The following is a 56,748-nucleotide window of genomic DNA, read 5'->3' as shown; positions in this document are numbered from 1 at the left end:
CCGTGGCGCAACTGCCGGTCAAACTTATGGTGTTGGACGAGGACGGTGGCGCCGAGGCCGAGACCCCCGACATCCTGCCCGCGCCCGAAGACCTCGCGTACGTCATCTACACCTCCGGTTCCACCGGCCGACCCAAGGGCGTCGAGGTCACCCACGGCAACCTGGCCTGGCTGCTGGCCGCCGCCGACCGGCACTTCGTCTTCGGCCCGGACGACGTGTGGACGCTGATGCACTCGCCCGCCTTCGACTTCTCGGTCTGGGAGCTGTGGGCGCCGCTGACCAGCGGCGGACGCGTGGTCGTGCTCGGCTCCGACGAGGTCCGCGACCCGGCCGCCGTGCACCGGGTGCTGCGCGAGGCGGGCGTCACCGTCCTCAACCAGACCCCGGCCGCCTTCAAAGGCCTGCGCGCCCACCTGAAGAGCACCGGCAGCGACTTCGCCGAACTCCCCTTGCGCACCGTGGTGTTCGGCGGCGACGCCTTCGACGTCCGCGACTACGGCGACTGGTTCACCGCCCCGGGCGAGAAGCCCGCCCTGGTGAACATGTACGGCATCACCGAGACCACGGTGCACGTCACCTTCCGCACCATCACCGAGGACGATGTGCGTGGCACCGTCCGTTCCCCCATCGGGCGTCCGCTCACCGGGCAGCACGGGTACGTCCTCGACCCCGGGGGACGCCTCGTGCCGTCCGGCAGCGTCGGCGAACTGTACGTCTCCGGCGGTGGCGTGGCCCGCGGCTACCGCAACCGGCCCGAGCTGACCGCCGAACGCTTCCTGGACGACCCCTTCGGGGCGCCCGGCGCCCGGATGTACCGCACCGGCGACCTCGTACGGGTGCTGCCCGACGGCCAGTTGGCGTACATCGGCCGCGCCGACCACCAGGTGAAGATCCGCGGCTACCGCATCGAACCCGGCGAGATCGAGACCGCGCTGCGCGCCCTGCCCGGCGTCGCCGACGTCGCGGTGGTCGCCCGCCGGGACGGCGACACGGCCCGCCTGGTCGCCCACATCGTCACCCCGGAGGCCCGCCCGCTCGATCCGCCCGCGCTGCGCGAGGGCCTGCGGCTGACCCTGCCCGACTACATGGTGCCCGCGCTGTTCGTCCGGCACGAGCGGCTGCCGCTGACGGCCAACGGCAAGGTGGACCGCGCCGCGCTCACCGCCGTCGCCCCCGCCGCGGCCGGACCCGGCACCCATGTGCCGCCCGAGGGCCCGCTGGAGGAGGCGCTGGCCGGGGTGTGGAGCCAGGTGCTCGGCGCCGAACACGTCGGCCGCGGCGACAACTTCTTCGACCTGGGCGGCGACTCGATCCTCGCCCTGCGCCTGGTCGGTCTCGGCCGGCTCGCCGGGCTCGGCTTCTCCGTCGCCGACGTCTTCCGCACCCGCACCCTCGCCGATCTCGCCGCCCTCGTCACCGAGGACGTCGACGCGCCCGCCCCCGTCGCCCCGTTCTCCCAGCTCGACCCCGCCGACGCGGGCCGCCTCCCCGACGGCCTGGAGGACGCCTACCCGCTGACCATGCTCCAGGCCGGCATGCTGCACGAGATGCTCGCCGACCCCCGGCGCGGCGCCTACCACAACGTCACCGACCTGAAGATCAGCACCCCCGAGGGCTTCGACCGCCACGCGTTCCAGGCCGCGGTGGACGCGGTGGTCGCCGGGCACCCCATCCTGCGCAGCTCCGTCGACCTCGTCGGCTACCGCGAACCCCTCCAGCTCGTGCACCGCGCCGCCCGCCTGCGGGTCGGCTACACGGATCTGCGCGGCCTGCCCCGCGACGAACAGCGGGCGCGGCTGCGGGAGTTCGTGGACGAGGAGTTCGAGCGGCGCTTCGACCTGGCCACCGCGCCCCTGGTCCGCATCCATCTGCACCACATCACCGACCACGAGCTGCGGCTCGTGCTCACCGACTGCCATGTGGTGCTGGACGGCTGGAGCCTCACCTCGCTCGTCGCCGACCTGCTCGCCCTGCACCGCGAGGCCGTCGCCCACGGCACCACGCCCCTGCCCCCGCAGGCTCCCGCGTTCGCCGAGTACGTGGCCCTGGAGCGGGCCGCCCTCGACAGCGAGGAGTCGCTGACGTACTGGCGCGACAGCCTCGCCGACCTGCGCCCCGTGACCTTCCGCCGCCGCGCGCGGGCCGGTACCGGCGCCGACCGGCCGCCGGTGCACGAGGTCCGGCGCTCCTACGCCCATCTCGCCGAGCGCATCGGAAGGTTGGCGAAGGACACCGGGGTGCCGCGCCGTACCGTGCTGCTCACCGCCTTCCACCACACCATGAGCCTGTTCGCCGACCGCGACGAGAGCGCCCTCGGCCACAGCATCGGCCTGGTCACCAACGGACGGCCCGAGGTGCCCGGCGCCGACCGGATGCGCGGACTGTTCCTGAACACCGTGCCGTTCGGCGTCACCCGCCCGCGCGGCAGCTGGCGCGCCTATCTGCGGGACGTGTTCGAGGCCGAGCAGGAGATGCTGCCGCACCGCCGGGTGCCCCTGGTCCGTATCGCCCGGCTGCGGCCCACCGAGCCCAGCCTGACGGACACCGTCTTCAACTACGTCAACTTCCACCGGCTGTCGCACGACTCCTGGGACGACTCCCTGGAGATCGCCCGGACCATGTTCCCGCTGCTGGTCAACGCCAGCGTCAACGCCTTCACCCTCGACATCGACCGGGAGTTCGTCGCCCCCGCCACGGCCGAGCAGCTGGCCGACGTGTACTGCGCCCAGCTGGAGGCCATGGTCGCCGGGCCCGACGCCCGGGTCACCCGGCCCGCGCTCACCGGCGCGGCCCGCGCCACCGCCCTCGACGTATGGGCGCGCGGACCCCAGATCCCGTCCTCGCCGCTGATGCTGCACGAGCACATCGCCGGCCACGCGGCCCGCACCCCGGACGCGGTCGCCGTCGAGCACCGCGGACAGCGCCTGTCGTACGGCGAACTCCACGAGCAGGCCGAGCAGGTGGCCCGGCGGCTGCGGAGCCTCGGGGTCGGCCCGGAGACCGTCGTCGGGATCTGCGTCGAGCGCGGCCCGGACCTGGTGCGCGCGGCCGTCGGGGTGCTGCGCTCCGGCGGTGCCTTCCTGCCGCTCGACCCCCAGCACCCCACCGAGCGGCTGAAGTTCATGGCCGACGACAGCGGCATGCGGGTCCTGCTGACCCAGCGCGCCCTCGACGGCACGGTGCCCTTCGACGGCCCCGTACTCCATCTGGACGCCCCCGCCGGGCACATGGAGCCCGTCCCGGGCCGGGAGCCCGACGCCGACACCCTCGCCTACATCATCTACACCTCCGGTTCCACCGGCACCCCCAAGGGTGTCGCCCTGCCGCACCGCGGACTGTCCAACATGCTCGAAGGCCAGCGCGACCTGGTACGCCCCACCCCCGGCGACCGGGTGCTCCAGTTCGCGTCCTTCGGGTTCGACGCCTCGATCCTGGAACTCACCTGGTCCCTCGCCAACGGCGGCCGCCTGGTCACCGCGCCCAAGGAGGACCTGCGCCCCGGCCCCGACCTCGCCCGCACCCTGCGCGAGGCCCGCGTCACCTGCGCCATGCTGCCGCCCAGCGCCCTCGCGGTGCTCGGCGAGGACGACTTCCCCGAACTGCGGGTCCTCCAGGTCGCCGGCGAGTCCTGCCCGGCCGAACTCGCCGACGTCTGGTCGCGCGGCCGCCGCTTCCACAACGTCTACGGCCTCACCGAGACCTCCGTGTGGTCCGTCGCCGCCGAACTCAGCCCCGGCCAGGGACAGCCGCCCATCGGCACCCCGATCCGCAACACCCGCATCCATGTCCTGGACGACGACCTCCAGCCCGTCCCGGCGGGCGTGCCCGGCGAGATCTACCTCGGCGGACAGGCCGTGGGGCGCGGCTACCTCGGCCGCCCCGGGCTCACCGCCGCCACCTACGTCCCCGACCCCTACGGGCTCCCCGGGGAACGGCTGTGCCGCACCGGCGACCTCGGCACCCACCGCGCCGACGGCTCCGTGGAATGGCTCGGCCGCCGCGACTCACAGGTCAAACTGCGCGGCTTCCGCATCGAACTCGGCGAGATCGAACACGCGCTGCGGGCGCTGCCCGAGGTCCGCCAGGCCGTCGTACTGCACCGCACCGACCTGCCGGGCGGTGAGCCGGCCCTCGTCGCCTACCTCGTCCCGCGAGATGGTGCCCGGCCCACGCCCGAGGAACTGCGCCGCGCCCTGCGGGCCTCGCTGTCCGCGTACATGATCCCCGCCCGGTTCGTGCTCCTCGACGAACTGCCCGTCAACCGCAGCGGCAAGATCGACAAGCGGGCGCTGCCGCTGCCGCCCGCCGAACTCGACCAGGACGAGACCGAGTTCGTCGCCCCGGCCACCCCGGCGGAGAAGGTCCTCGCCGAGATCTGGCGCGAGGTCCTCGGCCTCGCCCGGATCGGCGTGCACGACGACTTCTTCCGCATCGGCGGCAGCTCCCTGTCCACCGTCCGGGTCTCCCTGATGTCCGCCGGACGCGGCCTGACCGTCTCCGTCGGCGATCTGATCGAGCACCCGACCATCGCCCAGCTCGCCGAGCACGCCACCCGCGCGGCCGGCGTGCGCCTGCCCGCCGCGGTCACCTCCGAGGTACGGCTGCGCGAGGGCACCGGCGACCCGCTGTGGTGCGTGCACCCCACGGGCGGCAGCGCCGCCTGGTTCGTACCGCTCGCCCGCGCCCTGCCGCCCGGCCGGCCCGTGCACGCCTTCCAGGCGCGGGGGCTGCTCGGCGGGGTGGACCCGAGCACCGTCACCGGGATCGCCGCCAACTACGTCGCCGAGATCACCGAGCGCGTCCCGGACGCCACCGGCGAGCGGGCCCCGCACGCCCTCCTCGGCTGGTCCATGGGCGCCAACATCGCCCTGGAGATGGCCACCCAGCTCGACCGCGCCGGGCACCCGGTGGCCCCGCTCGTCCTGATCGAGCCGTACCTGCCCAACCCCGCCGCGCGCGCCCGGCTGAACGGTGTCACCGACGACCTGCGCACCGCCTGGCGCCAGCGCGACCTGATCCGGCAGCTGCCGCCCTCCCCGGAGCGCGACCGGGCCACCGCCGAACTCACCGCCACCCTGCTGGGCGCCGGCATGAGCCCCGCCGAGGCCGCCCTCGTCGAGAACGCGCCCATCGAGGTGTGGCACTCGCTGCTCGCCGCCCTCGCCGGCTACGAGGTGCGCCCCTACCCCGGCCACATCCACCTGGTGGTCGGCAGCGAGGCCGCGGGTCTGCCGCGCGGACGCACCATGCCGGGCCTGGACGTCGACTACGACACCTACCTCGCCCGCTGGCGCGACCTGGCCGGCGGCGGACTGACCGTGCACATCAGCGAGGGCGACCACATGTCGATGATGGCCGAGCCGAGGGTGTCCGGCATCGCCGAGATCCTTGTCGCGATCAAGGAGGGGGAGAACCGATGACCACGGCGACCCCGATGAGTACGGCGGTCCCTACGGGTACGGCGGCCCCTACGGGTAACGCGGCCCCTACGGGTAACGCGGCCCCTACGGATACGGCGACCCCTACGGGTAGGGCGACCGCCCCCGCGACGGCGTTCACCGAGCGCTACCTCCTGTCCCCGGACATGATCGCCGACCCCTACGGCCACCTCGACGCCCTCCGCGCGCACGCCCCCGTGCACTGGAGCCCGATGCACCACGCCTGGCTCGTCACCGGCTACGACCAGGTGATGCGCTGCCTGCGCGACCCGGCCGTCACGGCCGACCGGGTACGGCCCCTGATGGACGCCGTACCGCAGGGCGCCCGGGAGGACGCGGAGCGGGCGTTCGGGATCCTGTCCCGCTGGATGGTGTTCAACGACCCGCCGCAGCACCGCAGGCTGCGCCAGGTCTTCCAGGAGGCGTTCGCCGCACGGGCGGTGGCCCGCTACCGGACCTTCACCGAGAAGGCCACCCGGGCCGTCCTCGCCTGCAAGGCCGTCCCGGGCCGCACCGGCGACCTGATGGCGGACGTGGCCAAGCCGCTGCCCGCGCTGGTGTTCGCCCGCTGGCTCGGCATCCCGCGCACCGACGCGGCCGCCTTCTGGTACTGGAACGCCCGCGTCGCCGACCTCGTGCTCGGCACCGCCCAGGAGGAGAGCGAGTACCGGGCCTCCCTCCAGGCGCTGGTGAGCCTGGAGGACTACCTCGCGGGGCTGGTCGCCCGGCGCCGCGCCGAACCCGCCGACGACCTGATCAGCCAGGTGCTGAAGGAGGGCCGGGTGGGGGACTCGGTCACCGAGGAGGAGTTCGTCGGGATGCTCACCCAGATGGCGTTCGCCGGTGGGGAGACCACCAGCAACCTCATCGCCAACACCGTCCTCGCCCTGCACACCCGGCCCGGTCAACTCGCCGCCGTACGCGAGGATCCCGCGCTGGCGCAGGGCGCGGTGGAGGAGGCACTGCGCCTGGACGGGCCGTCCAAGATGTCGATCCGCGCCGCCGTCTCGGACCTGGAGCTGGACGGCCGCACCCTGCGGGCGGGCGACCGGATCTTCCTGGTGACCGCCGCCGCCAACCGGGACCCGGCCCGCTTCCCCGACCCCGGCCGGTTCGACGTCCGCCGCACCGGCGCCACCCACCTCGGCTTCGGCTTCGGCGCCCACTTCTGCATCGGCGCGGCGCTGGCCCGGCTGGTCGCCGTCGCCGCCGTGGAGACGCTGGTCCGCGACCACCCGGGCCTGACCCTGACCGACCCGGGGGCGCTCACCTGGCAGCCGTCCCTCCTCAACCGCAGCCTCACCGCGCTGCCCGTCCGCTACTGACCGGACCGCCGCACGCGTCCGCACCCCCGAAAGGCACATCATGGCCACCACCCTCGCCGGCGCCGGTCCCCGGCTGTGGGCACCCGCCCGGCAGCGGCCCTTCCAACTCCTGTGGCTGGGACAGTCGTTGTCCCTGCTCGGCGACGGCTTCAGCGTCGTCGCGTTCTCCTGGATCACCCTCGGCCTGACCGGTTCCACCCTGACCCTCGGCTACGTCCTCGCCTTCCAGGCCGTACCCCGCGCCCTGCTCACCCTGGTCGGCGGCACCCTCAGCGACTCCTGGTCCACCCGCACCCTGATGATCGCCTCCAGCTGGACCCGCGCCGTCCTGATGGCCGGGGTCGGACTGGCCGGGCTCGGCGGGCACTTGACGGTCTGGATGCTGTGCGCGGCGGCCGCCGCGTTCGGCGCGGTGGACGCCTTCTTCCAGCCCGCCCGGGTGTCGATCCTGCCCTCGGTGGTGGACAAGGACCTGCTCACCCCGGCCAACGCGCTGCTCGGCGCCGGTTCGCGCACCGCGGCCGTCGTCGGCCCGGCGGTCGGCGGTGTGGTCATCGCGCTGACCCGGGCGCCGGTCGCGTTCGTGGTCGACGCCGTCTGTTTCGCGCTGTGCGGCTGGTGCGTGTCCCTGATCGCCACCCGGCCCCGCCCGGCCGCCGCGCCGAAGGTGGAGTCAAAGGCCCTGAGCGACAAGGGGGTTGAGCGTCCGCCGTCCCTCGGCGCCCGCATCCGCGAGGGCGTCGTCTTCACCCTGCGCGACCCGCGGCTGCGCACCGTCGTCGTCCTCGACACCGCCGTCAACTTCTGCTACGCCGGGCCCTTCACGGTCGGTTTCGCCACCCTCGCCGAGCAGGTGCTGCGTGGCGGCTCGGCCACCCTGGGCGTGCTCAACGGGTCCCTCGCGGGCGGCGCGATGCTCGGCACGCTGGCGGGCGGCGCGATGGGCGGCCGGCCCCGGGTCGGTCTGCTGGTGGCCGCGCTGGCCGGCTGGCTGGGCGCCGGGATGGCGGTCCTGGGGCTGGTGCACAGCACCCCGGCGGTCGTCGTGACCGTGCTGGCCATGGGCTTCGCCATCGGCTTCCAGGGGGTGTTCGGGCTGAGCTGGATCCAGCGCAACATCCCCCAGGACGTGCTCAGCCGGGTCATCTCCGTCGACATGGTCCTCGGCTACGCCGCCGCCCCGCTCTCCCTCATCGTGTGCGGCGCGCTGGCCCGCACCAGCACCCTCGCGCTGTTCGGGGTGGTCGCGGCGGTGCTCGCCCTCACCGGGCTCGCGGTGCTCGGCTCCCGGGCGGTGCGCGAGATGCGTTAGGGCCCCCTCGGAACAGGCCCTAGGAATCGCGCAGGGCGGCCGAACGCGCGCACAGATCCGCGCGGTTGGCCGCCCCCGTCTTCGTGATCAGACTGGCGATGTGCTTCTCCGCCGTACGGGGGGATATGAACAGCCGGTCGGCGATGTCCTTGTTGGACAGCCGCTCCGCGAGCAGCCGGAACACCTCGAACTCCCGGACCGTGACGCCCTGGGCGCGCAGCTGGTCCGGGATACCGCTGCTCCCGGTGCGGTGCTGGCGCACGGGGGCGCCGAGCCGGCGCAGCCCCGCCCGGCAGGCACCCGCGACGGCCGGGACGTCCCGCTCGTGGAAGTAGTGCTCCGCCTGCCGCAGCCAGCTGACCGGATCGCCCCAGCCGTCCTGCTGCGCCGCGTCCGCGATCAGCCGCAGCCCGAGATGCCGGGCCAGCGGATACGGCTCCGCCACCGCCCGCGCCGCCTCGACCGCGCGCGCCGCCTCGGCCCCCGCGCCCTCCCGGCCCAGCAGCACGGCCTCCGTGAGCAGCACGAAGTGCCGGTTCCAGCGCATCCGGGCCATCGCGGTGGCGGTGATCTCCGCGTGCCGGGTGCGGTCCGCGCGCCCGGCGAGCACGTCCAGCAGCAGCACCATGCCGTGGGTGCCGCTGAGATGGTAGGTCGAGGGGTTGTCCGCCTCCAGCGCCAGCACCGTGCCCAGATCCTCCCGGGCCAGCTCCCGGTCCTCCTCCAGCAGCGCACAGAACGCCCGGGCCAGCCCGTGGCTCAGCGGCTCCTCCTGCGAACCGGCCCCGTCCCACTGCGCGAACGCGGCCAGCGCCGCCTCCATCCCGGCACGGTCGGCGTGGTGCGCCGCCAGGACGGCCTGCGCCATCAGGACGTACCGCACGGCGGGCGCGAGCCGCAGCCGTCGTACGACGGCCAGGCACTCGGCGGCCGTCGCGCGGGCGGTGTCGTCGTCGCCCCGCAGCACGGCGTCGAGTACGAGGATGCCGTCGACGGTGTGCACGATGTTGACCGAGCCGAGCCGCAGCGCCTCCTCGCGCGCCGCCAGCAGGCCCGTGGTGTCGCCCTCGGCGAGCCAGGCGTTGCCGCCGAGCCGGGTGGCCGCGTACATCCGTTGCAGGGGCAGCCGGTGGCGTTCGGCGGTGGCGAGGGCCTGGCGGAGCATCGCCTCGGACTCCTCCGGGTCCCGCTCGCGGGCCACGGTGGCGAGCAACTCCTGTGCCTGGCAGGCCACCACGGGCAGCCCGTGGCGTTCGGCGGTGTCGGCGGCCGCGCGGGCCAGCTTCTCCGCGTGCTGGGTGCGGTCGGGGCCCGGTGTGTCGAGGGCCAGGTAGGCGGCCGTCACATCGACGGTGGCGGCGGTCGTCTCGTCCGGCGAGGCCGCCAGCACCTCACGGGCGCGGGCCACCTGCCGGTTGCCGTCGCTCCACCGCCCCGCCGTGTGGGCGACCTTGGCCAGCCGGGCGTGCAGCGTGGCGAGCCGGACGGGGCTGAGCCCGGAGCCGCCCAACAGGTGGAGATCCTCGGCGAGTTCGAAGGCGCGGGCGAAGTCGCCGGCCTCGGCGAGCGCGGGCAGCAGGTTCTCCAGGACCGCGGCCCGCCCCTGCGCGTCCCCGGCCTCGGCCAGCAGGTTCTCGGCGCGGCTGAGCAGGGTCACGGCGGAGCCCAGCGCACCGGCCGAAAGAGCCCGGCCGCCCGCGTCCGCGAACAGCAGCCCGGCCGCGCCCTGGTCCCCGGCCTCGCCGCGCAGCCCCGCGGCCAACGCGCACCAGTCGCCGCCCAGTTCGGGGTGCAGCTCCTCGACCGCCTCCGCGCCCCGGCGCGCGAGATCGGCGCGCTGGCCGGGTGTCATCTGGGTGAACAGGGCCTCCACGGTCAGCGAGTGGCGGAAGGAGTACCAGTCGGGGGCCGGTTCGTCGGGGATCACCAGCCGGGCCGCGACGCCCGCGTGCAGATGGCTGAGCAGCGCGCGGTCGTCCACGCCGCTCATCCGCTGGAGCACGGTCAGCGGGAAGCGGCGGCCGAGCACGGCGGCCGCCGACAGCAGGGTCAGGCCCTGCGCGCCCAGCCGGTCGATACGGCGCAGGATGTCCCGCGCCAGCGTGGAGGAGACATCGCTGCGCAGATCCCCGATCGCCCGCCAGCCGTCCTGGCCCTGCACCAGGGTGCCCGCCCCGATCATGGTCTGGAGCAGTTCCTCGACCAGGTACGGGCTGCCGGAACTGTCCTCCCACAGCCGCTGGAGCACCGTCTCCGGCACCTCCCGCGGGTCGGCCACGCCCAGTTGGGCCGCGACCATCTCGTCCGCCTGCCCCCGGGTCAGCGGCGGGATCTCCAGCAGGGTGGCGGCGCCGCGGCGGCGCGCCGACTGGGCCAGGTCCAGGGCGTCGCTGAAGTCGGTGCGCACGGTGGCGAGGAGCAGGACGGGCGTGTACTCCAGGTTGTCCACGAGGTATTCGAGGACGCCGAGCGTCTCGGGGTCGGCGTCGTGCAGGTCCTCCAGGAGCAGCAGCTGGCCCTGGCCGCGCCCGGCCGCGATCAGCAGCCGCAGCACCGCCTCGCCCAGGATGACCATGGAGCTGCTCTCGCGCTCGCCGGTGTCCCAGTCGGGAATCAGCCGTCCGAGCACCGGCCGGTACGGGCCCAGAGCCAGGTCGTCCATGGACTCGCCGCCCCGGAACAGGGACATCAGCGCCTCGGTCAATGGCCGGAACGGCACCGCCGGGCCCGTGGTGCTGCTGCGGCCGCGCAGTACCCGCATACCGGCGTCGAGCGCGCCGCCGACCACCTCGGCCGCGAGCCGCGACTTGCCGACCCCGGCCTCGCCGACCAGGAAGACCACACCGCCGCGTCCCTGTTGAGCGCCGCTCAGCGCACGTTCGAGGAGGTGGAGCTGGGGACCCCGCCCGACCAGGGAAGGCGCATGGGAACGCATGAACGCTGATGATAATCGGAATATCGGCACCTGTGGCAGATCGGCCGCCCGGACCGTACCGCTCCGCTTGGGCACACGGCGGCGCGGACCCGCAAGACGGGTCCGCGCCATCACGCCTGTGGCAGCCGGCGGTCGCCTACCGGGGGGCGGAGACCGAGGTGTCCATGGTGCTCAGCGTGATGACAAGGCCGCTGGTGAGGACCATTCCGGCCAGCACCCGGGCGCGGGCGCAGGCGCGGTTGCGGCCCTTGAGGGTGATGCCACCGGCCGCGTCCTGCTCGTCGGCGGCGATCTCGGCGGCGGTCTCCGTGGCGTCGGCGGCGGTGGCGGCGGAGGCGGCGAAGTTCTTGTCCATGAGGTGATCCCCTTCAAGTGGTCCCGCGCGGGTGGGCGCGGGGGCGGAGGCGGAGACGAGCGGTGTGGTCAGTTGCCGTACCGGCCGGGGTGTCCCAGGAGCAGGACGGAGGGCACGGTGTCGGGGTGGGCCAGGCGGAGCAGTCCGTAGCCGATGCCGGAGAGGCCGGTCAGCAGTCCGGGGGAGGGAACGTGGTCGGGGGTGGCGCAGCGGTGGCCCTGCGCCTCGACGAACGCGAGTGCCTGGCCGGTGCGCAGGGTCAGGGCTTCGGCGGCCGGGGTGTCGCCCCGCCCGGCCAGGGCCGTGAGGGCGTCCAGCGTGCCGAGGGCACCCTGACCGAGGCTGAGGTCGGGACCGACCCCGGCGTCCCGCAGCCGGGCCGAGAACTCGGCCAGGGAGGCGGGGAGTTCGGCGAGGGCCGAGGCGGCGGCCGCCGTGCCGGCGAGCCCCCGCGTCCACGACGGATCCGTGTCCGCGTCCCCCGCTCGCCGGGCCGCGCCGTGGAGCAGGTCCCGGCCCGCGCTCGCATGCGCCGCGGACCGCTCCGGGCGGGCGGCGGCGTACCGCAGCAGCGCCCAGCCGATCCCGGCGGCGCCGTCCGCGAAACCGGCGTCCTCGACGGGGCCCGCCTGGCACAGCAGGTCCGCCAGGGCGTCCGCCAGCTCCAGCGCGCCCGGGGTCCCGGCCGCCTCGTGCACGGCGACGGCGGCGGCCAGCGCCCCTGCCGTACCCCCGGCCAGCCCGGGTTCCGTACACCCGGCCGCCGCGTGGGCGAGCGCGGTGAGCGCGTCCGGCAGGCACTGCGCCAACTCCTCGCCCAGCAGCGCCGACAGCCGGACCAGGGCGTAGCAGATACCGCCGAGACCGTCGTAGGCGCCGGGGCCCGCCGCCGCGCCCAGCTCGGGGTCGGCGGCCAGGGCCTTGAGCAGCGCGGGCAGCGGCCGTACCGCCTCCCGGGCCAGCGCGGTGTACCGGTCGGCGCCGGTCAGCGCGCCGGTGTGGGCGAGGAAGAGCGCGACCCCGCAGTAGCCCTGCGCCAGCCCGGCGCCCATCGGCAGGACCGCCCAGTGCGGGCCCGAAACCCTTTCCAGACCGAGCCAGTTGGCGCGCCCGCCGTCGCGTACCGCACGGGCGGCGATGTCGTCGGCGATCCCGCACACCGCGGCCAGCAGCCGGGAGGCGTCGGGCACGACGGCCGGGACGGGCGCGACCGCGAGCGCCGACCTCGGCCGGTCCGCCGGGTCGCAGGCGCCCCGGGCGGCCAGGGCCGCCGAGACGATCCACTCCTGGTCGCGGCAGTCGATCTCGTCCATCCGTGCGATCTTCTTGCGCACCGCGGCCAGGCTCGCCTCCGGCAGCACATCCTCCAGCCAGGTCCCGTCGGCCGTCCGGACCCCTGTTCCGGACGGCCGATGGGTGAACAGGGGGACGTCGCCGCGCCACAGGTCGGCCGTCTCGTGCTCGATGAGCAACGAGCGCGCCCCATCGTGCTCGGACTCGGTCCACAGCACGGCGAACACCCCGTCCCGGGCGAGCGCGTCACCGAGGAGCGCCGGATGCGTGGACTCCTCCAGCAGGGTCGCGTACAGCCGGGTGGCGCGGGCGATCAGCCGCGCCGGGCTGTCGGCCCCCGTCGCCAACGGGCCGTCCTCGCCGGTCAGTTCGCCGCCGTGCGCCGCGATGGCCGCGTACGCCGTGCGGAAGCCGTCGAGCAGGGCGGCCCGGTGGTCGGCGCCGTCCAGCGGGCGGCCGTCGGGCAGCGGCTGGTTCTGCGCGGCGGGGCTGAGCAGCGGCCCCCGTACGGCGCGCATGGTGTCCAGGCCGCTGTCCGCCCAGTGCAGGCCCTCGCTGGGGAAGGTGCCGTCGGTGGAGCGGCCGAGCGCGGAGATGTCCAGCGCGCCGTGCTCGCCGATCAGCAGGTGGGGCAGCAGGCAGGTGCGGTGCACGGAGGTGTGCAGGGCCTCCGCCGCCGGGTCGGCGCCGGCCGTCATGGCCTGCCCGAGCCCGGTGTGCAGCAGTGTCTCGGCGTCCACCAGGACCGGCTGGTCGCCGCAGGCGATGACGTTCTCGTAGTGCATGTCGGCGCCGTCCACCGCGTAGAGCAGCGCGAGCAGCACGCCCTGGCGGCGGTAGAAGGCGTCGGTCTCGGTCACCGAGCGGCACCAGCGGTGGGACACGAACTCCAGCCAGCCGTAACCCTCCCGGCGCAGGGTGCGGGCGGTGCGCAGCGGGAGGTCGGGCACCTTGGTGTCCATCCAGGCCGCCAGCTCGTCCAGCAGGGCGTGCTGCCCGAGCGGGCGCGGCTTGTACACCACGCGGGCCCCGTCGGCGAAGCGCAGGACGGCCACCGACCGGTTGCCCTGGTGGGCGTCGCCGAGCCCGAGTTCGACGCGGGTGAGGGCGCCCGGCTCGCGGCCGTCGAGGAGGACGGCGACCAGGTCGTCCCGGTCGGCCTGGAAGCGGGCGGCCAGTTCGGCCGCCGCGTCCAGGGCGTCCAGGGCGGTCTGTCCGAGCATCCGGGCCAGCACCGGGTAGGCGGCGAACAGCTCGCCGAGCCCCCGCCGGGCGCCCGCGCCGGCGACGAAGGAGGCGAACCGCTCCCGGGAGGTCGCTCCCGCGAGGCGCCCGGCGCGCCGGGCCCCGGCGAGTTCCCGTACGAGGGTGCGGGCGGCCAGCCGCACCAGCTGCGAGGTCAGCCAGGTGCCGAACTCGGCCTGCCACACGCTCCGTTCGGTGGCGGCCATGCCCGGCAGCAGCTCGGCGAGGCGGGCGGCGGCCGGGGCGACGAGCGGTCGTACGACGGGGGCGAAGGCCTCGGCACCCGTCCCGTCCGTGGCCGGCTCCACGCGGTACTCGGGGGCGGCGTCCAGGGCCGCCTCCACGTACCGGACCCAGCCGGGCTCGGCGGCGCGGGCGGCGAGCCGCTCGGCGGGCTCCGCCGCGAGGGCCGCCGCCGTGGCGTCGTCCACCCCGAGGTGCGCCAGCCGCAGCGCGAAGCCGTCCGCGTCCCCGGCGGCCCAGGGGGCGCGGGCGGGGGCGTCAAGGTCGGCGGGCGCGGCCGGTCGGCCGGGGGCGGCGAGGCGCTCCGCGAGGGAAAGCGCCGGGGCCCACCAGGCGAGCGGCAGGCCGGCGCTCCGGGGAGTCGGGAGGCTGGCGGTCTCAGTCACATGAAGAAGGTCCCAGACGGGGGCCGACCCCCACATGGGGAAGTAGCCCCCATATTCTCCCCGGGCCCTTCCCACGGGTGGGTGCGGGCGCCCGGGGTGATGGGGAAACCGCAGGTCGGCGCCGTACTACCCATGTCCCCTACGGCCGTCCCCCATACGCCCCCAGGGGCGCTCCCCATGCCCCTGCGGGCGCCACCCCGTACGGTGCACTACCCATAGGCGCGCTCACGCGGGGCGGGTGGGCCCCCACGTGGGCATCGGCCCCCGGACGTGTGCCGTACATGCCCCTACGGGGGACGCCCGTGTCCCTAGGGGAGGCCGCGCACGCCCCTAAGGGGGCCGCGTACCCCCTTAAGGGAGGCCACGCAGGTCCTTACGGGACGCCGCGCACGCCCCTGGGGGAGGCTGCGCACATGCCCAGGGGAAGCGGCGCACGCCCTTACGGGTACCGCCCCCACCGCCCTGCGGGGGCCCCGCACCGGAAAGGTGGGGACCGACTACCGATGCCCGCCCCCGGGTGACGGCGGCAGGGTGAGCGTCGTACCCCACAGGCCGCCCGCGGTGCTCACCACCGGGCGAACGACCTTGCAAGGAGCAGAAGATGGGAGTCCCCGTACCCGTCGGTGTGGTCGCCCTCGACCCGGTCCTGGAGGCCGGCACCCGCAGTACCCTGCTCGCCTGCCCGCAGCTCACCGTGTGCGAGCCCGCCAACGCCCGGGTCGCCGTGCTCACCGTGGACCGGCTCGGCCCGGCCGAACTCGACATGGTGCGCACCACCCGCGCCCACCTGACGCGTCCCGCCGTCGTCCTGGTGGCCGGCGCGCTCGCCTCCGGAGACGCCCTGCACGCCCTCGCCGCCGGCGCCCGGGGCCTGCTGCTGCGCCGCGAGGCGGACGCGTCCCGCCTGGCCCACGCGGTGCTGGCCGCCGCCCAGGACGACTGCACCGTCCCCACCGACCTGCTCGAACAGGTCCTCGACCGGCCCGAGGGCGCCGAGCGCGGCTGGGCCGGCGGATCGCTCTCCGACCGCGAACGCTCGGTACTGCGCCTGGTCGCCGACGGGCACGAGACGGCGGAGATCGCCCAGCAACTCGCCTACTCGCCCCGCACCGTGACCACCGTCGTGCACGACATCACCCAGCGGTTCCGACTGCGCAACCGCGCCCACGCCGTCGCCTACGCACTGAGAGCGGGCCTGCTGTGACCGCCACCCTGACCGCCGCACCCGGCGGAGTGACCACGATCCTGCCCCTGCGCGTCCAGCCGTCACGGCACGCGGACCGGGTACGCGAACTCGCCCGCCGCGCCGGACTCGACTGCGCGATCGGCCACGGGCAGCCCGGGACCGTCACCGTCGTCGTCACCGACGACGCCGAACGGGCCCTGCGCGCCACCCGGTTGCCCGGGCCGCTGCTGCTGGTGTGCGACACGGTGGGCCGCGCCGGGCTGCTCCAGGCCCTGCGCGCCGGAGCCGTCGTGCTGCGCCGGGCGGACCTCACCGAGGAGAGCCTCACGGCGGCCGTCCGCCGCGCCGGGGCGCCGCACCCGAGCATCCCCTACCCGGAGCTGTCCCACCTGCTGACCACCGGCCCGGGACCCGGCGGCCACCCCGCGCACGAGGACCGGCCACCGTCCTTGACGAGCCGCCAGATGTCCGTGCTGCGGCTCATGGCGGAGGGCCACGGCAACGCGGGCATCGCGCAGTTGCTGCACTGCTCCGAGCACACCGTGAAGAACGTCGTCTACGAGATCATGGCCCGGCTCGGCGCCCGCAACCGGGCCCACGCGGTGGCGCGCGCGGTGCGCCACGGACTGATCTGAGATGCGGCGGCCAGCGACCCGGGGGTCACACCCCGGGGGCCGGCAGCAGCCGGGGTGTGATGCGCTCCTCCACGGCCCGCCCGCCCTCGCGGCGCACCACGTACGCGGCCTTGTCCGGCAACTCCGCGACGGCCTCGACCAGTTCGGTGCCCCGGTAGACCAGGCCCACCCCGTCGTCGGTGCAGTGCGCCGTGGGCAGGGTGCCGTCGGCGACCAGCCGGTGGATCAGCGGGCGCCGGCCCGGGTCGGAGTCGTAGTGCACCCCGTTGCCGTACGGCAGCAGCCCCAACGCATCGGTCACCGGGCGCAGTTCGGGCCCGTAGGAGTCGGTCGCGCCGCCCTCGAACCAGCAGATGGAACCCGCGCTGACCCCGGCGAGGACCACTCCCGCCCGCCAGGCCCGCCGCATGACCGCGTCCAGGCCGTGCACCCGCCACACGGCGAGCAGGTTCGCCACCGAGCCGCCCATCACCCAGACCACGTCGTGGTCCAGGACCGTGCCCTCGACGTCCTCGACGTTCGGCATGGGGAACAGGTGCAGGGGTGTCAGATCGAAGCCCGCCACCCGGGCCGCCTCCGACATCCGCGCGGTGACGTGCTCGGCGTCCCCGATGGCGGTGCCGACGTACAGGATGCGCGGTCGCCTGCCGTGCACACCGGAGAGATCGACCGCGTGCTGGACCAGGGCGTCGAAGAGCACCCGGGTGCGTGCGGCGGCGCGATGTCCTCCGGAGGTGGCGACGATGGTGGGTTCCGGGGCGGTCACGCGGTGATCGTAGCGCGCAGGACGTGCTCCGGACGTGGGGGAGTCGTGAAGGCGTGCCCCCGGGGACGGGCGGGAGCGTGCCCACGGAGAGGGGCGGCGGCGTGCCCACGGAGAGGGGCAGAGGTGTGCCCGCCAGGACGGGCGGGAGCGGGCCCGCGAAGACAGGTGGGGGACAACGCGGCGGGGACCGGTCGTCGGACCGGTCCCCGCCGTCTTCGCGTGCGCTGCTCCCGTCGCGCCCTCACTCCCGTCGCAGCGCCACGGCCGCCGCGTACCCCGCCGGGACGAGCACGTCCCGCAGGTTCCAGTCCGGCGACGGCGACACCGGCCGTGGTCCGGTGCCGACGTGGTCCAGGGCCGGATCGCGCACCAGCCCCGTCCCCAGCCCCTTGAGATACGCCTCCTTGCGCACCCAGGTCCGGGTGAAGGCCGCCTGCCGCTCGTGTGCCGGGAGCCGGGCCAGCTCCGCCACCTCCGCCGCGTGCAGCGCGCACTGCGCGCTGCGCACCGCCTCCACGGTGGCCACGCCCTCCACATCGACCCCGACCGGGGCGCCGGCGAGCGCCACCAGTACCAGGTCCCCGCTGTGCGACAGGGAGAAGTGCACCCCCGAGGTGCGCAGCGCGGGCCGCCCGTGCGGGCCCCCGCAGCCCGCGCACGGCTCCCGCGTCAGCGGCAGCTCGTCCGCCGGGACACCCAGCAGGGGGCTGAGCAGGGCGCGCAGCGTGGCATGCGCGATCACGTACGCGTCCCGGTCCCGGGGCCGCCGGAACGCACGGGCCCGCGCCCGCTCCTGCGCGTCCAGCAACTCCTGGGCGCGCAGCAGCGACCGGTCGTCCTGGCTGCCGACCTCGGTCAGATACAGCTCCAGCGGACCGCGCAGCGGCCGGGGGCCGACGGGGTACGGCGGGTACTGCGGGCCGGGCAGGTCCAGGAGAGCGGGGCACAGGGGGCCGGGGGGCGCGGCCGACAGCGGTGAGCCGTTCGGTTCCGGTGACGTGCCGGGGACCGTGAGCACGTCACCCGACTCCGCCGTCGTCAGTAGACCAACCCCTTTTGCGGACATCCGAATTGACGGTACGTCATGCGCGCCCGCTGTCGGCGGTGCGTTGGCCGGCCTGGCCGGCACCAGGGCCGGCCGGACCTCAGACATCGGCCCCGGCGAGCCGGCGGCGCAGGCTCAGCGGGCGCATGTCCGTCCAGACGGCGTCGATGTGGTCCAGGCACTCCTGCCGGCTGCCCTCGCGGCCCTCCCGGTGCCAGCCGGCCGGCAGCTCGCGGTCCGCCCGCCAGATCGAGTACTGCTCCTCGTCGTTGCGCACCACGAGATACACGTCCTCGGCGCCGGGGCGGACCTCGTCGCCGCCGGTGCCGTTCGCGGAGTCGGATTGCGTCACGGTGAACCTCCCGCAGGTGATGGGCCGGACGCGGATCAGGGTCCGGCGACGCAAGAGTGCCCGGCCCCCGCCCCGCCCGGTCAGGGACGAACACGCCGCAGTGGTGGCACCCGTTGCTGCCGGAACTTCCCTGGTGACCCACCGCCCCGACGCGGGACCGTGCTCTTCGGTCGCGGGCCGCCCGGCACCCCGGAAACCCCGGGCCACGCGATTGCCCGCGCACCCCATTCGGAAGGAGCACGCGATGTCGGACGAGCACGCACCTGTCCTGCTGCCGGGCGGAGGCTGGCGGCTGTGGGAGCAGTTCGCGCTCCGCGGCCCCGGCTTCCCCGCCGACGGCGTGCTGCGCCTCGCCCCGCCCGGACTCGCCGAGGCCGCCGACAAGTTCGGCCCCGGCACCGAGCTGGCCGGGCCCGAGTGGGCCGCCTTCACGGAAGACCTCGCGACCGCCGCCGTGGACACCGCGCGCTACCTCCAGGAGATCGCCGCCCGGCCCCGCTTCCAGGCCGCGCTCGCCTGGCAGAACCCCGCCGTCCTGCGCACCGGCATCGCCCCCTTCCTGCGCTGGACCCCGACCGCGGACAGCCGCAGCAGCATGCCGCGCCAGCGCGAGGAACTGGTCGCGCACTACTGGCAGCGGTTCTGCGTGAAGAACGACACCATCGGCTTCTTCGGCCCGGTCGGCTGGGGCCACTGGGACCTGGCCGACCGGGGCGGCGTCGCCGTCACCCCCGGCGACGGCTTCCTCGCCGCCCGGGAGGTGTACTTCTCCGGCTGGGCGATCGACGCCCTGGCGAAGGTCCTGGCCGCGGACAGCGCGCTGATGCGCTGGATCCCGCCGCGCCGGGTGTCGTTCGTGCGCTGCGCCGACGGCACGGTCCAGGTGCCCGGCCGCCCCGCCCGGCAGATCGGCGACCGCGAACGCGCCGTACTGGAACGCTGCGACGGCACCCGGCACCTGCCCGCCGTCGCCGCCGAACTCGGCCTGCCCGAGGACGAGGTCACCCAGGTCGTACGGGACCTGATCTCCCGCCGCTGGGTGCAGTGGCGGCTGGAGGTGCCCGCCGCCACCCACCCCGACCGCGCCCTGCGCGAGATCCTGGAGCGCGTCCCCGAACAGGCTGCGCGCGAAGGGGCGTTGGAGCGCCTCGCCGTACTGGAACGCGGCCGGGACGCCGTGCGCGCCGCCGGCGAGGACGCCACCGCGCTGACCGCCGCGATCACCGCGCTGGAGGCCGAATTCGCCGCGCTTACCGACAGCGAGGCCCAGCGTGCCAAGGGCGAACGCACCGCGCCCTGCCGGGGGTTGGTGTACTCCGACGCCCGTCGCGCGGCCACCGCCACCACCGGCGCGGCACTGCTCGACCACCTCGAACCGCTCCAGCTGTGCCTGACCGCCGCCCGCTGGATGACCAACCGCTTCGCCGAGGCCGTCCGCGCCCGCCTGCACACCGTGTACGAGCGGCTGAGCGCCGACGGCGCACAGGTCGACCTGGGCACCCTGTGGCTGCACACCCTGCCCTCCCCGCACCCCGACGCGGGCGACCTCATCGACGCCGTCCAGGCGGAACTGCGCGCCAGATGGGCCCGCGTCCTCGAACTGCCCGAGGGCGTGCGCCGGGTCCGGGTGACCACCGCCGAGCTGGCCGAACGGGTCCGCCGCGAGTTCGACGAGCCCGGCGCCGGCTGGTCCCTCGCCCGCTACATCAGCCCCGACGTACTGGTGGTCGCCGCCGACGAGGACGCCCTCGCCCGCGGCGACGTGGACCTCGTCCTCGGCGAGATGCACTGCGCGCTGAACACCATGGGCGCCTCCCTGTTCGTGCACCAGCACCCCGACCGCGACGAGCTGCTCGCCGAGACCACCCGCGACTTCCCCGGCCCGCGCCTGCTGCCCATGCTGCCCAAGGAGCTGCCCCTGAAGTGGTCCACCCGCAGCCGGCCCTCCCTGGACCGGCCCCAGGACCACTACGTCGCCCTGGTCGACCAGACCGGCGACCCGCACCGCCCGCGCACCGTGCTCAGCGCCGACGTCCGGGTCGAGGACCGGGCCGGGCGGCTCACCGCGGTCCTGCCCGACGGCACCGCGTACGACGTGCTCGACGCCTACGCCAACACCCTCACCCAGCGCGTCATGGACCGCTTCACCCTGCGCCCCGAGGGCGAGCACACCCCGCGCATCACCCTCGGCCGGATGACCGTGGCCCGCGAGACCTGGCAACTGCCTGTCTCCGAGGTGGGCTTCGCCGACGAGAAGACGGAGGCCGCCCGGTTCGTGAAGGCCCGGCACTGGCAGCGCCGGCACGAGCTGCCCCGGTTCGTGTTCGTGGTCTCGCCGACCGAACCCCGGCCGTTCTACGTCGACTTCGACAGCCCCGTCTACCTCACCATCCTCGCCAAGGCGGCCCGCAGGCTCGCCCGCAAGGACCCCGGCGCCCGGCTCAAGGTCAGCGAGATGCTGCCCACTCCCGAGCAGGCCTGGCTCACCGACGACGAGGGCAGCCGCTACACCTCCGAACTCCGCTTCGTGGCCGTCGACATGACCGTGGCCGACGCGGGGGAGCAGTGATGCGCACGGTCGCCGACGACATCGCCGCGCACGCCCTGCGCCACCCCGGCCGCACCGCCCTGAGCACCCCGGCCGGCGAGGTGTCGTACGCCCGGCTGGCCACCCGGACCGAGGAGATCGCCCGCCTGCTGCGCGCCCACGGCGCCCGCCCCGAGACCGTCTGCGCCGTGGCCGTCGAGCACGGCACCGACGCGGTCGCCGCCATGGCCGCCGTGTTGCGCTGCGGCGCCGCCTTCCTCACCCTGGACGTGAGCCAGCCCCGCGAACGGCTGGCCGCCTTCGTCCGCAGCTCCGGCGCCCGGCTGCTGCTCACCCACTCCACCCTCGCTCCGGCGCTCGACCTGGGCGTGCCCACCCTCCTGTTGGACCAGGAGACAGCTCCGGACGGCCCGCTCCCGGACGCGGGCGCCGACCCCCAGGCTCTCGCCTACGTCAGCCACACCTCAGGCAGCACCGGTGAACCCAGCGCCGTACTCGTCGAACACGCGCACCTCGACGCCTATCTCCGCGACACCGCACGGGCCTTCGGCCTCGGCCCGGACACCGTGGCCCTCCAGACCGCGCCGCTCGGCTACGACGCCTCCATCCGGGACACCTTCGTACCGCTGCTGGCGGGCGCCCGGCTGGTGATCGTGGAGCGCGCCCGGCTGCTGCGCCCCGCGGAGTTCGCCGCCACCGTCCGCGACCACGGGGTGACCGCGCTGCTCAGCGTCACCCCGTCCTTCCTCACCCACCTCGGCGGACAGACCGGCCTCACCGAACCCCTCGCGGGCGTCGAACTGGTCGCCTCCAGCGGCGAATCCCTGCGGCCCTTCCTCGCCGCGGGCGGCCGGAGCCTCGTACCCGGCCGGCTCGTCAACCAGTACGGGCCCACCGAGTGCACCATGACCACCACCCGGCACAGCGTGCCCGCCGCCCCCGACCCCACCACCGACCTCGTCGGCACCCCGCGCGAGGGCACCGTCGTCCGCGTCCTGGACGCCGGCCTCGCCCCGGTCCCCGACGGCACGGTCGGCGAGGTCTACATCGGCGGCGCCGGAGTGACCCGCGGCTACGGCGGCCAACCCGCCCGCACCGCCGCCGCGTTCGTCCCCGACCCCCTCGGCCCGCCCGGCTCCCGCCTCTACCGCACCGGCGACCTCGGCCACTGGGGCCCCGGCGGACTGCGCTACACCGGCCGCACCGACCGCCAGCTCAAGATCCGCGGCTACCGCGTCGACCCCGCCGAGATCGAGGGCGCCCTGCTCTCCCACCCCGGCGTCACCGGCGCGGTCGTCACCCCGCACACCGACGACCTGGGCCGCGTCCACCTGCTCGCCCATGTCACCGGCGCCCTGTCGGACACGACGGACGCCACCCTGCGCCGCCACCTCGCCCGCACCCTGCCCCCGCATCTGATGCCGCGCCGCTTCGTACGCCTTGAGGCGCTGCCGACGACGCGTGCGGGCAAGGCCGACCGCCGGGTGCTGGCTGGCGGGAGGCTGGGATGAGCACGACGGAGGTGGGGGCGGCCACGGGTACGGCCGGACCCTGGACCGGCGCCGTCCGGCCGGTGTCCGCCGCCGCGGCGCCGGGCAGGGCCGACCTCCTGGCCGCCGCCTCCCGCATCGCGCCGTACATCGTCCAAACCCCCCTGCTGCGCGGCCCGGTGACCGCCGCGCACGGGACGGGGCTGCTGCTGAAGGCCGAACACCTCCAGCTCGGCGGCTCGTTCAAGATGCGCGGCGCCGCCAACGCCGTCCTCGCGCTCGGCGCCGACCGGGTCGTCACCGGCTCCTCCGGGAACCACGGCATCGCCCTCGCCCGGATCGCCCGGACGCTCGGCATCCGGCTGACCGTCGTCCTCGCGGCGGGCGCGATGCCGTCGAAGGCCGCCGCCATCCGCGCGCTCGGCGCCGAGACCGTGCAGGTGGGCGGGGGAGTGGCGGAACGGGAGGAACGGGCCCGCGCCCTCGCGGCCGAGCAGGGAGCCGTCCTCGTCCCGTCCTCCGACCACCCCCTGGTCGTCGCCGGACAGGGCACCGTCGGCCTCGAACTCCTGGCCGCCGCGCCCGGCACGGAGACGGTGTACGTCCCCACCGGCGGCGGCGGACTCCTCGCGGGCCTGTGCCTGGCCGCCGCGGACCACCCGGTCCGGGTGGTCGGCGTCGAACCCGCCCTCACCCCGCGCTACGCCCGCTCCCTGGCCGCCGGCCACCCGGTCCGCCTTCCGCCCTGCGCCACCGTCGCGGACGGACTGCGCGGCCAGAGCCCCGGAGCCGTCCCCTACCCCATCATCCGCAACCGCGTCGACGAACTGATCGCCGTCGGCGACGCGGAGATCCTCGCCGCCACCGCCCTGCTGCACCGCCTCGGCGTCGACGCCGAACCCAGCGGAGCCGTCGCCCTGGCCGGCGCCCTGCGCGCCGGGCGCGGCGAACGCGCCGTGGCCATCGTCTCGGGCGGCAACACCCCCGCCCGGCTGCACACCCCGCACCACAGCCACACCGGCACCAGTACCGGCACCACCAGCACCGTCCACATCTGATCCGCACGGAAACGAAGGAGCCCACGCCATGACCCCGAACGCCGCCACCGCCGCCCCCGTCGCCACCCCCGCCGTCACCGTCGACCTGCTGGTCGACATCTTCCGGGACGTGCTGCGCCTGCCCGACCTCACCGCCGAGACCGACTTCTACGAGGCCGGCGGCGACTCGCTCACCGCGTTCCAGATCACCGGCCGCCTCCAGGAGATCCTCGGCGCCGACGTCCCGGTCTCCCTGGTCTTCGCCTACCCGACGCCGCTGGAGCTGGCCGAGGTCGTCGAGGCCGACTACGGCACCGCCTGACCCGTCCCCACCCTCCGACCCCTCCGACGCGCCCGTTCCCCCCGACGCGTCCCGTCCCCCGTCGTCGCCCCTGTCCGTCCGCGCTCGCCAAGGAGAGCCGTGCCATGACCGAAGATCTCGTGCCGTCCCTCGGCCGTTGGCGGCTGTGGGAGCAGTTCGCCCTGCGCGGGGCGGGCTTCCCCGCCGACGGCGTGCTGCGCCTCGCCCCGCCCGGACTGGCCGAGGCGGCCGACAAGTTCGGCGCCGGCGAACCGCTCGACGGCCCCGAGTGGACCGGCTTCGCCCGCCTCTTCACGGAGGCGGCCGTGGAGACCGCGCACACCTTGCAGGACATCGCCCGGTCGCCGGCCTTCCGGGAGGCGGTGGCCTGGCAGAACCGGCCGGTGCTCACCTCCGGCATCGCCCCGTTCCTGCGCTGGACCCCGACGGCGGACAGCCGCAGCAGCATGCCGCGCCAGCGCGAGGAACTGGTCGCGCACTACTGGCAGCGGTTCTGCGTGAAGAACGACACCATCGGCTTCTTCGGACCGGTCGGCTGGGGCCGCTGGGACTCCGGCACCCGGACGGCCGACGTGGACCCCGGAACCGGCCTGATCGCGAAATCCAATGTCTACTGGGCGAGTTGGGGGGTCGACGCGCTCGCGAAGACGCTGGACGCCGACCCCGCCCTGCGCGAGTGGACCGCCCCCCGCCGCGTGCCCTTCCTCGTGCTGGACGGCGACCGGGTCCGCGTCCCCGGACGGCGCCCCCTCACCGTGCCCGCCGAGACGGCGGCCGTCCTCGCCCGCTGCGACGGCGCCCGCCCGGCCCGGACGATCGCCGCCGAACTCCCGGACACCGACGTCCCCGCCGTGCTGGCCGACCTGGTGGCCCGCCGCTGGGTGGTCTGGCGCCTGGAGATACCCGCCGACACCCACCCCGACCGCGCCCTGCGCGCCTGGCTGGAGACCGTCGGCGCGCCCGGACCCCGCCGCCGCGGCCTGGCGGCGCTGGACCGGCTGGAACGAGGCCGCGCCGCCGTGGCGGCGGCCACCGACGTGGACTCCCTCGTCCAGGCCCTCACCGCCCTCGAACAGGACTTCACCGACCTCACCGACACGGCCGCCGTACGGGAGAAGTCCGCGTCGACCGCGCCCTGCCGCTCGCTGGTCTACTCCGACACCCGCCGCTCCGCCACCGCCCGCCTCGGCCCCGGCATGCTCGAAGCCCTGTACCCGCTCAGGCTGTTGATGGACAGCGCGGCCTGGCTCACCTCCGAACTCGCCGCCACCGTCCGCAAGGAGATCCGGATCGTCCACGACCGCCTGGCCGCCGAGGGCCCGGTCGACCTCGCCTCCTTCTGGTTCGCGTGCCTCCCGGTACTGCACGGCGCCGCCCGCGCCAAGTCGGCCGAGCTGCAAGGGGAGTTCGCCGCCCGCTGGGGGAACATCCTGGCCGTACCGGAGGGCGCCCGCCGGGTGGCCGTGTCGACCGCCGACATCGAGTCGGCGGTCCGGGAGCGGTTCGCGTCCGGCGGCGACGGCTGGACGGCGGCCCGCTATCTGAGCCCGGACGTCCTGATCGCGGCCGAGGGCACGGAGGCGATCGAGCGCGGCGACTTCACCCTGGTCCTGGGCGAACTCCACATGGCGTCCAACACGTTGGGCGCCTCCCTGTTCACCTACCAGCACCCGGACATCGCCGAACTCCACGCCCTGACCGACCGCGACCACCCCGGCCCCCGTCTGATGCCCCTGATACCCAAGGAGCACCGCGCCCGTCTGTCGGCCCGGGTCCGCCACACCCTCGTACGGCCCCAGGACCACCAGGTGGCCCTCGCCGACTTCACCGCGGATCCCGCGCGGACGATCCGCAGCGCCGACGCGACCGTGCGGAACCGGGACGGTGACCTCGTCGTCCGCCTCCCGGACGGCTCCGTGTTCCCCGCGCTGGACGTCTTCTCGCACGTCCTGACCACCCTGTCGATGGACCTCTTCCAGCTCCTGCCCCGGGCCGACCACACCCCTCGGGTCACCCTGGACCGGATGGTGGTGGCCCGCGAGACCTGGCGCCTGCCGGCCGCGCACGCGTCCTTCGCCGACGAGAAGGACGAGGCCCGCCGCTTCGTGGCCGCCCGCCAATGGCGCGCCGAACTCGGCCTGCCCCGCTACGTCTTCGTCGTCTCCCCGACCGAATCCCGCCCGTTCTACGTCGACTTCGACAGCCCCGTCTACCTCACCATCCTCGCCAAGGCGCTGCGCCGCCTCGCCCGCAAGGACCCCTCCGCGACCGTCACCCTCACCGAGATGCTCCCCACCCCCGAACAGAGCTGGCTCACCGACGACCAGGACCGCCGCTACACCTCCGAACTCCGCTTCGTGGCCTTCGACACCACGGCGCCGCGCTGACCGGACGGAACCCGGCCCAGCGCACGCGCTCGGGCGTGCGCCCCCGTGGTGAAATCCGCGAACACCTCACCTCCGACACTCCGTCATGGTTGGTGATCAAGAAACTCCGGGCCGAACCCGGGTCTTGTCTCTTCCACCCGAGGACGGTAGGGCCGGAGCCCGCGCCGAGACCCCCGGAAGGGCGGACCCGCCCGAGGCCGTACCCTCGGCGGGTTGCCCGGAGCGGCGCGCCGCCGTGACGTACGACACAGGAACTCTCCGCGTCGTGCGGAGAGAAGTGAGTGTGAACAAGTCAGAGAACGACATCCGCCGCCGCGTACGCGAGGGGGATCGCGAGGCGTTCGCCCAGCTGTACGAGGAGTTCGCCCGGCCCGTCTACAACCACGGGCTGCGGCTGACCGGCGACTGGTCGACGGCCGAAGAGGTCATGTCAGAGACGTTTCTGACCGCGTGGCACACGCGTGCGCGGGTCCAGGAGGACGGCGGCTCGCTGCTGCCCTGGCTGCTGGGCATCGCCACCCACAAGGCGGACAACGCGCGCCGCAGCACCTGGCGGCGGCAGATGTTCCTGGCACGCCAGCCGCCACCGCCGGACGTCGAGGACTTCGCCGCCCGTTCGGCCGGGCGCATCGACGACGCGCGCCGGCTCCGGGCCGTGCACACGGCGCTGGGCCGACTGCGGAGGCAGGAGCGCGAGGTCCTCGCCCTGTGCGTCTGGTCCGGACTCGACTACCGGCAGACGGCCGAAGCGCTGGGGATCGCCGTCGGCACCGTGCGCTCCCGGCTCTCCCGTGCCCGCAGGAAGCTCGCCCGGTTCGCGGACGAGAGCGCCGGACGGAGTCGGGAACCGCAGGTCCGCCGCGGAGAGACAACCAGTGCGGCCGCGATCGCGGCCCTGCCCGTGCGGGAGGAACTCACATGAACGACCGTCACGCTTCTGCGGAGCGGCACGACGACCGCGACGAGATCGCCCGTCTGCTGCCGGCCCCGGCCGACTGGGACCTCCCGCGCGAGCAGCACCTTCGTCACAAGGATCTGCTCATGCGCCACATCGACCGCGACCAGGCCGAATCCACCGCCCCCGAACCCGCCGCCGCGCCGGTCCGGCGGGCCCGGCCCCCGCTGCGGCCCGCGCTCGTCGCGTCGGCCGCCGCGCTGGCCCTGGCCGCGGCGGGGACCGCCGGTGCCGTCCTGAGCGGCACCGGCGGCCACGACGACGCGGCGGCACGGCACGCCGCCGCGGACATGCGGCCCGCCGCCGCCCTGCTGCACCGCATCTCGAACGCCGCCGCGCACCACGGCACGCTCACCGTGCGCGACGACCAGTTCCTCTACACCCGGGAGAAGGTCCGCGAGGCCGATCTGACCAGCGGCAAGGCCGTCGTCAGCCCGCTCAAGGACGCCGAGTCCTGGATGGCCCAGCAGCCCGGCCCGCTGCACAGACTCGGCCTGTCCCGCACCGACGGCGAGACCCTGCCCATCAACGCCGAACTGGGGGACACCAAGGGCACCCCGGCCGGTCTCAGCCGGCCCACGTACAACTGGCTCGCCTCCCTGCCCACCGACCCGGACAAGCTGCTCGCCTACCTGTACGCCAAGACGCCCGCGGCCGAGGGACGGGAACGCGACCAGGCGGTGTTCGAGCAGATCGGCGGCCTGCTCGGCGGACTGATGCCGCCCCGCACGGCCGCCGCCCTCTACCAGGCCGCCGCGAAGATCCCCGGCGTCGACCGGTCGTCGGGGGCGCGGGACGCGATCGGCCGGCAGGGCCTCGGCATCGTCCGCGACGACAAGCGCTACGGCGTGCGCACCGAGTGGGTCTTCGACACCAGGGACTACTCCTTCCTCGGCTCCCGCAGCTACCTGACGAAGGACACGTCGTACGGGAAGGCCGGCACCCTGCTGTTCAGCTCGGCCGAACTCGCCCACGCGGTGGTCGACAAGGCGGGCGTACGGCCCGCGGCCGAGGACGGGTCCGGAACCGCCTGACGACCCGGCCGTGCCCCGCGGGCGAGACCGCCCGCGGGGCACGGCCGCTGGGCACTCCCACGAGCCGGGGCGCCTCAGATGGCGGTCCGGCCGCCGTCCACGGCGATGGTGGCGCCGGTGACGTAACTGGCCTTCGGCGAGGCCAGGAAGGCGACCACCTCGGCGACCTCGGAGGGCTCCGCGACGCGCTTCATCGCGGTGGTCGCGCCCAGCGCGTCGAACAGTTCACGCCCCTCCGGCCGGGTGTACACCGGGCCGGGCGCCACGGTGTTGAAGCGGACGCCCCGAGCGCTGTACTCGGCCGTCCAGCTCTGCGTCAGCGAGGCCAGGGCCGCCTTGGTGGCGCCGTAGGCCGCCGCGTTGGCCAGACCGAGGCTGCCCGCCATGCTGCCGATGCTGATCACACTGCCCGAGCCCTTCGCGGCCATCGCGGGGGCGAAGGCGGCCACCAGGAAGAAGGGCGCGCGGACATTGCCGTCGAACATGGCGTCGTAGTCGGCCGGCCGCATCTCCTCGGTCGGGGCCCAGTGCGCGACCCCGGCGTTGTTGACCAGCACATCCACCTCGCCCACCTCGGCCGCCAGCCGGCTCGCGCCGTCCGGCTCGGTGAGATCGGCGGCCACGAACCGGGCCCGGCCCCCGGCCTCGGCGATCTCCGCCACGGCCTCGGCACCGCGCTCGGCGTTGCGGCCCACGACCACGACGGACAGCCCGTCCTCGGCCAGCCGCCTGGCGATCGCCCGGCCGATACCGGAGGTGGCCCCGGTGACCAGCGCGGTCAGGGGACGGGACGCGGAGGCGGCACTCTGTGCGGGCATACGGGACACCTTTCGAGGTCACGAGCCGGGCGGTCCGTCCGGCTGACGGGGCACGTCCGGGACGCGGCCCCCTCCCAAGGAACGCAGCGCGGCCGCGCGGAGACGTGACGACACCCCGAAGGGCCGCCTGATCGGCGCCTTCAAGGCGAGCGTCCACCGGAGCCGGAAGCAGGCGCGGGCGCAGGCGTCGGAGCTGGACCAGGTGTCGGCCCCGGCCCCGTCGGATCGGCCAGGTGGGTACGGGGCCGTGCAAAGCCCGCCGCTCCCTGGACTCGGCCCGGACGCCGAGGAGTTGGGAGGGCCCTGTTCAAGTGTGATTGAGTTGCTTGCGGGCTGGAACCGCCGGGAGGCCAGGGGAGGGGCGCGTGCCACTGCACAAGGACGACCCGAGATCCGTCGGCGGCTACAAGCTGATCGACCGGCTCGGCGCCGGCGGCATGGGCAGGGTCTACCGGGGCAGATCGCGGTCGGGACGCGAGGTCGCCGTGAAGGTCGTCCACGCCGAATACGCCCAGAACCCCGTCTTCCGGGCCCGGTTCCGGCAGGAGATCGAGGCCGCCCGCCGGGTGAGCGGCGCCTTCACCGCGGCCGTCGTGGACGCCGACCCGGAGGCCGCCTCGCCCTGGATGGCCACCCAGTACGTGCGCGGCCGGTCCCTCGCGGACCGCGTCCGCGACCAAGGCCCGTTGCGCCTCACCGAGTTGCGGCCGCTGGCCCTCGGCCTGGCGGAGGCGCTGCGCGACATCCACCGGGCCGGGGTGGTGCACCGCGATCTGAAACCGGCCAACGTCCTGCTGGCCGAGGACGGTCCCCGCGTCATCGACTTCGGCATCTCCCGCGCCGTGGAGAGCCACCACACCCTCACCGAGACCGGGCAGGTGATCGGCACCCCGCCCTTCATGTCCCCGGAGCAGTTCACCGACGCCCGTACGGTCGGCCCCGCCTCGGACGTCTTCTCGCTCGGCGCGCTGCTGGTGTGGTGCGTCACCGGGCGCGGCCCCTTCGACGCCGACAGCCCCTATCTGACCGGCTACCGGGTCGTCCACGACGAACCCGCCCTTGACGGCGTGACCGGCTCCGTGCGCGCGGTGCTGGAGCGCTGCCTGGCCAAGGAGCCCGCCGACCGGCCCGCACCGGACCGACTGGCCCTGGAGTTCGCCGAGGCCCTGCCCGAGCCGTCCCCGGACGAACCGGCGACGATGACACTGCGGCCGCCCTCCGCGCGACCCGCGAGCCCGCCCCTCACCAGCGCCCCGACCACCGCCGACCGCCGTCCCCGGTGGCGCGGCCGCCGGACACTGCTGGCCGTGTCCGGTGTGCTGGCCGCCGCCCTGACCGGCTACCTGCTGCTCGACCCGCCGGGCGGCGGCACGGTGCGGACCACGGCCACGGCCGCCGGACGCTGGGCCCCGCTCCCGGCCGGCTGGAAACCCTGGCAGACGACCGCGACGGCCGACGCCGAGAAGGGCGTGAAGAAGGCACCGGGGTACGACGGCAGCCGGACACCGGCCTGCGTACCGGACGGCGGCGCCCTCTACTGCGCGGGCAGCCAGCTCCTCCCGGAACGGGTCGACGCCGCCACCGGACGCACCCTGTGGCGCTCGGGCGTCGCGCCCGCCGGGCTCACGGCCGACCGGTACGTCACGAACGTCCTCGGCACGTACGAGGGCGTGGTGCTCGTGGAGTTGACGGTCCTCAGCTCGGGTGGCACCGGACAGTCGCAGGCCGTCCTCGGGCTCGACGCCGCGAGCGGCACCCGGCTCTGGTCCCACCCGGTGCGCACCGACAGCCTGGGCTCGGCCTACGCCGCCGGGGTGACGATGACGCAGGAGGGTGACGGCAGCGCGGTGACCGTCCGCTCGGCGCGCGACGGATCGGTGCGCGGGCGGCTCCCCGTGCCCACCGGATACGACTGCTATCCCCTCGCCGCCGAGAACCGCCCGTACGTCGAGTGCCTCACCCGCGCGGAGGGCTCGCACGCCACGAAGTTTTTCGTGGTGAACCCCGCCGACGGCTCCGCGCGGACCCTGGCGTCCCCCGCCCAGCAGCGCAGCTTCATCGGCGCCCTGGACGGCCGGCTGGTCTTCGTGGAATCGACCGACAACCCCTCGCCCGACAGCCCCGACCAGGTCTACACCCGTATCGTCCGGGTCGACCCGCACACCGGCGAGCGCGCGCCGACCCCGCTGCCCGAGCGGTACCGGGGCGGGACCCCGACCCTGGCCGACGGCACGCTCTACTTCGCCACCTCCAGCGGCCTGGTCACGGCCGTCTCGCCGGTGACCGGGGCCAGGTTGTGGCAGACCCATACGACCCTGGAGACACCGGGCCAGGTCTCGGTGGACCCGAGCGGCCGTACCGCCTATCTGGCCGGCGGGAGCGGCCGGGTGGCCGCCCTCGACACGGCGCGCGGCACCCTGCTGTGGGAGTCCCCGGCCCGCGCGGAGGTACTGGACAGCGGGCTGCTGCCCACGGTGTGGTTCGACAAGGGCGCGCTGATTCTCGCGGCCTCCGACGGCAAGCTCTTCACCCTCGACCCGGCTCACCCGGACCGGAAACCCGTACCAGGTCACCCCGGTACGGGTTTCCGGTCCGGGTGAGCCGGACGGTTCGGGCGGCGGATCAGACGGAGGGCAGCCACTCCGCCCGCTGGGAGCCGCGGGGCACGAGGATCTGCCGGTAGGCGCCGGGGGTGTCCGACATCTTCACCTGGTCGGTGACGCCCTGGTAGTGGCCGAGCGGCGTCTCGGCGGTGAAGACCTCGGGGTCCGGGTAGGCGTGCAGCTCACCGGTGCCCGCGATCCCCTCGGCGTACGACGCGTCGAAGATGCCCATCGACAGGATCCACAGGGCGACGCGGGACAGTGAGACATGGACGCGGTAGCTGCCGCCGTCCACGGCGCGGCGGCGCAGCGCCTCGGCGATGCCGGTCGTCAGGAACCAGGAGACCAGGTAGTCGTTGACGACGGTGATGGGCGGCAGGGCCGGCTTGTCGCCGTCGCCCTCCAGGTGGAGCAGCCCGGTGAGCGCGCCCGCGGTCTGGTCGAAGCCCAGGTAGTTCTTCCAGGGGCCGCTGCGGCCGTTCAGCGAGACCGTGGCGTGGATCAGTCCGGGCCGGCGCGCGACGGACTCCTCCTCGGACAGGCCGATGGAGTCGAGGAAGCCCGGGCGGCGGTTGGCGTAGAAGACATCGGCGCCGGACTGCAGCTCGTGGATCCGCTCCAGCCCCTCCCGCGTGTACGGGCTGACCGTGGCGGAGCGCACCCCCACGCTGGTGGTCAGATAGGTGACGTCGTGCTCCAGCTCGTACGGCCGCCACAGGTTCAGCACGTCGGCGCCGTGCAGGGCGAGGGCGCGGCCGGCTCCGGCGCCCGCGATGATGTGGCCCATGCCCAGGGCGCGTACCCCGTCGAACGGCGCGGTCGGGTCGGCGGGCAGCGGCTCGGGGTCGCTGTCGCCGATACGGGTGATCTCCACCAGCGGCAGCCCGGAGAGGACCTGCTGGTACTGCTCCTCCTCCAGGATCTCGGCGGGCGTGCGCACCATCGGCATCACGCACCCGGCCTCCGCGCCGGCCTGCTCCAGGTCCCGGGCGTTCCACCGGGAGATCGCGGCCGCCACGTCCTCGGGCACCTCGCCCACACCGAGGAGCCGCTGCGCGGCGACCTTGATGTTGGGGTAGATGTTGAACGGCATCATCCAGCGGTCGTCGGCGGTGCGGTAGAAGGAGTTGGCGAACGCCTGGTTCGGCATCGAGGGGGTGCCGCCGACGTAGCCGTTGATCAGCTCCCACTTCCCGTCGTAGAAGGGGCACAGGCGGTGCGGACCGACGCGCAGGTCCATGTGGATGTCCTGGCCGCGCCCGGTGCGGTCCTTCCACAGGGCGGCGACGGCGGCGGACTTGGCGACCAGGGCGATACCGGAGGCCGCGCCCAGGCGCAGGGTGCTGGGGACGACCGGGTCCGCGCCCTCGAAGGTGATCCTGCCGCCGGTGTCGCCCGGCTTCAGGCCGATGCCCGCGAGCACCTCGTTCGTCGCGGCGTGCACGTCGAAGGCGTCGTCCGTGGCCGGGGCGGCGATGGCCTTCTTGATCTTGCCGGTGAGATCCATGACTTCTTCGCTTCTCGTGTCGGGTGCGGGGGAGTTCAGGCGCGGGCGCGCTCGGCGTCCGGGGTCTCGCCCAGGGCGCGCATCAGCGCGATCTGCGCGCGGTCGCGGTCGGCGGCGAGCTGCTCCACGGAGTGGTCGCCGAACGCCTCGCGTGCCTGCTCGGTGAGGAGGGCGACGGTGGCGTCGTCGAAGGTGGGGTTGCCGAGCAGCGGCCACAGGCCCGTCTCCATGCCGCGCCCGAGGTGGTCGAGGAAGTGCGGGAGGCCGCCGGGGCCGCCGCCGAGATGGAAGGTGCGGTAGGGGCCCGCGACGGCCCAGCGCATTCCGATGGAGGAGGTCACGACGTCGTCGAGCTGCTGCTCCGTCACCACGCCCTCGGCGACGAGGTGGACGCACTCGCGGAAGAGGGCCGCCTGGAGGCGGTTGGCGACGAAGCCCGGCACCTCCTTGCGCAGGACCTGCGGCTTCTTGCCGAGCGCGGTGTAGAAGGCGGTGGCCTGTTCGACGGTGGCCGGGGCGGTCCGCGCGCCGGGCACGATCTCGACCAGCGGCACGAGGTGCGGGGGGTTGAAGGGGTGGCCCACGATCAGGCGCTCGGGTGCCCGCATGGCCTCGGCGATGTCGGTCGCGGGGATGCTGGAGGTCGAGGTGGCCAGCAGCGCGTGGGCGGGGGCGGCGGCTTCGACCGTCTGCCAGATCCGCTGCTTGAGTTCGAGGCGCTCGGGGCCGTTCTCCTGGACGATGTCCACGTCGGCGACGGCGGTCGCGAGGTCCGCCTCGAAGGTGAGACCGGCGGTCAGGTTCTCGGTCGGCAGGCCGAGCGCGGCCAGTGCGGGGGTGATCTCCGCGAGGCCGGCGCGGACGAGGTCCTCGATGTCGGGGCGGGGGTCGTTGACGACGACGTCGATGCCGCGGGCGAGGAAGAGGCCGGCCCAGGAGACGCCGATCACGCCGCCGCCGATGACGGCGGCACGCCGGTAGGACTCCAGAGCGGGCTCGGGGGAGGGTGTCATGGCGCGGGCCTTTCTCGAAGAGGTGGGTGCGCCCGGCGAGGCGGGGGCACGGGTCGCCCCGGCCGGTGGTGGCGCGGTCGGGCCCCGATGTGCTGCGGCCGGATCAGGCGGTGAGGTAGTCGAAGACCGGCTCGACCGGGCTGAGCGTCAGGTCGGTGAGGATGTGGCTGGCGCCGACGACCTCCAGCACGGGCAGGTCCGCGAGCGGGGCCATGGCGTGGGCGAACAGTTCCAGGCGCCCCGGCGCGGTGTGGGCGCTCTTGACGGTGATGTCGGTGATCCGGGTGCGGACCAGGTCGCACACGCGCGGGCTGCCGTCGTAGTTCGGGATCGTCTTGACCATGAAGTTCGGGGAGCACACCTGGGCGCGCGCCTCCGCCAGGTCCATGGCGTGGTGCTTGTAGCCCATGGTGGCGGTGGCCACCCGCAGCGTCCCGTAGTCGAGCGTGCCGACCAACGTGTCGGAGTCCACGTAGAGGGCGGGGGAGCCGGACTTCTTCGGGTACGCGCTGTACTCGCGGCCGCTGGTGATCGCGGGCACGCTGTCCACGTACATGGCGAGGTTGAACTCGCCCTTCTCGCCCTCGTGTTCGACGGCGATCAGCTGACCGGCCTCCGTGTAGTCGCCCAGCCCGGTGGTGTCGGGCATGCGCATGATCTCGAAGCGCACGATCGGATCGGTGACCGTCAGCGGCTCCGGGACGAGGCGGCGCAGTACCTCGGGGTCCGTGCGGTAGTAGATGTTGAGGTACTCACGGTCGGTGAACCGGTACCGCGCGGGAGCGTAGGCCGGGGAGTCCACCGGAGTGGTGAAGAGGCGGGCCACGTCGTGCTTCTGCATCAGGAGCCTCCAAGGAGACAGGTGGTTCTCGGCGCGGGGCGTGCGATGTCGAGCTGTTCGACGCCCAGCAACCAGTGGACACTCGGCGGCGCACGTCTGTCCAATATATGTATGTGTCATGATCCATATGGAAGAAGATATCGACACCCTGACACGCCTGCTCAGCGCCTTCCGCGACCGAGGGATCCGTGCCGCGACCGGGGTCGTGCTCACCCCACCGCTGACCCGACTGGGTGCGGCCGCCACCGCCGCGCGGAACACTGGCGACGTACGGCGATGAGGCTCGCCGCGACCGCACCGTGCCGGTGCTGATGGCCTCTACGTGATGCGGGGACACCGGGCGGCACGGAGGTGGCAGCGACGACCACAATCGCCGTGGCGGTCGAGGCGACCGTCGCCGGCGGCATCCGGGACGACGAGACCGGACGCCCGGCGGACACGCCGCCCGCGCACCGGAAGGACGGCCGGCCGGTGGGGTACGGCCGCGTCCAGGACACCCTGGACGAGGACGGCGGCCCGATGCGGGCGCTCGTCCTGATGTGCGAGCCCGCGTCCCGCGCGACGAGGTCGCCGCCCGGCCGGTGGCCGTCCTCCACCGCGCCGCTCCGGACGGCCCGGTGGACGAGGTGCTCTTCGTGGCCGAGGGCGCGCCCTTCACCGGCCTGACGGACCTGGCCGACTTCTCCCGCCGGCACGCCCGGCCCGAGGCCCGGGCCCGGGCGCCGCACGCCTCGCCCCGGGCAGCGCCTGCCAGGTCGAGGGGGCCGGACCGGCCGTGGAAGCCGGCGAACTGCCGGCGGGCGCCCGGCACGCCTGTCTCCGGCTCACCGGCTGCCTGGAGTGATCCGCGCGGCCCGGCCCCGGCCGGTCAGTCGCCGGCGAGACCGAACGGCAGTGACGGATCGCTGTCGGCGATCTCGATCAGCCGGTTGTACTTGGCGACGCGTTCGCCCCGGGCCGGGGCCCCGGACTTGATCTGGCCGCAGCCGGTGCCCACGGCGAGGTCGGCGATGAAGGAGTCCTCGGTCTCGCCGGAACGATGGGAGATCATCTGGGTGTAGCCGGCCGCCCGGCAGATCCGCATCGCGTCGAGGGTCTCGGTGACGGTACCGATCTGGTTGACCTTGATCAGGGCGGAGTTGCCGATCTTCTTGCTGATCGCCTCCTGGATGATGACGGGGTTGGTGACGAAGATGTCGTCGCCCATCACCTGGACCCGGTCGCCGAGGCGTTCGGTCAGCCGGACCCAGCCGTGCCAGTCGTCCTCGGCCAGACCGTCCTCGATCGACCAGACCGGGAAGCGGTCGATGATCGCCTCGTAGCGGTCGATCAGATCGTCGCTGCCCAGGGCCTCGCCCGCGACTCGGTACAGGCCGTCCGGCAGCCGGAACTCGCTGGCCGCCGGGTCCAGGGCGATCGCGACACCGTCACGGCCGGGTGTGTACCCGGCGTCGGTGATCGCCTCCACGAGGAGTCCCAGGACGTCCTCGGGGCGGTCGATGGCCGGGGCGAAGCCGCCCTCGTCGCCCAGGCCCGTGGTGTGGCCGTCGGCGGCCAGCCGCGCCTTGAGCCGCCCGTACACCTCGGCCCCGGCGCGCACGGCCTCCGGCAGACTCGGTGCGCCGAGCGGGGCGAGCATGAACTCCTGGAAGTCGAGGTCGTTGGCGGCGTGGGCACCGCCGTTGACGACGTTGAAGTGCGGCACCGGCAGACGCGGAACGGTGCCCGCCACCCCGGCGAGATGCCGCCACAGCGGCTGCCCGGCGGCGGCCGCCTCGGCGCGCCAGGCGGCCAGGGAGACCCCGATGACGGCATTGGCGCCGAGCTTCGACTTGGTGTCGGTGCCGTCCAGTTCGATGAGCGCCCGGTCGATGTCGGCGGCCGAGGCGAAGTCGCGCCCGGTCAGGGCCCGGGCGATCTCGCCGTTGACGTGCCCGACCGCCGTGGCCACGCCCTGTCCGCCGTAGCGGGTCCGGTCGCCGTCGCGCAGTTCGACCGCCTCCCGGGAGCCGGTGGAGGCACCCGAGGGCACCCCGGCCCGGATCCGGCTGCCGTCGCCGGTGGTGAGGGTGACGGCGAGGGTGGGGCGGGCCCGGGAGTCGAGGATCTCGACGGCGTGCAGCTCGGTGATCCGCAAGCTCATGGGTCAGGCTCCTGTTCGCACGGCCCGGGCCCGGGAGGCCTCGATCTCGGCGTACGCCTGGTCGCGGCCCTCCCAGTGCGAGCCCTCGACGGACTTGCCGGGCTCCAGGTCCTTGTAGACCTCGAAGAAGTGGGTGATCTCCAGCCGGTCGAACTCCGAGATGTCGGTGATGTCCTGCACCGGGCCGTACCGAGGGTCGTGGGCGGGCACGCACAGCACCTTCTCGTCCGGGCCGTGTTCGTCCTTCATGACGAACATGCCGACGGCCCGGCACTCGATGGTGCAGCCCGGGAAGGTCGGCTCGCCCACCAGCACCAGGGCGTCCAGGGGGTCTCCGTCGCGGCCCAGTGTGTCGTCGATGTAGCCGTAGTCCGCCGGATACTTGGTGGAGGTGAACAGCAGCCGGTCCAGCCGGATGCGGTGCAGCTCGTGGTCCATCTCGTACTTGTTGCGGGACCCCTGGGGGATCTCCACGGTCACATCGAACTCCACTGTGTCCTCCTGGAGGTGGGAGCCGTCCGATGGCGCGGCTCGGACGGGCGGGGGCCGGGCTCGGCGGGACGGGTACCGGGCACGTCCGCCCGGACACATCCGTGCGGCGGGGGCGGTGCGCGGCGGCAGGCGGGCGTCGGCGCGTCCCGGCGGCGGCCCGGCAGGGCGGGGGAGTGCGGCGCGGTGGGTGCGGGCATGGCTCCTCCTGGTCATATCCGTTCGACCAGGGACCGTCAGCGGCGTGTTGCCGCGGTTGCGGTGAGCCCCATCACCGGCGCGTCGGGCGCGTACCCATAGTGTGCCCCGAAGATCGCACCCGCAAGGCATCGGGGGTACGCCGAACGGGCCAGGCGTCGTAGAAGAGAACCGAAGACCTGTCGACGCGGCCGCTGCGGAAGCCGGTCGCCGAACCGGTCGGCCGGGCCCCGGGCGGACGTCACCGGGTCCGCCCGACCACCACGAGCAAGGGGATCGCGGCCACCTGCAGGGCCACCGAGAAGATCACCAGGTCGGGGACCGAGTGGTCGTAGAGGGCGCCCAGGGCGAGGCTGCCGGCGAACCAGCACACGCCGAAACCGGTGTCGAACAGCCCGAACGCGGAGGCCCGGCGCCGTGGGCCGGTCATGCCGGTGACCGCCGCCTTGACCACCGATTCCTGCACCGCCATGCCCAGCCCCCACAGCACCACGCCGACGACCGCCGCGCCCGCGCCGCCGAGGAAGACCAGCGGCGGGAAGCACGCCGTCAGCAGCGTCGCGGCGACGACGGTCCGCACACCCCACCGGTCGAACAACCGGCCGAGCACCAGCGCGGCCGGCGCTTCGGTGGCCATGGCGCCCGCGTACAGGACCGGGATCCATGGCGTGGCGATGATGTGCGCCTTGCCGAAGTGGTAGGCGATGAGCGGGTAGTCGGCGTACGCGGCGGCGATCAGCCCCATGCCGGCCAGGTAGGTCCAGAAGACCCTGGGCAGGCCGTGGCGGTCGGGGAGGTCCGCACCGATGTCCAGATCCGCCGGGCGCGGGTACCGCCGCCACGCCCCGGCCAGCACCACCAGGGTGAGGGCGGCCGGTACGGCGAGCACCGCGAAGCCGACGCGGTAGCCGCCGTGCAGGGCCAGGACCCCGGCCACGATGAGCGGGCCGGTCATCGCGCCCGCCGCGTCCAGGGCCTCGCGCACGCCGAAGACCCAGCCGCGGCCCAGCTCGGCGGTGGCGTGCGCGAGCATCGCGTCCCGGGCGGGATTGCGCATGGCCCGGCCGCCGCGCTCGGCGATGATCAGCACGGCGGCCACCGGCCAGTGCCCGGCGAGCGCCGGCAGCGGCACGGCCACCATCTGCACCAGGTAGCCGACGGCCGTGATCGGCCAGTACGCGCCGGTGCGGTCGGCGGCGCAGCCGAACACGAAACGCAGCCCGTAGCCGAGCAGTTCACCGGTCCCCGCGACCAGGGCGACGACGAGACCGCTCGCGCCGAGCGAGCCGAGGAAGGGGCCGGTGATGCCCCGGGCGCCCTCGTGCGTCATGTCCGAGAACATGCTCACCACACCGATGAGCAGCACGAACCGCATCGCCGTACCCCTGGCCGGTGCGCCACGCGAGCCTCCCGGCGCCGCCGGGTTCCGCTCACGGCGGTCGGGCACGGTCATGGACACCTCCGTCGGGTCGGCGCTACGCGGTCGGCAGGGGGCTCGGTTCCGGCGCCGCGCCGGGGTGGTCGGTCACCCGGTGGCGGCCGTGGCCGGACCGGCGGGACAGGGCGCGGGCGGCGCCGTGCAGGGTGCGGCAGGCGCCGAGTTCGCGGGCGGTGTGCGCGGGGACGGCGATCCAGCGGGCGCGGCGGCCGTCGTCGTGGCGCCGGACCCGGCCGAGGAGCCGCCCGTCGTACGCGACGACCTGGATGACCGGGTGTCCGGGAAACAGCGGGGTACAGGCCAGACCGCGTACGGCGGCGAGTCGTCCGAGGGCCTGTTCCTCGCAGAGGTGCCACTTGGCGTTGACGACGACGAGCCGGGCCGCGCGCAGCACCGCCACCGCCTCCTGATCGAGGTGTGTCATGGCACAGGGCTCCTGTCGGGCGGTCAGCCGCGTACCAGCCGGCGGCGGGTGATCCGGTGCGGACGGGCCGCCTCCGCGCCCAGCCGGTCGAGCTTGCCGGCCTCGTAGTCGGCGAAGTTGCCCTCGAACCAGAACCAGTCGGCGCCGCCCTCCCAGGCCAGGATGTGGGTGGCGACCCGGTCCAGGAACCACCGGTCGTGCGCGGTTATGACGGCGCAGCCGGGGAAGCCGAGTAGCGCGTTCTCCAGGGACGCCAGCGTCTCCACGTCGAGATCGTCGGTCGGCTCGTCCAGCAGCAGGAGGTTGCCGCCCTGCTTGAGCGTCAGGGCGAGGTTGAGCCGGTTGCGTTCGCCCCCGGACATCACCCCCACGGGCTTCTGCTGGTCGGCGCCCTTGAAACCGAACGTGGCGACGTACGCGCGCGAGGGCATCTCCACGTCGCCGACGCGGATGTGGTCCGCACCGCCGGACACCGCCTGCCACACCGACAGGTCCGGGTCCAGCCCGGCGCGGTTCTGGTCCACATAGGAGACCCGCACCGTGTCACCGAGCCGCAGGGTGCCCGCGTCGGGCCGCTCCTCGCCGACGATCATCCTGAACAGGGTGGTCTTGCCGACCCCGTTGGGGCCGAGCACCCCGACGAGTCCGCCGCGCGGCAGGGAGAACGACAGCTCCGCCATCAGCAGCCGGCCGCCGAACCCCTTGGTGACGCGGTCGGCCTCCAGGACCAGGCTGCCCAGCCGCGGCCCGGGCGGGATCTGGATCTCCTCGAAGTCCAGCTTCCGCACCCGGGCGGCCTCGCCCGCCAGCTGCTCGTACCGCTGCACCCGCGCCTTGGACCTGGCCTGGCGCCCCTTGCCGCCGGAGCGCACCCACGCCAGCTCCTCGGCCAGCCGCTTCTGCCGCTTGGCGTCCTTGCGGCCCTCCACCTGGAGCCGGGCCGCCTTGGCCCGAAGGTAGGTGGAGTAGTTCCCCTCGTACGGATAGGCGTGCCCCCGGTCGATCTCCAGGATCCACTGGGCGACGTTGTCCAGGAAGTACCGGTCGTGGGTGACGGCGACGACGGTGCCGGGGTAGTCCGCCAGATGCTGCTCCAGCCAGGCCACCGACTCCGTGTCCAGGTGGTTGGTGGGCTCGTCCAGCAGCAGCAGGTCCGGCTGGGACAGCAGCAGCCGGCACAGCGCCACCCGCCGTCGCTCACCGCCCGACAGCTCCGCGACCGGTGTGTCGGGCGGCGGGCAGCGCAGCGCGTCCATCGCCTGCTCCAGCCGGGAGTCCAGATCCCACGCCCCCATGTCGTCCAACCGCTCCTGGAGCGCGCCGAGTTCGTCCAGGAGCGGCTGCGCCCGCGCACCGCCGGCCGCGCCGAGAAGGGTCGTGACCTCCTCGTACCGGTGCAGCGCGGCACGGATCCCGGCGACGCCCTCCTCGACGTTGCCCAGGACGGTGGCCGAGTCGTCGAGCCGGGGCTCCTGCTCCAGGATCCCGACGCCGATCCCGGGGGCCGCGAGGGCGTCGCCCCCGGTGGGCCGCTCCAGTCCCGCCATGATCCGCAGGACGGTGGACTTGCCCATGCCGTTCGGGCCCACGACGCCGATCTTGGCGCCGGGCAGGAAGGAGAGGGTGACGTCGTCGAGGACGACCTTGTCGCCGTGGGCCATACGGGCCTTGCGCATCGTGTAGACGTACATCCGCGATGCCTCCGGAAGCCGGGCCGCCGGACATGGCGGCGGGTGCTCGCAGAGGCCATCAGCACGGAGCGTGCGCTCAAGGGCGAGCCTCATCGCCCATCGCGTCCATGGTGCGCCCACCTGGCCCGTCCCCGCCAGCCGGCCTGCTCACCGGGGCCATCGGCGGGAACGCGACAGGCGCGGGTCCGCGTGCTCCGCTCAGGTGATGTGCAGCCATACGCCGATCCACGTCACGGCCACCCCGCCGCAGCCGAGCACCGCCGCCCACCGCACGGGACTTCCCGCGAACAGGCGCCCCAGGACCGCTCCCAGCGCGGTGAGGGCGACGACGGCCAGCACCACCACGATCCACGACAGCTCCGGCGCCGCGGCTCCGGCCAGCAGGGGCAGCGTCGCCCCGGCGAAGCTCGCGGTGCAGGCGATCACCGTGGCGGTGAGCGCGCGCGTCAGCGCGAGGCGGCCGAGCCGGGTCGTGGCCAGCTGCCCGCGCCGGGTCAGGTTCAGCTGCTGCGAGGCGCGGATCAGATAGGCGCGGCGGTCGGCGTAGTCGGCCACGAACACCGCGAACGCGGCCGTCGTCAGCGCCACCAGCCCCACCCGGAGCGCCAGCGAGGCACTGACCGGCGTACCGGAGCCCACCAGCGAGGCGGCGGACAGCGTCAGGGCGTTGAGCAGGCCGTCCACCAGGCCGAGGACGAGCGGCAGCATGGACCGCGCGGCCAGGGTCCGCAGACGGTGGACCGGGGTCATCGCGAACGCGGCTTGTTGTCCAGCAGATAGGCGCCGGCCACGATCTCGTCGATGCTGTGGACGACCGCGCCGGTGTGCTGGATCGCCTCGGTCAGCGCGCCGACGTCGATGTCGTCGCCCTCCACCGTGACGTTCGTGCCGACGGTCTCGATGTCGATCTCGGTGACCGCGATGTTCACCGCCTTCACGCCGGGCGCGGACTCGATCACCGACGCGAGGTGGATCAGATCGGGCTCGTCGATCGTCTTGTCGACGTCCAGGACCAGCCGTCGTACGGGCATGTCCAACTCCTTCTGGCGGGGGTTCAGGCAGCCGGGGCGGAGGGCGGGTTCGGGGGGAGGCGTGAAAGGGCCGGGCGGAGACGGACGTGGAACGGCCCCGAAAGGGCTCGTGTCGGCGTGCTCGGGAGCGGCAAGGGCGACGGCACCTCCTGGCTCGTGACCGCCGGCGGGCAGCCGCGGCGGCCGTCCGACCGGCAGAGGTAGAGGCCATCAGCACGGGATGTGCGGTCAAGGGCGAGCCTCATCGCCGACTCCATAGTGCGTCATCCGGCGCGCGTCCTGCCACGTCCGCCGCGCCGACGCCGACCAGGCCGCCCGCGTCCCGCCGTTCGGTACCGGCCCCGGTCACTCGCGCGGGCGCTTCCTGACCGGAGCCCTGAAGACGAGGACCGCCCAGCCGCCGTACCCGGGGCGGAAGACCGCGCGTGCCGCGACGCCCCGCGCCCACAGCCGGTCGGCCTGCTCGGCGGCGGCGCGGCGGGCGGCGGGCCCGGTGCCGTGGCGCAGGACGCGGGCGACCGGGTCGGCGAGGCCGCTCATGACGCGCCGCCGTCGGACCGTGGCGGCCGGGCCGCCGCCCGGCCGTCCGTCCGGCCCTGGGTTTCACCCATCCGGATCACCACCCTCGTCGGGCAGGGGCCGTCGGCGGCGCCGTGCCGCGGTGGGCGGTGGGCCCCTCCACCGTCCGTCTCACCTTCACGGTACGGGCCGCCGAAGACGTCCGCCGCCGGTGGTCGGAGGGGGTGAGGAGGGATTGCGCGGCGCCCGGGCGGGGCATCGGTGCGTAGGACGGCGATGAGGCTCGCCGTGTGCAACCGCCCGGTCCGCGCCGCGCTGATGGCCTCTACCCGCGATCCCACCGGACAGGCGGTCCGGAGCCCCCACCGCCCCAGGGACGCCCGGAGGAGCGCCATGAAACGAGAACCGACGCCCCAGGCGGCCGTACCGTCCGAGGCGCTGCCACCGGAGGTCGCCGCCGCCCGGCTGCGGCTGCTCGCCGATGTGAGCCGCGCGCTGGCCTCCGGGCTGGACGCGCAGGAGGCGTTGCGCAGACTCGCCCGGCTGGTCGTGCCGCAGCTGGCCGACGCCTGCGTCGTGGACGTGGTGGAGGGCGAGGGGCTACGGCGTCTCAGCGTCACCGACCGGGACACGGAACGGGCGCTGCGCGTGCTGTCCGGAGGGCTGCTCCCCGGCCCGGACGACTCGGCCTGCGCGCTGGCGAAGGTGCTGCGCGGCGCGGGCCCCGTCCTGGTCACCGACTTCGGCGCACCCGACCCGGCCGACCCGCTGCGCGCCGCCCAGTGGGCCCTGTACCGCACGCTCGGCGCCCACAGCGCGCTGATCGTGCCCATGCGCGTACGACGGCAGGAACTGGGCGCCCTCACCTTCGTCCGCCGCGCCGGGGCACCGCCGTTCGACGAGCAGGAGCAGGCGCTCGCCGCCGACCTGGGCCACCGCGCGGCCCTCGCCCTGGACAACGCCCGGCTGTACGCCCTCCAGGAGCACACCGCCGAGCAGCTCCAGCTCTCCCTCCTGCCCGACCTGACCGGCCTGGACCACCTCCAGCTCGCCACCCGCTACCTGGCCGCCCGTGAACGGGCCGAGGTCGGCGGCGACTGGTACGACGCCTTCCCGCTGCCCGACGGCTCGGCCGTCCTCGCCATCGGGGACGTCGTCGGCCACGACCTGGCCGCCGCCGTCCGCATGGGGCAGCTGCGCAACATGCTGCGCGCGCTCGCCTTCGACAGCGGCGGCGACGACCTGGCGGGCATCATGTGCCGCCTGGACAGGGTGATGCAGGGCCTGACCAGCATCGAGCTGGTGACCGCCGTCATCGCGCGCGTCGAGACATCCGGCACCGGCCCCTGGCGGCTCACCTGGACCAACGCCGGCCACCTCCCGCCCCTGCTGGCCCAGCCCGACGGCCACACACTGCTGCTGGAAGGCGGACACGCCCCCATCCTCGGGGTCGACCCGGCGCTCACCCGGGACACGGCGACCATCACGCTGCCGCCCGGCGCCACCCTCCTCCTGTACACCGACGGCCTCGTCGAACGCCCCGGCGAGGACATCGGCCGGGGTCTGACACGGCTGCGCCAGCACGCGACGGCACTCGCCCGCGAGCCACTGGCCGTCTTCCGCGACGAACTGCTCAACCGGATGAGCGACGTCCAGAACGACGATGTCGCCGTACTCGCCCTGCGCGTCCCCTGAGCGGGGCGTCACGGCCGCTGCCCGGGGCCGCCGTCCGGCGCCGAGCGGCCGCGCACGGCCGACGGCAGCCAGGTACCGACGCCGATGACCAGGACGGCGATCACGGTGGCGGGCAGCGGCAGGCCGAGGACGAGACTGGCGGCTCCGGCGAGGACGGCGGCACCCACCAGGCACAGCACCAGCGTGGCGACGAGCCCGACCAGGTCGTGCTCACGACGGTCAGCCATGACAGCGGTCCTCCCTGCTCGAACACCGAACAGGGACCGTTGGCGGCACGACCGCGGTTGACGGCGAGCCCCACCGCCGTATGCCGTCCCACCGTAAGAGCGCCCGGCGAACCGGACAACCGGTGTGCCGCCGGGCGGGCGTTCGCGCGCCGATCGGCCGGCGAAGCACTTGACCGGTACCGCGTACACCTGTTGACTCGACCCCGGCGATGGATCCCGCCTGGACCTCCTGTCCGAACCGCCTCCCGGCTGATGGTTCCTGACCGACGTCAGGACCGCATGCCCTCGGGAGGTACCGGGTGCCCGCCCCACTCGACGCCCGCCGCCGTTCGCGCGGCGCGCCGCACAGCCCGGCCGGTGTCGTACGGCCGCTACTCCGCCACCAGCCGGTCGGCGCGAGCCTGGAGCCGCGACCGGACTCCTCCCCCCTGAAGCGTCCTTCCGGCGCGGGTCCCACCGAGGCGGACACCCGCGAGCCTCTGTCGCGCGGAAGGACATGGCCGGGGGTGCGCGACCCGAGGGAACGGCGCACCCCCGGCCCACACCGCTCCCGACGGGACGAACACCCGTGCCGGAACCCATGAGCCGGTGCCGTGCCGCGGCCGGACTGCTGGGCGCGGTGCCGCTGTCCGTCGCCGCCCGGCACGAGAGGGTCCTGGCCGCGCTCGACCGGGGCATCAGGGTGCCTGCCCCGCGCACGGGGCTCTCCCGCCGGGCGTGGCTGGCCGTGACCGCGCTGGGGTCGCGTCCGGTGGCCTGTACGGCGACCGCCGCGCGCTGTCTGCGCCTATCCGGCCGGACCCGCCGGTCGGCCGCCGACCGCCGGCTGCCCCTCGCGGTCCTGGCCGCCGCAGACGTGACCCGCACCGCGATGTGCCGAGCCGTCGGCCGCCGACGCCCGCCCCAGGCAGGCCGGTTCGCCCCCTTCCACGGGGCGAGCTACCCCTCCCGCCACACGGCGACCGCGCTGCTGGCCACCGGTCTGGTCACGGGCTCGCGGACGGCCGCCTACGGGGCCGGCTGCGCCGTCGGCCTGAGCCGCCTCGTCCTGAGGGTGCACTGGCCCACCGATGTCCTCGGCGGATGGCTGTTCGGTTACGGCTGGCCGGCGGCGGCGCGGGCCGCCCGGACGGCCGCGGCCAGGGCGACCGACGCGGGCGACCGGGGCGCGTAGCCCGGTCCGTACGACCCCGCCGCCCAGGTCCTCGCCCGCGTGTTCGCCGACTCCAGGACCGGACGAGATCCACAGCCCCGCGACTCCCGGCCGCGTGCGGCGGGGAGGTCAGTCGAGACAGAACTCGTTTCCCTCGATGTCCCGCATGATGAGGCACGACTCGTCGAAGCCGTCGGCACGCAGGAGCTGGACCCGCACCGCGCCGAGCGCGACCAGCCGCGCGCACTCGGCCTCCAGCGCGGCCAGCCGCTCCTCACCCACGAGCCCGGTGCCGACCCGGACATCGATGTGCACCCTGTTCTTCACGACCTTCCCCTCGGGAACGCGCTGGAAGAACAGCCGCGGCCCCACACCCGAGGGATCGGCGCAGGCGAACGCCGCGCCCTGCCGCTCGGCCGGCAGCGAGCGGTCGAAATCGCCCCAGCCGGCGAAGCCCTCCGGTGGCGGCGGAACCTCGTATCCCAACACCTCGCACCAGAACCGGGCGACACGCTCGGGATCGGCGCAGTCGAAGGTGACCTGGATCGTCCTGATCGATGACATCGGCGCACCATAGCAAGGGTGCACCGCTGCCCGACTTCCTTTTTCGGACCGGCCCGTGCCGGCCTTCGAGGGTCAGCGGAATTGGCCCCCGCTGGCCCGCCGTCCCAGGCTCGGCGGGCCGACGCCTTGGGGGCGCCGTCGCGAGGTAAACCGGAACGTACGCCTCCGGCCGTCCGGTGGGAAGGCTTACGGATGTGTGGTCCAGGTCACACGGGGTGGCCGGCCGTCAAGGGGTGGGAACTGGCCTTGCGGCAGGCGGAAGGCGTCGGCCACGCGCAAGAGGGCGGGCCCTCTGCGCGTCGGTGAAGGCTCAACGACGGCCCCAGCGGGACGCCGACCGGCACCGCCCGCACGGGCCCGGTGTTCGAGAGCCGAACGAATTCCGCTGCACTGCCGTTCATTTGTGAACAACCCATTGACTGGCCCCGGCGGGCTTGCCACCATCACCCTCACCCGAGAGCGCTCTCAGGCTGCGTCACGGTTCGGTCTCCAGCACGGTCCCCACCCGTTCGAGGAGTGCGCCCATGCCAGTCGGCTCCGTCTCACCACGCCGCGCGCCGGGACGACCCCGGTCCCGGCCCCACCTCGTCCTCGCGCTGCTGATCGCGCTCGTCGCGGCGCTCGGACTCACCGTCACCTCCCAGAGCCCCGCCCGCGCCGCGGGCACCCTGCTCTCCCAGGGCAGACCCGCCACCGCCTCCTCCACCGAGAACGCCTCCTTCGGCGCCGCGCAGGCGGTGGACGGCAATGACCAGACCCGCTGGTCCAGCGCGTTCGCCGACCCACAGTGGATCATGGTCGATCTCGGCTCGGTCCAGCCCCTCACCCAGGTCACCCTGAAATGGGAGGCCGCCTACGCCAAGGCCTTCACCCTCCAGACGGCCACGGACCCGAACGGCCCCTGGACCACCGTCTATTCGACCACCGCCGGCCCCGGCGGCGTACAGAACCTGAACGTGAGCGGCTCCGGACGGTACGTCCGGATGTACGGCACCCAGCGCGCCACCCCGTACGGCTACTCCCTGTGGGAGTTCCAGGTCTACGGCGGCTCCGGCGGCACCACGCCTCCGGACGCCTTCTGGGGCACCACCGACGACATCCCGCCGTCCTCGGCCGTCATGAAGGTGAAGGTGCTCAACCGGACGGGCGGCGCGTACCCGGACAGCCAGGTCTACTGGAGCTACAACGGCCAGGAGCACTCCATCGCCGAGCAGCCCTACGTGGACATCGTCGCCGCCCCCGCCCAGCGCATGTACTTCTACGTCGGCTCCCCGAACGGCCAGTACTACGACTTCATCGAGTTCACCACCGGCACGTCCTCGTTCAGCGGCAACACCACCCGGGTCGACGCCTGGGGCCTGCCGCTGGCGATCCGGCTGCACTCGCACAGCGGACAGGACATCCAACTGGGCGACGCCCAGGACCTGTTCACCATGACCCGCGACCAGGTGTTCCAGAACTTCCAGAACTCCGTGCCGCAGCAGTTCAAGGTCCTGGCCCAGACCCAGGCGCCGTACCGGATCATCGCTCCCGGCAGCGACCCGAGCTTCCGGGCGGGCGGCGCGAACGCCAACTACTTCACGGCGTACGCCAATTCGGTCGGCGTGAACGAGTCCACCTCGAACATCTTCGGCTGCGCCGGATCCCTCGCCTCCAACGCCGCCCTGTGCGCCGCGCTCAACCGGCACACCGCGAACCTGCCGGCCGCGCAGCAGCAGGACCCGTCGAAGTTCTACGGCGGCGACCCGGCCAACTGGTACGCCAAGTACTGGCACGACCACGCGATCGGCCACCTGGCGTACGGCTTCCCGTACGACGACGTGGCGGGCCAGGCCGCGTACACCTCGATGGACGGCCCGCAGTGGATGGAGGTCGCGGTCGGCTACTGACAGCTCGCCGGCTCACGCGCGCCTGACGAGCCGTCAGCCCGCACGCGCGACGCGCGCACGCCCCTTCACCGGTGATCGTCCCGGCCGGTGGAGGGGCTCCGTGCGTGCGGGGCGACTGGCCAACCAAGAAGGGTGTGAGTTAGGTTAGGCTTACCTTACTTTCCCTGGTCCTGGAGGGCCCGGATGCGTCGTACCCCCAGTCCTGCCAGCGCGCCGACGGCCGCCGAGCGTGTCCGGTCGATCCTGGCCGCCGCCCACTCGATGACCGTCGTCAGCGACGGCCGGCACCATGAGATCCGCCGACTCGACGGCACCGGTGCGATGGGACATTTCCATCTGCACGCCGCCTGGGAAGGCACCGGCACCCCGTCGCCCGTACGGGTCCCGGTCCGCCTGGAACTCACCGACATAGCGCCCACGCCGGTACGCGACCGGCTGCGCGCCCGCGTCACCCTGACCGGGGTGCTGCGTGCGCCGTACGACCCGGACGCCACCGACAGCACGTGCATGGAGTTCGGACAGGGCGTCCTGGAGGACTCCGGCGGACGCGCGTACGTCACCCTCCAGGAACTGGAGGCGACCGAACTCGATCCGCTGGCCACCAGCGAGGCGGGCCTGCTGACCCACCTCGTGGACGACCACGCCGACCTCGTGCCCCGGCTGCTGCGGCTCGTACGGCCACGCCCGGAGCCCGGCGTGATCAAGGTGGTCCCGGTGGCTATCGACCGCTACGGCCTGACCCTCCGCCTGGAACACCGGCGCTCCCACCACGACGCCCGCATCCCGTTCCGCACCCCCGTGCGCGACCTCGACCACGTCGGACCGCAGATCCACGCCCTGCTGTCGGCGGCGCGCCGCCTCTCCCACACCGGCCACCTGCTGGCCTGAGCCGAAAGGCGAGACAATGACGTCCTCCAGCGTCCTCCCGTACCCCATGCCCGACGCGGCGTCGCTGCCGGACGGCGGCCCTTCCTGGCGCATCGATCCCTGCCGTGCCGCACTCGTCGTACAGCATATGCAGGAATACGTCCTGCGGGCCCTGCGGGAGACCGCGCCGGTCGCGCAACTCCTCGACAACATCAGCCGGTTGACCGAGACCGCCCGCTGTTTCGGCGTGCCCGTCGTGTACGTGACGCGCATTCCGGGATCGCGGTCGGTCGGGGGAGAGGGGCCGGGGCCGGTGTTCCCCGCGCCGGTCCCGCTCGCACCGCCCACCGAGACCGATGCCCGCGCCGTCGTGGACGTGCTGCGGCCGGAGGCCGGCGACACGGTCCTGACGGCCAAGCGGTACAGCGCGTTCGCCGGCACCCGGCTGCGCTCGCGCCTGAGGGAACTCGGGCGGGACCAGGTGGTGGTCGTGGGCGCGGCGGCGCGCACCGACGTCCTGCTCACCGCGGCCGACGCCTGGATGCAGGACCTCGAACCGTTCGTCGTCGCCGACGCCGTGGCCGACCGCACGGCCGCCGACCACGCCATGGCCGTCCACTGGCTGGCCGCCACCTGCGCGACCGTCACCGTCACCGAGGCCGTGCGCGCGGATCTGAGCGGCCGGCCCGCGGACACCATGGCGCTCTGAGCACGCCGCGGACACCATGGCGATCTGACGCAGCATGCCGCGGACACCATGGGGCTCCGAGCACGCCGCGGACCCGCCGGTGCGGTGGCCCGCCCGATGGCCAACGGCCGTGCGTGCCACCACAGTTCACCTCTCGCCTGCCCACAGCCGTGGGTAAGGTGAGGCCACGTTTCTCGCCGGTCGTTCGGCCAAGAGCCGCCCGGCGTCCTCCAGGGAGGCTTCATGACCGACTTCGCGCTCGTACTCGAACGGGTGCGGCTCGGCGCCGGCGGCCCGCTCAGCCGGGTCCGCGTGGCGGACGGCACCGTCACCCATGTCGTCACCGACGCGGAGTACGGCGACCGGGCGGCCCCCGACGGCCGCGAGCGGGTCGTGGACCTCGACGGGCGCGTCCTGCTGCCGGGGCTCTGGGACGCGCACGTCCACCTGGCGGAGTGGGCGAACGCCCGGCACCGCCTGGACCTGGCCGGCACCGGATCCGCACGGGCGGTCGCCGACCTGGTGCGACGGCAGACCGGCGGGCCCCGCGACACGGTCCTGTTCGGGTACGGCTTCCGGGACGGTCTGTGGTCCGACGCCCCGCACAAGGACCTGCTCGACGCGGTGCTCCCGGACCGGCCGGTGGCCCTGGTCAGCGCCGATCTGCACGCCGTGTGGCTCAACTCCGCCGGCCTGGCGCTCATCGGCCGGGGCGACCACTCCACCGGGCTGCTGCGCGAGCACGAGACCCACGAGGCGCTGTCCGCCCTGCCCAAGGCCCCCGTCGAGGTGGTCGACGACCGGATCGCCGAGGCCTGCCGGGCCGCCGCCGCGCGCGGGGTGACCGGTGTCATCGACTTCCAGTACGGCGACACCGTCGGCGACTGGGAACGCCGTACGGCGCACACCGCGCCCGCCGTGCGCGTGGCGGCGGCCGTCTACCCGAGCCGTCTCGACGCGGCCATCGCCCGGGGCCTGCGTACCGGCGGCGGGGTCGGCCGCCACCCCGGGCTGGTCCGGGTGGGCCCCCTCAAGCTGTTCACCGACGGCTCGCTCAACACCCGTACCGCGCTGTGCCATGACCCCTATCCGGGCCTGGCGGGCGGCGAGGGCGCGCACGGCATCGAGGAGACGGCCCCCGAGGAGCTGGTACGGCTGATGCGCCATGCCGCCGCGCACGGCATCGAGCCCGCCGTGCACGCCATCGGGGACCGCGCCAACACCGTGGCCCTGGACGCCTTCGCGGCCGTACGCTGCCGCGGCCGGATCGAGCACGCGCAGCTGCTGAGCCCCGAAGACCTGCCGCGTTTCGCTCAGTTGGGGGTCACGGCCGGAGTGCAGCCCCGGCACGCCACCGACGACCGGGACGTGGCCGACCGGCACTGGGCCGGGCGCACCGGCCGGGCCTTCGCGTACGCCGCCCTGCACGCGGCCGGCGCCCGGCTGGAGTTCGGCTCGGACGCCCCGGTGTCCCCGCTGGACCCCTGGCTCGCCGTCGCGGCGGCCGTCAGCCGTACCGACGACGAACGTCCCGCCTGGCACCCGGAACAGCGGCTGTCCGTACCCGACGCGCTGGTGGCGGCGGCCCGTGGACGCCGGCTGGTCCGGGTCGGGGACCCGGCCGACCTGGTCGTCGTGGACGTGGACCCGCTGAAGGCCGACGCCGCCACGCTGCGGGCGATGCCGGTGCACGCCACGATGACCGGCGGACGCTGGACCCACGGCCCGTACGGGACGGCCTGATCCGGCGGCGCACCCAACGGGCGGGCCCCGGCGGTCAGTTCTTCCGGGACACCTCCAGGCCGCCGTGCCCGGGGAGCGTGACGGAGGTGAACGGCCCGGCGGGGTCGCGGACATGGGCGAGGTGATCGGCGTACCGGCGGCGCCCGCTGACCACGTTGTCGCAGACGACCAGCGCGCCGGGCCGCAGCAGCGGTGTGACGATCCGGAGCGCGGGCAGCGCCATGGGGATCCAGATGTCGACCGGCATGAGGTCGATGGGGCCCCGCACGGTGGTCAGCGTCTCGCGCAGGTCGCCGACGAGGATGTCGACATGCTCGGACACTCCCGCGGCGGCGATGTCGGCACGGGCCTCGGCGACCTTGCCGGGCTCGTGCTCCGTGCCGAACACCTTGGCGTCGGACAGGCCGCCGCCCTGGCCCGCCGGGGACATGCCGTCGGCGAGGTTGTCGCGGACCGCCGCGGCGAGGTAGATCGTGGACACGCCGTAGGAGGTGCCGGCCTCGACGACCCGGCGGGCGCCGATCGCGCGGCACAACTGGTAGCACTGGGCGGCCTTGTGCGGGTCGAGAGCGACCAGTTTGTCGGCCAGCCACGCCTTGCCGTCCGCCGACCGCGTGGGGTCCCGCGAGCCCTCGCGCAGCCGGCTGGTGCCGGCGTGGGCCAGGACCGGCGCGAGAGCGGTGCGGGTCTGGCGGCGGCTGCGGGCGTGCAGCCGGTCGGCCACCGCGCGGGCCCGGTCGTCCAGCGGCGACGGGGCGTACGCGGCGGTTCGTGCGGTTCGGCCGGTCATCGGGACACCTCCGGTGCGGGGTCAGCCGTTGCGGTCGTCGCGCACGGGCGCCTTCGGCCCGGGGGCGTCCGGCTGCCGGACGAGCCGGGCGATCTCCGCCACGACGAGGTCGGGCTCGGTCAGCGGGACGTAGTGGCCGGAGCGTTCGGCGATCACATGGCGGCCCCGGGGCGAACCGGCGGCCCGGCGGGCGTGCGAGGCGTTCGCGGCGGCACGGACCGAGCGGCTCATGCCGTTGCCGGTGCGGGCGCCGGACACGACGGTGAGCGCGATGTCCCTGGTGTCGGGCGGGGTGTCGCGCCAGGCGGCGAGTTCGTCGAGGAAGGTGCGGTTGGTCTCGGCCCAGGTGGACATCGCCCCCGCCGTGAACGCCTCCCGCCGCATCGCCGCGCGCACATCCTCGGGGGCGGCCCTGAGCAGGGGCTTGTGCAGCAGGTGCAGCAGACCGAGGCGGGCGAGCAGTCCGTAGGCGCGGGGCACGATCCGGCTCATCCGGCGAAAGCCCGGGGTGAACAGTACATCGGCGGCCTCGTCGGTGGGTTCGACCAGGACGAGGCCGGTGATCCGGTCGGGGCGGCCGGCCGCGGCCCGGCGCACGATCGGGCCGCCGGCGCTGTGCCCGACCAGGACGAACGGGCCGGGCCCGAAGTGGTCGAGCAGATCGCCGAGGTCGTCGGCCATCCGCGTGAGCGTCCGCCCCGCCGGGTCCGGCGCACTGCGGCCGAGCCCGGCCCGGTCGTAGACGACGGCCCGGGCGAACCGGGCGACCGCGGGCTGTACCTGGGCCCAGGAGGAACGGTCGGCCGCCACCCCCGCCTCGAAGACGACCGTCGGCGGCACCCGGCCGGGAGGCGGCGGCCCGGCGTCCGGCTCGCGGGGGTCGAGGACCATCGCGTGCAGCCGTCGTCCGTCACGGGTGGGCACCCACACGGACCCGCCCTGGGTGTACGGCCGAGTCATCCGTTTCCCCCCTCGCCGTCGGCACCACGAGGCCGACACGGAAGCAACTTAGGTAAACCTAACTTACGCCTCGGCCGGAGCGGTACCCTCGACTTCGGCGGCAGGGGCGGCTGACGGGTGTCCGTGTCTCAGAAGTCCGCCGCGTCGGGCAGAAAGGCCGTCAACAGGGCCTTGAGCGCCGTCGCGTAGGTGTCGCGGCCCTGCCGCAGCTCCGCCGCGCGGACCCGGGCGAGCGCCGGAAGCTCGGCGGGGTCCAGCGAGTCGAGGGCCTGCCGGCGCTGGCTCGGCTGGGGCGGCGGGGTGAGCGGGTGCTCGTTGAGCAGTTCGCCGGTGGTGAGGTGCCAGCAGGCGTGGTAGGCGGTGGAGGCCTGGCGCTCGGTGAGGCCCGCCGCGAGGAAGTCGGCCAGGCAGGCGTCGGTGAACGGGAAGGCGTTGCGGGCGACGAGTTCGCCGCGGATCAGGATGTGCAGCACCCAGATGTGCTCGGCCATGTAGTCGTGCGCGGTGGTCAGCCGGTTGAACAGCCGCTGCGCGGGTGACGCGCCGGGCACCTCCACCGGCAGCCGGGACGCGATGTCCTCCAGGATCGCCAGCAGCAGCGCGTCACGGTCGGCGACGTGCCGGTACAGCGACGCGGCGGCGGTACCCAGTTCGGCCGCGACCGCCCGCATGGTGAGCGCGTCCAGCCCCTCGCGCTCGATCAGCTCCCGGCCCGCCCGCGCGACGGCCTCGGGTGTCAGTCCCGGCCTCGGCTGCGACCTGGGCACCCCGCGCCGTCGGCGTGCCGGGTCGGGGTCGGAGGTCTGCGGAGGGCGGTACATGCCGTCATCCTCCCACTTCCCGCACGTCCGAGGTGGAAGTTAGGCATGCCTTACGCGTACATTGTTCGCGTCGTCGCGCGGCAGAGGTCCGCGCCGAGCAACGGGAGTAGTGCGCCATGACCGAGACGCCGTCCGGGACCGCACCCGGCACCGCAGCCGACACGGGATCCGATCCGGGATCCGATCCGGGATCCGATCCGGGATCCGATCCGGGATCCGATCCGGGATCCGACACGGGACCCGACCGGGCGTCAGGCCCCCGGGCGCGCCCCGGCCTGGTCCTCGCCACCGCCTGTCTGGGGCAGGTGATGGTCGTCCTCGATGTGAGCGTCGTGAACGTGGCGCTGCCCTCGATCGCCGGCGACCTCGGATTCCGGCCCGGCGGGCTGTCCTGGGTCGTCAACGCCTACACGCTGGTCTTCGGCGGACTGCTGCTGCTCGGCGGCCGGTTCGCCGATTTCGTGGGGCACCGCGTCGCGATGTTCCTGGGGCTCGCGGTCTTCGGGGCCACCTCCGTGCTCGGCGGCTTCGCGCAGACACCGGGCCAGCTCATCGCGGCCAGGGCGGGCCAGGGCCTGGCCGGTGCGCTGCTGGCCCCACTGAGCCTGGCCGTCATCATGGTCACCTTCCGCGAGCCCCGCGCGCGGGCACGGGCCGTGGGGATCTGGGCCATGGTGTCCGCCGCGGGCAGCGCGCTCGGTGTGCTGCTGGGTGGGGTGCTCACCGAGTGGCTGTCCTGGCGCTGGGTGCTGTTCGTGAACGTACCGATCGTGGCCGCCGCCCTGATCCTGGCCCGGCTGTCCGTCCGTGACGGGCGCACGACCCGCATGAGCCGCCTCGACCTGCCCGGCGCGCTCCTGGTCACCGTCGCCCTGACCGCCCTGGTGAACGGGCTCATCCGGGCCGGCGAGCACGGCTGGGGGTCCGGCGGCGCCCTCGTCTCCTTCGCGGTGGCGGTCGTCGCGGGAGCCGCCTTCGCGGTCTGGGAGCTGCGGGCGGCGGCCGAACCCCTGGTCCGCTTCGGGGTGTTCCGTGCCCGGCCGGTGTGGCTGGCCAACGTGATCGTGCTGTTCCTCGGCGCCGCCACCGTCGCCGGGTTCTACTTCGCCTCGCTGTTCCTCCAGAACGTCCTGCGCTACTCGCCGCTGCGGGCGGGCGCCGCCTTCCTGCCCTTCTGCTTCGGCACCGTCGTCGGGTCCATGCTCTCCGGCCGGCTGGCCACGCGCTTCGGGGCCCGCGCCGTACTGACCGCGGGCCTGGTGCTCGGCGCGGCGGGCATGCTGCTCTTCGGCCTCATGCACGCCGACTCGGCCTTCCTGACCGGCTTCCTGCCGGCCTCGCTCGTGGCCTCGACCGGCGTCGGCCTGTGCATGGTGGCCAACACCTCCCTGGCCACCGGTGCCGCCGCCCCGCACGAGGCCGGGCTGATCAGCGGTCTCATCAACGCGGCCCGGCAGATCGGCGGAAGCCTCGGGCTCGCGATCCTCACCACCGTCGCCGCGACACAGGGCGCCTCGTCCGCCCCGGCCGAGCGGGTCCACCAGCTCGTCACGGGGTACGACCGGGCGTTCCTCGTCACCGCCGGCTTCTGCGCCGCGGCCGCCGTCGTCGCCGCCGTGTTCGCGCCCGGCGCCCGCCGGGACCAGCCCGCTGTGCTCCCCGCAGCAGCGGCGGAGCAGGACCACGCCCCCGCCTGACCACCAGATCCAGTTAGGACAGCACGGTGACTCCCCACTCCGTACTCCACGTCGCACCCCTCCTCGTACCCCCTCCCGCGCCTCCGGTGGTGGTGCGCGCGGCCGGGCGCGAGGACGCGCCCGCGCTGCACCGCCTCTCCCGGGTGTTCGCCCGGACCGGTGAGCTGCGCGAGCGGACCTTGGCGCAGTACGCGCGCGACGCGGCCGACTTCCTGCTCGCCGAGTCGGCGACCGGCCGGATCGAGGGCTGCGCGGGGCTGCGGATCCACGCGGCACCCGAGAGCCGGGACCCCGGCCGCACCGCAGTCGTCTACAACTTCTGCGTGGCGGCGGCCAGTCAGGGCCGGGGCGTCGGTACGGCCCTGCTGACCACGCTCCTCGCCGAGGCCGCGGCCCGCTCGGCCGCCACGGTGTTCGCCGCGACCAGCGGCGACGCGGCACTGTTCCTGCGCCATGGATTCACCGTGGCCGACGCGTCGGCGGCCTGGCCGGCCGGGCTCGCTCCCCGCCCGGGGTCACGGGTGCTCAGCCGGGCCCTGTGACCGGTCCGGCCGGGTGCGCCGGCCGGTGTCCTCGCCGTGTTCGCCGGACCGGTCCGGGAACACGGTGGTGCCGGCGCCCCGGTCGCGAAAGCCCTCGCGCAGCAGGGC

At 74.4% G+C, this 56,748-nt stretch carries 47 protein-coding genes and 6 riboswitches (2 of these 53 running past the window's edge); of the genes, 23 read left to right on the top strand and 24 right to left on the bottom strand.

The annotated features are described in order from the left end of the window. The 3 genes from QHG49_RS03960 to QHG49_RS03950 all read left to right on the top strand — a co-directional run. Positions 1-5,420, top strand: partial view of a non-ribosomal peptide synthetase gene (locus QHG49_RS03960; RefSeq protein ID WP_301487237.1) — the 3' portion only. It extends 1,846 nt beyond the left edge of the window; only the last 5,420 of its 7,266 coding nucleotides appear in the window; its start codon lies beyond the left edge, outside the window; it ends in the stop codon at positions 5,418-5,420. A 164-nt stretch (positions 5,421-5,584) separates the two neighbouring features. Beyond that, a complete protein-coding gene (locus QHG49_RS03955; RefSeq protein ID WP_301487236.1) occupies positions 5,585-6,763 on the top strand; it encodes a cytochrome P450 in 1,179 nt (392 codons plus the stop codon). A 40-nt stretch (positions 6,764-6,803) separates the two neighbouring features. Continuing rightward, a complete protein-coding gene (locus QHG49_RS03950) occupies positions 6,804-8,075 on the top strand; it encodes an MFS transporter (RefSeq protein WP_301487235.1) in 1,272 nt (423 codons plus the stop codon). Positions 8,076-8,094: 19 nt separating this feature from the next. Here the strand turns inward: QHG49_RS03950 and QHG49_RS03945 are convergent, their stop codons facing one another. From QHG49_RS03945 to QHG49_RS03935, 3 genes are all read right to left on the bottom strand, one after another. Further along, complete coding sequence (locus tag QHG49_RS03945) at positions 8,095-11,010, bottom strand: LuxR family transcriptional regulator (RefSeq protein ID WP_145484318.1); 2,916 nt, start codon at positions 11,008-11,010, stop codon at positions 8,095-8,097. 136 nt (positions 11,011-11,146) lie between these two features. Further along, positions 11,147-11,365: a hypothetical protein gene (locus QHG49_RS03940; RefSeq protein WP_301487234.1), complete on the bottom strand. Its 219-nt coding sequence runs from the start codon at positions 11,363-11,365 to the stop codon at positions 11,147-11,149. A gap of 68 nt (positions 11,366-11,433) precedes the next feature. Next, positions 11,434-14,532 carry a type 2 lanthipeptide synthetase LanM family protein gene (locus QHG49_RS03935; RefSeq protein WP_301487233.1) on the bottom strand — a complete coding sequence of 1,033 codons (3,099 nt, stop codon included), beginning with the start codon at positions 14,530-14,532 and terminating at the stop codon, positions 11,434-11,436. 601 nt (positions 14,533-15,133) lie between these two features. On the opposite strand from QHG49_RS03935, the gene QHG49_RS03930 reads away from it, so the two are divergent. Both QHG49_RS03930 and QHG49_RS03925 read left to right on the top strand, forming a co-directional pair. Further along, positions 15,134-15,736, top strand: a complete 603-nt coding sequence (locus tag QHG49_RS03930) for a response regulator transcription factor (protein ID WP_145484324.1) — start codon at positions 15,134-15,136, stop codon at positions 15,734-15,736. Further along, on the top strand, positions 15,733-16,353 hold the full coding sequence (locus QHG49_RS03925) for a response regulator transcription factor (RefSeq protein WP_201300733.1): 621 nt from the start codon (positions 15,733-15,735) through the stop codon (positions 16,351-16,353). Before QHG49_RS03930 ends, QHG49_RS03925 begins: the two co-directional genes overlap by 4 nt. A gap of 25 nt (positions 16,354-16,378) precedes the next feature. On the opposite strand, the gene QHG49_RS03920 is transcribed toward QHG49_RS03925, so the two are convergent. The 3 genes from QHG49_RS03920 to QHG49_RS03910 form a co-directional block, all read right to left on the bottom strand. After that, the gene (locus QHG49_RS03920) at positions 16,379-17,119 is read right to left on the bottom strand and encodes a peptidase E (RefSeq protein ID WP_159707078.1); all 741 of its coding nucleotides are present in this window, start codon (positions 17,117-17,119) and stop codon (positions 16,379-16,381) included. 241 nt (positions 17,120-17,360) lie between these two features. Next, complete coding sequence (locus tag QHG49_RS03915; RefSeq protein WP_301487232.1) at positions 17,361-18,137, bottom strand: 4'-phosphopantetheinyl transferase superfamily protein; 777 nt, start codon at positions 18,135-18,137, stop codon at positions 17,361-17,363. Positions 18,138-18,264: 127 nt separating this feature from the next. Continuing rightward, a complete protein-coding gene (locus QHG49_RS03910) occupies positions 18,265-18,516 on the bottom strand; it encodes an MbtH family NRPS accessory protein (protein WP_145484329.1) in 252 nt (83 codons plus the stop codon). 244 nt (positions 18,517-18,760) lie between these two features. Here QHG49_RS03910 and QHG49_RS03905 point away from each other — a divergent pair, with 244 nt between their 5' ends. From QHG49_RS03905 to QHG49_RS03875, 7 genes are all read left to right on the top strand, one after another. After that, positions 18,761-21,085, top strand: a complete 2,325-nt coding sequence (locus QHG49_RS03905) for a lantibiotic dehydratase (RefSeq protein WP_301487231.1) — start codon at positions 18,761-18,763, stop codon at positions 21,083-21,085. Then, complete coding sequence (locus QHG49_RS03900; protein WP_301487230.1) at positions 21,085-22,575, top strand: amino acid adenylation domain-containing protein; 1,491 nt, start codon at positions 21,085-21,087, stop codon at positions 22,573-22,575. Before QHG49_RS03905 ends, QHG49_RS03900 begins: the two co-directional genes overlap by 1 nt. Next, complete coding sequence (locus QHG49_RS03895) at positions 22,572-23,612, top strand: threonine/serine dehydratase (protein ID WP_301487229.1); 1,041 nt, start codon at positions 22,572-22,574, stop codon at positions 23,610-23,612. Before QHG49_RS03900 ends, QHG49_RS03895 begins: the two co-directional genes overlap by 4 nt. Positions 23,613-23,640: 28 nt before the next feature. Continuing rightward, positions 23,641-23,913 carry an acyl carrier protein gene (locus QHG49_RS03890; RefSeq protein WP_086812464.1) on the top strand — a complete coding sequence of 91 codons (273 nt, stop codon included), beginning with the start codon at positions 23,641-23,643 and terminating at the stop codon, positions 23,911-23,913. A gap of 104 nt (positions 23,914-24,017) precedes the next feature. Beyond that, on the top strand, positions 24,018-26,300 hold the full coding sequence (locus tag QHG49_RS03885) for a lantibiotic dehydratase (protein WP_301487228.1): 2,283 nt from the start codon (positions 24,018-24,020) through the stop codon (positions 26,298-26,300). A 304-nt stretch (positions 26,301-26,604) separates the two neighbouring features. Beyond that, positions 26,605-27,222, top strand: a complete 618-nt coding sequence (locus tag QHG49_RS03880; RefSeq protein ID WP_301492687.1) for an RNA polymerase sigma factor — start codon at positions 26,605-26,607, stop codon at positions 27,220-27,222. Further along, a complete protein-coding gene (locus QHG49_RS03875; RefSeq protein ID WP_301487227.1) occupies positions 27,219-28,289 on the top strand; it encodes a CU044_5270 family protein in 1,071 nt (356 codons plus the stop codon). The genes QHG49_RS03880 and QHG49_RS03875 overlap by 4 nt, the downstream gene beginning before the upstream one ends. A gap of 74 nt (positions 28,290-28,363) precedes the next feature. On the opposite strand, the gene QHG49_RS03870 is transcribed toward QHG49_RS03875, so the two are convergent. Then, on the bottom strand, positions 28,364-29,107 hold the full coding sequence (locus tag QHG49_RS03870; RefSeq protein WP_301487226.1) for an SDR family NAD(P)-dependent oxidoreductase: 744 nt from the start codon (positions 29,105-29,107) through the stop codon (positions 28,364-28,366). Positions 29,108-29,472: 365 nt separating this feature from the next. Between QHG49_RS03870 and QHG49_RS03865 the strand changes: the two genes are divergently transcribed. Continuing rightward, positions 29,473-31,707 carry a protein kinase gene (locus QHG49_RS03865; protein WP_301487225.1) on the top strand — a complete coding sequence of 745 codons (2,235 nt, stop codon included), beginning with the start codon at positions 29,473-29,475 and terminating at the stop codon, positions 31,705-31,707. A gap of 22 nt (positions 31,708-31,729) precedes the next feature. Here the strand turns inward: QHG49_RS03865 and QHG49_RS03860 are convergent, their stop codons facing one another. The 3 genes from QHG49_RS03860 to QHG49_RS03850 all read right to left on the bottom strand — a co-directional run bounded on the left by QHG49_RS03860 (position 31,730) and on the right by QHG49_RS03850 (position 35,071). Then, positions 31,730-33,217: a CoA transferase gene (locus QHG49_RS03860; protein ID WP_159707094.1), complete on the bottom strand. Its 1,488-nt coding sequence runs from the start codon at positions 33,215-33,217 to the stop codon at positions 31,730-31,732. 35 nt (positions 33,218-33,252) lie between these two features. Then, positions 33,253-34,230 carry a 3-hydroxyacyl-CoA dehydrogenase NAD-binding domain-containing protein gene (locus tag QHG49_RS03855; RefSeq protein ID WP_301487224.1) on the bottom strand — a complete coding sequence of 326 codons (978 nt, stop codon included), beginning with the start codon at positions 34,228-34,230 and terminating at the stop codon, positions 33,253-33,255. Between the two features lie 103 nt (positions 34,231-34,333). Further along, on the bottom strand, positions 34,334-35,071 hold the full coding sequence (locus tag QHG49_RS03850) for an acetoacetate decarboxylase (protein WP_145484345.1): 738 nt from the start codon (positions 35,069-35,071) through the stop codon (positions 34,334-34,336). A 118-nt stretch (positions 35,072-35,189) separates the two neighbouring features. Between QHG49_RS03850 and QHG49_RS03845 the strand changes: the two genes are divergently transcribed. Both QHG49_RS03845 and QHG49_RS03840 read left to right on the top strand, forming a co-directional pair. Next, positions 35,190-35,351: a hypothetical protein gene (locus tag QHG49_RS03845; RefSeq protein WP_301487223.1), complete on the top strand. Its 162-nt coding sequence runs from the start codon at positions 35,190-35,192 to the stop codon at positions 35,349-35,351. Next, positions 35,335-35,399: riboswitch (Fluoride riboswitch) on the top strand. Its footprint overlaps the gene before it by 17 nt. A 23-nt stretch (positions 35,400-35,422) precedes the next feature. Then, entirely contained in the window at positions 35,423-35,737 is a 315-nt protein-coding gene (locus QHG49_RS03840) for a hypothetical protein (RefSeq protein WP_301487222.1), read from the top strand. A gap of 202 nt (positions 35,738-35,939) precedes the next feature. Here the strand turns inward: QHG49_RS03840 and eno are convergent, their stop codons facing one another. The 8 genes from eno to QHG49_RS03800 all read right to left on the bottom strand — a co-directional run bounded on the left by eno (position 35,940) and on the right by QHG49_RS03800 (position 43,025). Next, positions 35,940-37,214: a phosphopyruvate hydratase gene (eno, locus tag QHG49_RS03835; RefSeq protein ID WP_159707098.1), complete on the bottom strand. Its 1,275-nt coding sequence runs from the start codon at positions 37,212-37,214 to the stop codon at positions 35,940-35,942. Positions 37,215-37,217: 3 nt separating this feature from the next. Next, positions 37,218-37,706 (bottom strand): inorganic diphosphatase, encoded by a 489-nt coding sequence (locus QHG49_RS03830; protein WP_159707100.1) that lies wholly within the window; start codon positions 37,704-37,706, stop codon positions 37,218-37,220. A gap of 217 nt (positions 37,707-37,923) precedes the next feature. Then, positions 37,924-37,988, bottom strand: a riboswitch (Fluoride riboswitch). 154 nt (positions 37,989-38,142) lie between these two features. Beyond that, on the bottom strand, positions 38,143-39,354 hold the full coding sequence (locus QHG49_RS03825) for an MFS transporter (protein ID WP_301487221.1): 1,212 nt from the start codon (positions 39,352-39,354) through the stop codon (positions 38,143-38,145). A gap of 22 nt (positions 39,355-39,376) precedes the next feature. Continuing rightward, positions 39,377-39,763, bottom strand: a complete 387-nt coding sequence (locus QHG49_RS03820) for a hypothetical protein (RefSeq protein ID WP_301487220.1) — start codon at positions 39,761-39,763, stop codon at positions 39,377-39,379. A gap of 23 nt (positions 39,764-39,786) precedes the next feature. Then, positions 39,787-41,454, bottom strand: coding sequence for an energy-dependent translational throttle protein EttA (gene ettA / locus QHG49_RS03815; RefSeq protein WP_301487219.1), 1,668 nt, complete (start codon positions 41,452-41,454; stop codon positions 39,787-39,789). Between the two features lie 42 nt (positions 41,455-41,496). Next, positions 41,497-41,560: riboswitch (Fluoride riboswitch) on the bottom strand. Between the two features lie 92 nt (positions 41,561-41,652). Then, positions 41,653-42,204: a hypothetical protein gene (locus QHG49_RS03810; RefSeq protein WP_201300735.1), complete on the bottom strand. Its 552-nt coding sequence runs from the start codon at positions 42,202-42,204 to the stop codon at positions 41,653-41,655. Next, positions 42,201-42,485, bottom strand: coding sequence for a DUF211 domain-containing protein (locus QHG49_RS03805; protein ID WP_159707106.1), 285 nt, complete (start codon positions 42,483-42,485; stop codon positions 42,201-42,203). The genes QHG49_RS03810 and QHG49_RS03805 overlap by 4 nt, the downstream gene beginning before the upstream one ends. A 194-nt stretch (positions 42,486-42,679) precedes the next feature. Next, a riboswitch (Fluoride riboswitch) is annotated at positions 42,680-42,743 on the bottom strand. An 87-nt stretch (positions 42,744-42,830) separates the two neighbouring features. Continuing rightward, positions 42,831-43,025: a hypothetical protein gene (locus tag QHG49_RS03800; protein WP_145484347.1), complete on the bottom strand. Its 195-nt coding sequence runs from the start codon at positions 43,023-43,025 to the stop codon at positions 42,831-42,833. Positions 43,026-43,267: 242 nt separating this feature from the next. After that, positions 43,268-43,339: riboswitch (Fluoride riboswitch) on the top strand. Positions 43,340-43,397: 58 nt separating this feature from the next. Between QHG49_RS03800 and QHG49_RS03795 the strand changes: the two genes are divergently transcribed. Then, on the top strand, positions 43,398-44,699 hold the full coding sequence (locus QHG49_RS03795) for a PP2C family protein-serine/threonine phosphatase (RefSeq protein WP_301487218.1): 1,302 nt from the start codon (positions 43,398-43,400) through the stop codon (positions 44,697-44,699). An 8-nt stretch (positions 44,700-44,707) separates the two neighbouring features. Here QHG49_RS03795 and QHG49_RS03790 read toward each other — a convergent pair whose 3' ends face one another. Beyond that, positions 44,708-44,926, bottom strand: coding sequence for a hypothetical protein (locus QHG49_RS03790; RefSeq protein WP_301487217.1), 219 nt, complete (start codon positions 44,924-44,926; stop codon positions 44,708-44,710). 196 nt (positions 44,927-45,122) lie between these two features. Next, positions 45,123-45,195: riboswitch (Fluoride riboswitch) on the top strand. A gap of 311 nt (positions 45,196-45,506) precedes the next feature. Between QHG49_RS03790 and QHG49_RS03785 the strand changes: the two genes are divergently transcribed. Next, complete coding sequence (locus QHG49_RS03785; protein WP_301487216.1) at positions 45,507-46,100, top strand: phosphatase PAP2 family protein; 594 nt, start codon at positions 45,507-45,509, stop codon at positions 46,098-46,100. Positions 46,101-46,208: 108 nt separating this feature from the next. Here the strand turns inward: QHG49_RS03785 and QHG49_RS03780 are convergent, their stop codons facing one another. After that, on the bottom strand, positions 46,209-46,643 hold the full coding sequence (locus tag QHG49_RS03780) for a VOC family protein (protein ID WP_159707114.1): 435 nt from the start codon (positions 46,641-46,643) through the stop codon (positions 46,209-46,211). 524 nt (positions 46,644-47,167) lie between these two features. Between QHG49_RS03780 and QHG49_RS03775 the strand changes: the two genes are divergently transcribed. From QHG49_RS03775 to QHG49_RS03760, 4 genes are all read left to right on the top strand, one after another. Beyond that, a complete protein-coding gene (locus QHG49_RS03775) occupies positions 47,168-48,532 on the top strand; it encodes a beta-1,3-glucanase family protein (protein WP_301487215.1) in 1,365 nt (454 codons plus the stop codon). 183 nt (positions 48,533-48,715) lie between these two features. Beyond that, on the top strand, positions 48,716-49,420 hold the full coding sequence (locus tag QHG49_RS03770; protein WP_145484356.1) for a DUF2470 domain-containing protein: 705 nt from the start codon (positions 48,716-48,718) through the stop codon (positions 49,418-49,420). Between the two features lie 16 nt (positions 49,421-49,436). Then, positions 49,437-50,108 carry an isochorismatase family protein gene (locus QHG49_RS03765; protein ID WP_145484358.1) on the top strand — a complete coding sequence of 224 codons (672 nt, stop codon included), beginning with the start codon at positions 49,437-49,439 and terminating at the stop codon, positions 50,106-50,108. Between the two features lie 222 nt (positions 50,109-50,330). Further along, on the top strand, positions 50,331-51,830 hold the full coding sequence (locus QHG49_RS03760) for an amidohydrolase (RefSeq protein ID WP_301487214.1): 1,500 nt from the start codon (positions 50,331-50,333) through the stop codon (positions 51,828-51,830). A 34-nt stretch (positions 51,831-51,864) separates the two neighbouring features. Here the strand turns inward: QHG49_RS03760 and QHG49_RS03755 are convergent, their stop codons facing one another. From QHG49_RS03755 to QHG49_RS03745, 3 genes are all read right to left on the bottom strand, one after another. After that, on the bottom strand, positions 51,865-52,620 hold the full coding sequence (locus tag QHG49_RS03755; protein ID WP_301487213.1) for an O-methyltransferase: 756 nt from the start codon (positions 52,618-52,620) through the stop codon (positions 51,865-51,867). A 21-nt stretch (positions 52,621-52,641) separates the two neighbouring features. Next, positions 52,642-53,580, bottom strand: a complete 939-nt coding sequence (locus QHG49_RS03750) for an alpha/beta fold hydrolase (RefSeq protein WP_301487212.1) — start codon at positions 53,578-53,580, stop codon at positions 52,642-52,644. Between the two features lie 128 nt (positions 53,581-53,708). Continuing rightward, the gene (locus tag QHG49_RS03745) at positions 53,709-54,401 is read right to left on the bottom strand and encodes a TetR/AcrR family transcriptional regulator (protein ID WP_159707124.1); all 693 of its coding nucleotides are present in this window, start codon (positions 54,399-54,401) and stop codon (positions 53,709-53,711) included. Positions 54,402-54,676: 275 nt separating this feature from the next. Here QHG49_RS03745 and QHG49_RS03740 point away from each other — a divergent pair, with 275 nt between their 5' ends. Together QHG49_RS03740 and QHG49_RS03735 are read left to right on the top strand one after the other, a co-directional pair. After that, positions 54,677-56,098 (top strand): MFS transporter, encoded by a 1,422-nt coding sequence (locus QHG49_RS03740; protein WP_370530561.1) that lies wholly within the window; start codon positions 54,677-54,679, stop codon positions 56,096-56,098. Positions 56,099-56,124: 26 nt separating this feature from the next. Further along, positions 56,125-56,640 (top strand): GNAT family N-acetyltransferase, encoded by a 516-nt coding sequence (locus QHG49_RS03735; protein ID WP_301487210.1) that lies wholly within the window; start codon positions 56,125-56,127, stop codon positions 56,638-56,640. Here the strand turns inward: QHG49_RS03735 and argB are convergent. Next, positions 56,614-56,748, bottom strand: partial view of an acetylglutamate kinase gene (gene argB, locus QHG49_RS03730; RefSeq protein ID WP_301487209.1) — the 3' portion only. 822 nt of this gene lie beyond the right edge of the window; the window shows 135 of its 957 coding nt (coding positions 823-957); its start codon lies off the right edge, out of view; its stop codon occupies positions 56,614-56,616. The two genes, QHG49_RS03735 and argB, sit on opposite strands and share 27 nt — an antisense overlap.

This window comes from Streptomyces sp. WP-1 (assembly GCF_030450125.1).
Classification (GTDB): Bacteria; Actinomycetota; Actinomycetes; order Streptomycetales; family Streptomycetaceae; genus Streptomyces; species Streptomyces incarnatus.
The sequence above is the reverse complement of the archived record's forward strand: the minus strand, read 5'-3'. Positions and strand labels throughout refer to the sequence as shown.

Excerpts from the sequence above, each read along its gene's own strand:
- QHG49_RS03955 (WP_301487236.1), top strand. The coding sequence starts at position 5,585 with ATGATCGCCGACCCCTACGGCCACCTCGACGCCCTCCGCGCGCACGCC.
- QHG49_RS03950 (WP_301487235.1), top strand. The coding sequence starts at position 6,804 with ATGGCCACCACCCTCGCCGGCGCCGGTCCCCGGCTGTGGGCACCCGCC.
- QHG49_RS03945 (WP_145484318.1), bottom strand. The coding sequence starts at position 11,010 with ATGCGTTCCCATGCGCCTTCCCTGGTCGGGCGGGGTCCCCAGCTCCAC.
- QHG49_RS03940 (WP_301487234.1), bottom strand. The coding sequence starts at position 11,365 with ATGGACAAGAACTTCGCCGCCTCCGCCGCCACCGCCGCCGACGCCACG.
- QHG49_RS03930 (WP_145484324.1), top strand. The coding sequence starts at position 15,134 with ATGGGAGTCCCCGTACCCGTCGGTGTGGTCGCCCTCGACCCGGTCCTG.
- QHG49_RS03905 (WP_301487231.1), top strand. The coding sequence starts at position 18,761 with ATGTCGGACGAGCACGCACCTGTCCTGCTGCCGGGCGGAGGCTGGCGG.
- QHG49_RS03900 (WP_301487230.1), top strand. The coding sequence starts at position 21,085 with ATGCGCACGGTCGCCGACGACATCGCCGCGCACGCCCTGCGCCACCCC.
- QHG49_RS03895 (WP_301487229.1), top strand. The coding sequence starts at position 22,572 with ATGAGCACGACGGAGGTGGGGGCGGCCACGGGTACGGCCGGACCCTGG.
- QHG49_RS03890 (WP_086812464.1), top strand. The coding sequence starts at position 23,641 with ATGACCCCGAACGCCGCCACCGCCGCCCCCGTCGCCACCCCCGCCGTC.
- QHG49_RS03885 (WP_301487228.1), top strand. The coding sequence starts at position 24,018 with ATGACCGAAGATCTCGTGCCGTCCCTCGGCCGTTGGCGGCTGTGGGAG.
- QHG49_RS03875 (WP_301487227.1), top strand. The coding sequence starts at position 27,219 with ATGAACGACCGTCACGCTTCTGCGGAGCGGCACGACGACCGCGACGAG.
- QHG49_RS03870 (WP_301487226.1), bottom strand. The coding sequence starts at position 29,107 with ATGCCCGCACAGAGTGCCGCCTCCGCGTCCCGTCCCCTGACCGCGCTG.
- QHG49_RS03860 (WP_159707094.1), bottom strand. The coding sequence starts at position 33,217 with ATGGATCTCACCGGCAAGATCAAGAAGGCCATCGCCGCCCCGGCCACG.
- QHG49_RS03855 (WP_301487224.1), bottom strand. The coding sequence starts at position 34,230 with ATGACACCCTCCCCCGAGCCCGCTCTGGAGTCCTACCGGCGTGCCGCC.
- QHG49_RS03850 (WP_145484345.1), bottom strand. The coding sequence starts at position 35,071 with ATGCAGAAGCACGACGTGGCCCGCCTCTTCACCACTCCGGTGGACTCC.
- QHG49_RS03845 (WP_301487223.1), top strand. The coding sequence starts at position 35,190 with ATGATCCATATGGAAGAAGATATCGACACCCTGACACGCCTGCTCAGC.
- eno (WP_159707098.1), bottom strand. The coding sequence starts at position 37,214 with ATGAGCTTGCGGATCACCGAGCTGCACGCCGTCGAGATCCTCGACTCC.
- QHG49_RS03825 (WP_301487221.1), bottom strand. The coding sequence starts at position 39,354 with ATGACCGTGCCCGACCGCCGTGAGCGGAACCCGGCGGCGCCGGGAGGC.
- QHG49_RS03820 (WP_301487220.1), bottom strand. The coding sequence starts at position 39,763 with ATGACACACCTCGATCAGGAGGCGGTGGCGGTGCTGCGCGCGGCCCGG.
- ettA (WP_301487219.1), bottom strand. The coding sequence starts at position 41,454 with ATGTACGTCTACACGATGCGCAAGGCCCGTATGGCCCACGGCGACAAG.
- QHG49_RS03810 (WP_201300735.1), bottom strand. The coding sequence starts at position 42,204 with ATGACCCCGGTCCACCGTCTGCGGACCCTGGCCGCGCGGTCCATGCTG.
- QHG49_RS03805 (WP_159707106.1), bottom strand. The coding sequence starts at position 42,485 with ATGCCCGTACGACGGCTGGTCCTGGACGTCGACAAGACGATCGACGAG.
- QHG49_RS03800 (WP_145484347.1), bottom strand. The coding sequence starts at position 43,025 with ATGAGCGGCCTCGCCGACCCGGTCGCCCGCGTCCTGCGCCACGGCACC.
- QHG49_RS03795 (WP_301487218.1), top strand. The coding sequence starts at position 43,398 with ATGAAACGAGAACCGACGCCCCAGGCGGCCGTACCGTCCGAGGCGCTG.
- QHG49_RS03790 (WP_301487217.1), bottom strand. The coding sequence starts at position 44,926 with ATGGCTGACCGTCGTGAGCACGACCTGGTCGGGCTCGTCGCCACGCTG.
- QHG49_RS03785 (WP_301487216.1), top strand. The coding sequence starts at position 45,507 with ATGAGCCGGTGCCGTGCCGCGGCCGGACTGCTGGGCGCGGTGCCGCTG.
- QHG49_RS03780 (WP_159707114.1), bottom strand. The coding sequence starts at position 46,643 with ATGTCATCGATCAGGACGATCCAGGTCACCTTCGACTGCGCCGATCCC.
- QHG49_RS03775 (WP_301487215.1), top strand. The coding sequence starts at position 47,168 with ATGCCAGTCGGCTCCGTCTCACCACGCCGCGCGCCGGGACGACCCCGG.
- QHG49_RS03770 (WP_145484356.1), top strand. The coding sequence starts at position 48,716 with ATGCGTCGTACCCCCAGTCCTGCCAGCGCGCCGACGGCCGCCGAGCGT.
- QHG49_RS03765 (WP_145484358.1), top strand. The coding sequence starts at position 49,437 with ATGACGTCCTCCAGCGTCCTCCCGTACCCCATGCCCGACGCGGCGTCG.
- QHG49_RS03760 (WP_301487214.1), top strand. The coding sequence starts at position 50,331 with ATGACCGACTTCGCGCTCGTACTCGAACGGGTGCGGCTCGGCGCCGGC.
- QHG49_RS03755 (WP_301487213.1), bottom strand. The coding sequence starts at position 52,620 with ATGACCGGCCGAACCGCACGAACCGCCGCGTACGCCCCGTCGCCGCTG.
- QHG49_RS03750 (WP_301487212.1), bottom strand. The coding sequence starts at position 53,580 with ATGACTCGGCCGTACACCCAGGGCGGGTCCGTGTGGGTGCCCACCCGT.
- QHG49_RS03745 (WP_159707124.1), bottom strand. The coding sequence starts at position 54,401 with ATGTACCGCCCTCCGCAGACCTCCGACCCCGACCCGGCACGCCGACGG.